At 52.4% G+C, this 46,999-nt stretch carries 41 protein-coding genes and 3 pseudogenes; 24 read left to right on the forward strand and 20 right to left on the reverse strand.

Features of this window, described 5'->3' with window-relative positions:
- The 4 genes from MWU61_RS17795 to MWU61_RS17810 form a co-directional block, all read right to left on the reverse strand.
- A partial coding sequence (locus MWU61_RS17795; protein ID WP_281502249.1) for a calcium-binding protein occupies window positions 1-951 on the reverse strand: 951 nt, incomplete at its 3' end.
- 480 nt (window positions 952-1,431) lie between these two features.
- A complete protein-coding gene (locus tag MWU61_RS17800) occupies window positions 1,432-2,073 on the reverse strand; it encodes a YjbF family lipoprotein (RefSeq protein WP_247129819.1) in 642 nt (213 codons plus the stop codon).
- Window positions 2,070-4,145 carry a YjbH domain-containing protein gene (locus MWU61_RS17805; protein WP_247129820.1) on the reverse strand — a complete coding sequence of 692 codons (2,076 nt, stop codon included), beginning with the start codon at window positions 4,143-4,145 and terminating at the stop codon, window positions 2,070-2,072. Before MWU61_RS17805 ends, MWU61_RS17800 begins: the two co-directional genes overlap by 4 nt.
- Before the next feature lie 92 nt (window positions 4,146-4,237).
- Window positions 4,238-5,572, reverse strand: a complete 1,335-nt coding sequence (locus MWU61_RS17810) for a UDP-glucose/GDP-mannose dehydrogenase family protein (RefSeq protein WP_247129857.1) — start codon at window positions 5,570-5,572, stop codon at window positions 4,238-4,240.
- A gap of 136 nt (window positions 5,573-5,708) precedes the next feature.
- Between MWU61_RS17810 and MWU61_RS17815 the strand changes: the two genes are divergently transcribed.
- Genes MWU61_RS17815 through MWU61_RS17825 form a run of 3 tightly spaced genes read left to right on the forward strand, consistent with a single transcriptional unit; the run spans window position 5,709 to window position 8,879 of the window.
- Window positions 5,709-6,722, forward strand: a complete 1,014-nt coding sequence (locus tag MWU61_RS17815; protein WP_247129821.1) for an SDR family NAD(P)-dependent oxidoreductase — start codon at window positions 5,709-5,711, stop codon at window positions 6,720-6,722.
- Window positions 6,723-6,757: 35 nt separating this feature from the next.
- Entirely contained in the window at window positions 6,758-8,068 is a 1,311-nt protein-coding gene (locus MWU61_RS17820) for an oligosaccharide flippase family protein (protein ID WP_247129822.1), read from the forward strand.
- Window positions 8,055-8,879, forward strand: coding sequence for a sulfotransferase domain-containing protein (locus tag MWU61_RS17825; RefSeq protein WP_247129823.1), 825 nt, complete (start codon window positions 8,055-8,057; stop codon window positions 8,877-8,879). The genes MWU61_RS17820 and MWU61_RS17825 overlap by 14 nt, the downstream gene beginning before the upstream one ends.
- Here the strand turns inward: MWU61_RS17825 and MWU61_RS17830 are convergent.
- Window positions 8,789-9,424 (reverse strand): acyltransferase, encoded by a 636-nt coding sequence (locus tag MWU61_RS17830; RefSeq protein WP_247129824.1) that lies wholly within the window; start codon window positions 9,422-9,424, stop codon window positions 8,789-8,791. The two genes, MWU61_RS17825 and MWU61_RS17830, sit on opposite strands and share 91 nt — an antisense overlap.
- A gap of 104 nt (window positions 9,425-9,528) precedes the next feature.
- Here MWU61_RS17830 and MWU61_RS17835 point away from each other — a divergent pair, with 104 nt between their 5' ends.
- Entirely contained in the window at window positions 9,529-10,725 is a 1,197-nt protein-coding gene (locus tag MWU61_RS17835; protein WP_247129825.1) for a hypothetical protein, read from the forward strand.
- 12 nt (window positions 10,726-10,737) lie between these two features.
- On the opposite strand, the gene MWU61_RS17840 is transcribed toward MWU61_RS17835, so the two are convergent.
- From MWU61_RS17840 to MWU61_RS17850, 3 genes are all read right to left on the reverse strand, one after another.
- Window positions 10,738-11,874 (reverse strand): glycosyltransferase family 4 protein, encoded by a 1,137-nt coding sequence (locus MWU61_RS17840; protein WP_247129826.1) that lies wholly within the window; start codon window positions 11,872-11,874, stop codon window positions 10,738-10,740.
- 23 nt (window positions 11,875-11,897) lie between these two features.
- Window positions 11,898-12,896, reverse strand: coding sequence for an NAD-dependent epimerase/dehydratase family protein (locus MWU61_RS17845; RefSeq protein WP_247129827.1), 999 nt, complete (start codon window positions 12,894-12,896; stop codon window positions 11,898-11,900).
- A gap of 169 nt (window positions 12,897-13,065) precedes the next feature.
- Complete coding sequence (locus MWU61_RS17850; protein ID WP_247129828.1) at window positions 13,066-14,235, reverse strand: replication initiation protein; 1,170 nt, start codon at window positions 14,233-14,235, stop codon at window positions 13,066-13,068.
- Window positions 14,236-14,753: 518 nt separating this feature from the next.
- Between MWU61_RS17850 and MWU61_RS17855 the strand changes: the two genes are divergently transcribed.
- The 3 genes from MWU61_RS17855 (at window position 14,754) to MWU61_RS17865 (ending at window position 18,381) form a co-directional block, all read left to right on the forward strand.
- Window positions 14,754-16,139: an AAA family ATPase gene (locus MWU61_RS17855; protein WP_247129829.1), complete on the forward strand. Its 1,386-nt coding sequence runs from the start codon at window positions 14,754-14,756 to the stop codon at window positions 16,137-16,139.
- A gap of 88 nt (window positions 16,140-16,227) precedes the next feature.
- Window positions 16,228-17,295 (forward strand): ParB N-terminal domain-containing protein, encoded by a 1,068-nt coding sequence (locus tag MWU61_RS17860; RefSeq protein ID WP_247129830.1) that lies wholly within the window; start codon window positions 16,228-16,230, stop codon window positions 17,293-17,295.
- 72 nt (window positions 17,296-17,367) lie between these two features.
- Complete coding sequence (locus MWU61_RS17865; RefSeq protein WP_247129831.1) at window positions 17,368-18,381, forward strand: NAD-dependent epimerase/dehydratase family protein; 1,014 nt, start codon at window positions 17,368-17,370, stop codon at window positions 18,379-18,381.
- Window positions 18,382-18,405: 24 nt separating this feature from the next.
- On the opposite strand, the gene MWU61_RS17870 is transcribed toward MWU61_RS17865, so the two are convergent.
- Window positions 18,406-19,569, reverse strand: a complete 1,164-nt coding sequence (locus MWU61_RS17870) for a nucleotide sugar dehydrogenase (protein WP_247129832.1) — start codon at window positions 19,567-19,569, stop codon at window positions 18,406-18,408.
- Between the two features lie 139 nt (window positions 19,570-19,708).
- Between MWU61_RS17870 and MWU61_RS17875 the strand changes: the two genes are divergently transcribed.
- Window positions 19,709-20,794 (forward strand): hypothetical protein, encoded by a 1,086-nt coding sequence (locus MWU61_RS17875; RefSeq protein WP_247129833.1) that lies wholly within the window; start codon window positions 19,709-19,711, stop codon window positions 20,792-20,794.
- A complete protein-coding gene (locus MWU61_RS17880; protein ID WP_247129834.1) occupies window positions 20,791-22,671 on the forward strand; it encodes a DKNYY domain-containing protein in 1,881 nt (626 codons plus the stop codon). The genes MWU61_RS17875 and MWU61_RS17880 overlap by 4 nt, the downstream gene beginning before the upstream one ends.
- Here the strand turns inward: MWU61_RS17880 and MWU61_RS17885 are convergent.
- From MWU61_RS17885 to MWU61_RS19800, 6 genes and pseudogenes are all read right to left on the reverse strand, one after another.
- Complete coding sequence (locus MWU61_RS17885; RefSeq protein ID WP_247129835.1) at window positions 22,668-23,264, reverse strand: hypothetical protein; 597 nt, start codon at window positions 23,262-23,264, stop codon at window positions 22,668-22,670. The genes MWU61_RS17880 and MWU61_RS17885 overlap by 4 nt on opposite strands.
- Before the next feature lie 4 nt (window positions 23,265-23,268).
- On the reverse strand, window positions 23,269-23,913 hold the full coding sequence (locus tag MWU61_RS17890) for a hypothetical protein (protein ID WP_247129836.1): 645 nt from the start codon (window positions 23,911-23,913) through the stop codon (window positions 23,269-23,271).
- Window positions 23,914-23,916: 3 nt separating this feature from the next.
- A complete protein-coding gene (locus tag MWU61_RS17895) occupies window positions 23,917-24,291 on the reverse strand; it encodes a hypothetical protein (RefSeq protein ID WP_247129837.1) in 375 nt (124 codons plus the stop codon).
- Window positions 24,292-24,321: 30 nt separating this feature from the next.
- Window positions 24,322-24,681 (reverse strand): DUF4123 domain-containing protein, encoded by a 360-nt coding sequence (locus tag MWU61_RS17900; RefSeq protein ID WP_247129838.1) that lies wholly within the window; start codon window positions 24,679-24,681, stop codon window positions 24,322-24,324.
- A gap of 38 nt (window positions 24,682-24,719) precedes the next feature.
- Window positions 24,720-24,866 (reverse strand): annotated as a pseudogene (locus MWU61_RS17905) (PAAR domain-containing protein); the annotation flags it as partial.
- Between the two features lie 21 nt (window positions 24,867-24,887).
- The gene (locus MWU61_RS19800) at window positions 24,888-25,019 is read right to left on the reverse strand and encodes a hypothetical protein (protein WP_281502251.1); all 132 of its coding nucleotides are present in this window, start codon (window positions 25,017-25,019) and stop codon (window positions 24,888-24,890) included.
- 340 nt (window positions 25,020-25,359) lie between these two features.
- Here MWU61_RS19800 and MWU61_RS17910 point away from each other — a divergent pair, with 340 nt between their 5' ends.
- The 4 genes from MWU61_RS17910 to tssI all read left to right on the forward strand — a co-directional run bounded on the left by MWU61_RS17910 (window position 25,360) and on the right by tssI (window position 30,953).
- A complete protein-coding gene (locus MWU61_RS17910) occupies window positions 25,360-26,262 on the forward strand; it encodes a DUF4123 domain-containing protein (protein ID WP_247129839.1) in 903 nt (300 codons plus the stop codon).
- A gap of 68 nt (window positions 26,263-26,330) precedes the next feature.
- Window positions 26,331-27,185, forward strand: a complete 855-nt coding sequence (locus MWU61_RS17915; protein ID WP_247129840.1) for a hypothetical protein — start codon at window positions 26,331-26,333, stop codon at window positions 27,183-27,185.
- Window positions 27,131-28,771 carry a hypothetical protein gene (locus MWU61_RS17920; RefSeq protein ID WP_247129841.1) on the forward strand — a complete coding sequence of 547 codons (1,641 nt, stop codon included), beginning with the start codon at window positions 27,131-27,133 and terminating at the stop codon, window positions 28,769-28,771. The genes MWU61_RS17915 and MWU61_RS17920 overlap by 55 nt, the downstream gene beginning before the upstream one ends.
- A 118-nt stretch (window positions 28,772-28,889) precedes the next feature.
- Window positions 28,890-30,953 (forward strand): type VI secretion system tip protein TssI/VgrG, encoded by a 2,064-nt coding sequence (tssI, locus tag MWU61_RS17925; protein ID WP_247129842.1) that lies wholly within the window; start codon window positions 28,890-28,892, stop codon window positions 30,951-30,953.
- 7 nt (window positions 30,954-30,960) lie between these two features.
- Here the strand turns inward: tssI and MWU61_RS17930 are convergent, their stop codons facing one another.
- The 3 genes from MWU61_RS17930 to MWU61_RS17940 are packed head-to-tail and all read right to left on the reverse strand — an operon-like array spanning window position 30,961 to window position 33,088.
- The gene (locus MWU61_RS17930) at window positions 30,961-31,515 is read right to left on the reverse strand and encodes a hypothetical protein (RefSeq protein WP_247129843.1); all 555 of its coding nucleotides are present in this window, start codon (window positions 31,513-31,515) and stop codon (window positions 30,961-30,963) included.
- Window positions 31,516-31,519: 4 nt separating this feature from the next.
- Entirely contained in the window at window positions 31,520-32,335 is an 816-nt protein-coding gene (locus MWU61_RS17935) for an N-acetylmuramoyl-L-alanine amidase (RefSeq protein ID WP_247129844.1), read from the reverse strand.
- Window positions 32,336-33,088, reverse strand: a complete 753-nt coding sequence (locus tag MWU61_RS17940; RefSeq protein WP_247129845.1) for a hypothetical protein — start codon at window positions 33,086-33,088, stop codon at window positions 32,336-32,338.
- Window positions 33,089-33,256: 168 nt separating this feature from the next.
- Between MWU61_RS17940 and MWU61_RS17945 the strand changes: the two genes are divergently transcribed.
- Genes MWU61_RS17945 through MWU61_RS17960 form a run of 4 tightly spaced genes read left to right on the forward strand, consistent with a single transcriptional unit; the run spans window position 33,257 to window position 39,140 of the window.
- The gene (locus MWU61_RS17945; RefSeq protein ID WP_247129846.1) at window positions 33,257-34,090 is read left to right on the forward strand and encodes a DUF4123 domain-containing protein; all 834 of its coding nucleotides are present in this window, start codon (window positions 33,257-33,259) and stop codon (window positions 34,088-34,090) included.
- Window positions 34,090-35,076 carry a DUF4123 domain-containing protein gene (locus MWU61_RS17950; RefSeq protein ID WP_247129847.1) on the forward strand — a complete coding sequence of 329 codons (987 nt, stop codon included), beginning with the start codon at window positions 34,090-34,092 and terminating at the stop codon, window positions 35,074-35,076. The genes MWU61_RS17945 and MWU61_RS17950 overlap by 1 nt, the downstream gene beginning before the upstream one ends.
- A complete protein-coding gene (locus MWU61_RS17955; protein WP_247129848.1) occupies window positions 35,076-37,985 on the forward strand; it encodes a toxin VasX in 2,910 nt (969 codons plus the stop codon). The genes MWU61_RS17950 and MWU61_RS17955 overlap by 1 nt, the downstream gene beginning before the upstream one ends.
- A complete protein-coding gene (locus MWU61_RS17960; RefSeq protein ID WP_247129849.1) occupies window positions 37,986-39,140 on the forward strand; it encodes a hypothetical protein in 1,155 nt (384 codons plus the stop codon).
- Window positions 39,141-39,442: 302 nt separating this feature from the next.
- Here the strand turns inward: MWU61_RS17960 and MWU61_RS17965 are convergent, their stop codons facing one another.
- Both MWU61_RS17965 and MWU61_RS17970 read right to left on the reverse strand, forming a co-directional pair.
- The gene (locus MWU61_RS17965; RefSeq protein ID WP_247129850.1) at window positions 39,443-39,718 is read right to left on the reverse strand and encodes a hypothetical protein; all 276 of its coding nucleotides are present in this window, start codon (window positions 39,716-39,718) and stop codon (window positions 39,443-39,445) included.
- A 237-nt stretch (window positions 39,719-39,955) separates the two neighbouring features.
- Window positions 39,956-40,699, reverse strand: coding sequence for a ParA family protein (locus MWU61_RS17970; RefSeq protein WP_247129851.1), 744 nt, complete (start codon window positions 40,697-40,699; stop codon window positions 39,956-39,958).
- 90 nt (window positions 40,700-40,789) lie between these two features.
- Here MWU61_RS17970 and MWU61_RS17975 point away from each other — a divergent pair, with 90 nt between their 5' ends.
- The 7 genes and pseudogenes from MWU61_RS17975 to MWU61_RS18005 form a co-directional block, all read left to right on the forward strand.
- The gene (locus MWU61_RS17975) at window positions 40,790-40,996 is read left to right on the forward strand and encodes a helix-turn-helix transcriptional regulator (protein ID WP_247129852.1); all 207 of its coding nucleotides are present in this window, start codon (window positions 40,790-40,792) and stop codon (window positions 40,994-40,996) included.
- A 1,645-nt stretch (window positions 40,997-42,641) separates the two neighbouring features.
- Window positions 42,642-43,495: pseudogene (locus MWU61_RS17980) on the forward strand (IS30 family transposase); the annotation flags it as partial.
- A gap of 186 nt (window positions 43,496-43,681) precedes the next feature.
- Window positions 43,682-44,062: a transposase gene (locus MWU61_RS17985; RefSeq protein WP_247129853.1), complete on the forward strand. Its 381-nt coding sequence runs from the start codon at window positions 43,682-43,684 to the stop codon at window positions 44,060-44,062.
- Window positions 44,059-44,406 (forward strand): IS66 family insertion sequence element accessory protein TnpB, encoded by a 348-nt coding sequence (gene tnpB / locus MWU61_RS17990; protein ID WP_348645606.1) that lies wholly within the window; start codon window positions 44,059-44,061, stop codon window positions 44,404-44,406. Before MWU61_RS17985 ends, tnpB begins: the two co-directional genes overlap by 4 nt.
- 62 nt (window positions 44,407-44,468) lie before the next feature.
- Window positions 44,469-46,103, forward strand: coding sequence for an IS66 family transposase (locus tag MWU61_RS17995; RefSeq protein ID WP_247129855.1), 1,635 nt, complete (start codon window positions 44,469-44,471; stop codon window positions 46,101-46,103).
- Complete coding sequence (locus tag MWU61_RS18000; RefSeq protein ID WP_247129856.1) at window positions 46,103-46,399, forward strand: hypothetical protein; 297 nt, start codon at window positions 46,103-46,105, stop codon at window positions 46,397-46,399. The genes MWU61_RS17995 and MWU61_RS18000 overlap by 1 nt, the downstream gene beginning before the upstream one ends.
- Window positions 46,400-46,415: 16 nt before the next feature.
- A pseudogene (locus tag MWU61_RS18005) lies at window positions 46,416-46,586 on the forward strand (integrase core domain-containing protein); the annotation flags it as partial.
- Between the last annotated feature and the right edge of the window lie 413 nt (window positions 46,587-46,999).

A 46,999-nucleotide genomic window follows, 5' to 3' on the forward strand; every position in this document is an offset into this window, starting at 1 on the left:
GCCATCAAAGACACCACCACCATCGCCCGCAGTAATGTCATCGTCGCCAGCACCACCGTAAATGCTGTCAAACCCAGCACCACCAAAGATCGTATCAGCACCATCACCAGCATAGATCGTGTCATCGCCAACTCCGCCGTTCAGCGTATCTGACCCTTTGCTGCCTGAAAGGGTATCATCCCCCCCTAAACCATCGAAGTGCACTCCAATGGACCCATCATTTAAGACATTGTTCACACTCAGAATATTTGCTGCGGAATCGCCCGTCACATAACTAGCTCTACCGCGAAATGCAGATGCTTCGACATTCTCGATACTTTCAAAAACGTAGCGGTCCAGCGAACCTGTGTACGGGCTATCAGCGAAATTATTTGATAGGTCGATTATCCATCCAGTAGCTACCTCTAGCGTATCATTTCCCGCACCGCCGTCGACAAACGAACCCGTTAAATCGCCGCCTAAACTATGGAGGGAGAAGATGTCATCGCCGTCACCGCCAAATGCTTGATCCAATGGTTTAAGAAAAAAGTAGTCATCTCCACCATATCCGTAGAAAGTATCCGACGTCCAAGCCTCACGTGGGCCAAAGGATGCGGCAAACCAGTCATCGGCTTCGCCACCATGCAAGACAACCTCATGGTCCAAATTCTGAAGCAGGAAAGAATTACGGTGCGTACTATGTCCATAAATCTGTTCAAAATTTACAGCTTCGTAATCACCGAATGAAAAACCATCCACACCATTAACGATGGTGTCACGAAAGGACATCCTCGAGTAGCCAACAAAGACGTTCCGTGCATCAAGTGTATCGAGACCACCTGCCCCATCTAGCACTACGCTTGGTAAACCCGACGAAATGGCGCTAAGCAAAAATAGCTCATTTAACTCGCTACCCGTGAAATCATCTACACGATCAACATAGATTGTTAGGTCATGACTAATATCAGGCATAGTAAATCTCGTTATTCTACTGTTCACCAATTATGACGCAAGAAAACTGCTAGAGCTGGGAGCGCCCACTTCCAATGATGAGTGATTATTTCACAACCAACAAGAGCTAAGAATAAGCGCGCGCCCTTTTTCCCAATAAGGTCTGGCGGTATCATTGCATTACCCACCGTGGGAGTTTTGGGCCAAAGCAGCAGCATAAACAAAAAGATACAGGCTTATCTAGTTGCTTTCAGTATGCGGTGCCTTATCTGCGATGCAAGGGCATCGTTTGGAGGGTTGTTCAATTTTGTATAGCCCCAAAATTGTAGACACATTCTTCCTTAATTTAGAGGTAAGGAGGTCGCTACGGGGAAGCCAAAATTCAGTGACAATTTTTATATGTGATGCTGTGCATCAGGTCACGGTACTTCGCTAGCACAATGACTGGCGAGACCGATACGAACAGACCCGCGGCCTCGCATCACTGTTTCCTAAAAAAGCTTATGGTCGCGTCACCCGAGTAACCAAATACCCCGTATTTTCGCCAGCCCACTGACGTGATTGAATCACTTCGCGGCGGCCAAGGTCTACCCAATAGAGATTTTCAAAAGACTGGGCCGTACTTTGACATACCTCCGCCATCAAAATCGTTGACACAGCTCCTGCCTCCAACTCGACTTCACTCGGGCCTTTCGCACTAACTTCACACCGATACGTCCGATTTATGGCACGGTCCTCACCATTCACGTAGGTATGAAATCGATCGGCAAACCCAGAATGGCCCGCTAGCACTAGCCGTAGCGGTTCTGACACATCAGCACCTATTAGCGGTTCGCCAAAACCATAGATACTATGCAGGAACCCCCTTTGGAGAACAATGCCCCCCAAATCTGCGCTTAGATACCTTGCAAAAGGACCATCGCGTTGTTCTAGGATCAATTTACCGGCAACACCTAAATCAAGGAACTCGATATCCAGTACTGATCTGGGTTCCGAGAAGAGGTCCGAGAAGCGGTCTGGAGAAACAATTTCACTCGGGGCAAAATAGGAGGTCGCCAATGCGATACCAGATTGCTCCTTATCGTTAGAGCACGCATTTAGTCCAATTGTGGCAAGACCCGCCAACATCAACGTTCGGATCATCTCAGATACCTCCCCCACCCATCGGTCAGTTCTGCACCCCGGTAATCTCGAGTCAATGGATACAAGCGGTTTTCCACATTCAGCCGAGCGCCACCATCGCGTTGGATTGGCTGAATAGCTTGGCTCAAGACGCGGCGCGACGGTTGGCCCGTGACAAAAGTCAGTGGGATCTCAACTCGTAGGCCTTTGTCGAAAGCACCTTCACCAAAGTCCGCAAACGGCACATCGGTGAGGGTAAAGTAGCCGCCGACTTTCACCCCATTGTTAAATTCGCGGTTCACAGTAAGGGTCCCCCCCCAATCACCAGCAAGATAACGACCTAGGTCCAGCTGAGTATGAAACCCAGACCCAAGGTCATAATAAACCGATGTATGGCCAGTCACGACGTCGTAATCTTGAAAACCGAGCAACATATCGAAATTGCGTTGACGAACATAATTCAACTCTGCACCAAGGGCCAATCGACTATCTATCGGAGACCAAAGCATCTCAGCCGAAACACCCCCGAATTGGTTTTCAAGATAACCACCTGTCACACGAGCAAACACATCTGCAGAAGGCCGCCAAAGATATTCAGCAGTTAACAAATTTACCTCAAAGTCAGATTCACGGGCAAACAAAAAGGATTCTGAACGAACACGCTCAATCACAGAATCGGACTCGAGAACTCCGTCGCCTAAATTGCCCACCAATGGATAGCGAAACCGTGCATCCAGAGTGAGGCCCGGTGCTGCTTGATAGCCAATATCCAGCTGCGGTCCAATATCGACTCTGATCGGGCTCTGCGGATCAAAGAAAGAAAATGCGGAGTACGGCGTAAGGCTATACGTCAGCTGCGGCGCACCGACACCGGCCCGATTAGCGTCGCTGACATCAGCGCGGGCACGTGTGCGCCATGCCGCATCAAAAACATATTGCAGCTCTTCGAGATCGGCGCGCTTTGTGGCGATGGAACTAATCGGAACACCACGTTCTTGGAAAATAACAGTAAAGTCTTCTATCTGCGGAGGCAGCGTATTAGCCATCACGCGCGCCGCACGACCCGCAGCCTGCGCCTCAACATTCCATCTGTTGTTACGGATAAAAATTGTTGCACTCGTGGGAGAGATCTCGGCTTCGGCAAGCGCCAACCCTTCAGTGCCAAGCCTACTACGCAACACATCGACGGTGCCCGTCGGTCCATCCACATTCCAACTAGCCGTTGCAAGATTACGACGTGGGATAATGGGATAAGGCGCAGGCTCACGCCCACCAGGAATAACCTGTTCTTTGGCATCAAATACATAGCCAAACTGGACACCGAAATTTTCACCAGCAATCACGAACCCGCGAAAATTCAGCCCAAAATTGGTCTTGTACTGCACCGCCACGTTCACAGGCGATGAGTAGTTAAATGCTCCAACCACAGTTTCGGGACCATAAAGATCCGGTGAATACTCCAACTGGACACTGACTTTGTCTGTGACGTCCCAATCCACCCCCCAGAAGAACGACGCAGGCCCCTGAAGCCATTTCCCAACTTCAAGCTGCCCGCCCTGCCCAGTTGTGACCGTATCACGAATGCTTTCGTCAAATCCAAGCGGCGCCAACGGGTTATCGAACGTATTTCGCCCAGCTAGGCGCCCCCAACCAATGCCACCGGTAAGGGATATAGTGTCCGTCACATTTTTCGTCGCGACAAGGTATTCGCTCGAATATACGCCGGTTCCCAAGAAATCGCGCAGCCCAAAGGCAAGTGCGGGACGTGTTTCGGTTTCATCGAGGAGCGAAAAATGCACGTCAAAACTGCGGTCAAAACGAGTGCCAACAACCTCACTAAACTTGTCAATGATCGAGTAGCGGAAACTTCCATAGACGCGAGGAAAAACCTGAAACGTCGCCGTATTGCGCAGGCTTTGCTCCGTTGTCGCAACCGAAAAACCCAATTCACCATCGTTCAATCGACCGGCTGACGGTAACTCAACAATGCCGGGCGTTCCAAATGTGGAGAGCGTAGGCGTGTCTGCTCCGGCGCCATCTGTAAACATAACATTACACAAAGCGGCCGCCGACAGCATCTTTCCAAAACTCATCACATCCCCCCCTTTTGGTATTGATTCCATAATTGTACGCACTCCGGCCCGTAAAACCAGACGTCTCGCCAACGTCCATCCGTTAGCGGCGACTATGCGCATTGCAGGTCCGGTCGCCCGATCGAAATGCAGCGATCAAATCCTTGTTCTCCTGCGCTTTTTGCAGAATAGATATTACGCAAGTCAGCCATGTGCGCAGTTTTCATCGACCTTGCGATTTTGCTCAGATTGAGTGCGCGAAACTCGTTCCATTCAGTCAGTAGTACCACCATATCCGCATCTTTAACGGCATTATAAGGGCCTTCAACCCATCGTACGCCGGGCAGCAAGCGTTCGCCTTCATGGCGACCTTGCGTGTCGACGACACAAACTGTGGCACCACCCCCGATTAATGCAGGTACGATTGTCATGGATGGTGCATCGCGCATATCATCCGTACCCAACTTGAACGTCACGCCTAAAATGGCAACCGTCTTTTCGTCGAACGTTTCGTCGCAAAGGGTCTTAAGTTTATTGACCATGCGGCGTTTGGTTTCTTCGTTCACTTCGATCACGGTTTCGCTTATCCGCATGGGCATCCCATTTTCTTGGCCTATTCGCGCCAATGCGCGAGTGTCTTTCGGGAAATAGGACCCGCCGAACCTCGGCATAGCATGCAAGAACTTGCTGCCTACCCGACCATCGAACCCAATCCCTTTTGATACCTGTTTGATATCCGCATTGGAACATTCACATAGGGCCGCAATTTTATTGATGAAAGTGATCTTGGCCGCCAAAAATGCGTTGGCTGCGTATTTGATCATTTCTGCACTTTCCAAATCAGTCGTGATGATCGGGAAGTCGCGTAGATATAGCGGCCGATAGATTGAATTCATAATTTCAGCGGCGCGTTCAGTCTCCGCACCAACAACAACCAGATCTGGACGCATGAAATCGTAAATTGCAGCCCCTTCACGCAAAAATTCAGGGTTCGATGCGACATCAAAAACCAGTTCAGGATTGGCAGCGGCAACCACTTCTGCGACCTTTCGGTTAGTGCCAACAGGAACCGTCGATTTCGTGACAATCAGAACATACACTTTTGCAGTCTTGACAATTTCTTCGGCGGCAGCGACAACGTAGTTTAAGTCTGCATGGCCATCACCCCGTCGGGTTGGTGTGCCAACCGCGATAAAGATTGCATTAGCGCCATCAACCGCGTCCGACAAATTCTCGGTAAAGGTTAAGCGTCCCGCTTTCACGTTGTTGGCCAGCAAATCCTCAAGTCCTGGCTCGAAAATCGGAACCTTGCCGCTCTTCAGCATCGTAATCTTGCTACGGTCCTTGTCGATACACACGACGTTGTGGCCGAAATCAGCGAAACAGACCCCGGAAACTAAGCCTATGTAGCCCGTACCAATAATAGCAATCTCCCTGAAAACTTCCAAAATATGATATGTGATCAAAGCAATGATCGGTTATCATGCCGTCTGCCTATAACAAGTACCTGCTTGGTCTTTTATCGTAGAGAGACATTGAAAAAGCGTGTAGGTAGTCGCCAACGTCCACAAGGATTTCTTGAAAATGCAAACTGCGCTCGTTACCGGCTCTGCCGGCTTTATCGGATATCACACCAGTAAACGATTGCTGACTGAAGGCTGGAAGGTGATCGGTATCGATTCAATGTCGGACTATTACGACGTGACGCTAAAGCAAAGGCGTCAGGCGATGCTCGAAGCTTCACCAAATTTTACAGCGATCAATGATAAGGTCGAGACGCCAGGCACGATGATGACTTTGTTCAAGAAGTATCGCCCTAGCGCCGTGATCCATTTGGCCGCTCAAGCCGGTGTGCGTTATTCTATTGAGAACCCGCGATCTTACCTTGAAGCCAACATCATCGGGACCTTTGAAATTCTCGAAGCTGCTCGGGCCTTTCCACCTAAACATATGCTTATGGCCTCGACTTCGTCGGCTTATGGCGCAAACACCCACATGCCGTATAGCGAAACCGACAAAGCAGATCATCAAGTTTCGTTCTATGCGGCAACCAAAAAATCAACTGAAAACATGGCGCATAGCTATGCGCATTTGTTTGATCTGCCAACAACAATGTTCCGGTTCTTTACTGTGTACGGACCTTGGGGCCGCCCAGATATGGCCCCGATGAAGTTTGCGAAACGCATTCTGGCAGATGACCCGATCGACGTGTATAACCACGGCCAAATGAAACGAGATTTCACATATATAGATGATCTTGTGCATGCATTGTTCTTGCTGATTTCCAAGCCACCCGTGCGACCCACCGACGCTGACAAAGTTCCAGCAGGCGATAGCCTGTCACCCGTAGCGCCGTTCCGCGTACTCAATATCGGGAATGCGCAGCCTGAACCGCTGATGGATTTCATCGAAGCGTTGGAAACGTCGGTTGGACGGCCTGCCAAAAAGAACTTCATGGAAATGCAAGCAGGCGATGTTATGGCGACATGGGCGAACGCAGATTTGCTCAAAGATATCACGGGTTATCGTCCCAAGACAGCTATGCGCGATGGAGTCGCGCGGTTTATGGATTGGTATCGCAATTTTTATGAGATTTAGGCGATGACAGACCTTGCGACGGTGCTGGATTTATAATGCTTGATATTCTCAAGAAGAGCTTGGGTACTGGGGGCCTGAAAGTTGTGCAGGCCGTGATGGGTGTGTTAGTCACCATCGTGCTCGCACGATTGCTTGGACTTGCAGAATTTGGACTGTTTTCATTTGGACTAGCGATGGCCACGGCACTAGCTATCCCAACGAAGAACGGAATCACTGAACTTGTCGTGCGAGAGGTCTCTCGGGCAGAGGACGAAGATGACTCAGCGAAACTGCACGGGATAATGCGGTGGGTGCTGATGTTTAGCTGCATTTATTGTCTGGTTGTAGGTGGCGCCGTCGCGGCGGTTTCGGTAGCCTTATTTCCAACCAGCGGATTAGCGCTCTCTGTCGCTTTATCGATGTTGATCGTGCCGGGACTGTCTTTGATGGGGAATTTCTCGGGCGGGTTGCGTGGTTTGGGCAAACCAGCATTAGCCTTGTTTCCAGATACGTTGCTACGACCGATCTTACTAATTGCAATTGCGTTGGTGTTGGCCGCGATCCGCCCTGATCTATTGACAGCCACAACTGCCACACTGGCGATGACAGTCGCGACGTTAATTGCGGCTTTGGTAAATATGTGGTCTTTCAAGCGCAGCATTCCAGCAACCTTACAGCAATCGGGCGCACCCAAAATGGAACATCGCGCGTGGGTGCGAGCAGCCCTACCCTTCACCGCAATCGGGGGGGCTCAAATCGCGACACGACAGGCCGATCTCATCCTGTTGGGCTTGTTAGTGGATGAAACCTCAGTGGGATTGTACCGGATTGCTCTGCAAGGCGCGATGCTAGTCGCATTTGGATCGCAGGCAGTAAATATGGTGCTGGCCCCGCGTTTGGCGCTTCTCAAAAATGGGCACGACACAATGGCTTTATCTCGCCTGCTACGCCTGAGTATTTTGTTATCGCTGTGTGTCGCTGTACCGGGATTTCTGCTATATGTAACTGCAGGAGAACTGATCCTAACCACCCTATTTGGTACGCCAGCTGCTGCCGCATTGGTTCCTCTAATTGTCTTGTCCGCAGGTAACACAGTTGCGATGCTCAATGGCGCGGTCATTCCTTTACTAAACATGACTGGCAACGAAAGCCGCACGTTATTGTCGTTTGCGTTGGCGTTGGTATCGACCATTATTCTCAACCTCATGTTGATCCCAATTTTTGGTACAATCGGGGCAGCGACAGCAGCGTTCTTGGCAATCGTGATTTCCAACCTTGCCTTACGGAAAGCGGCCATCACGAGCATGGGCATAGACCCGCCCGCGACATTATTTCGTAAAGGATACCTCAACAATGACGCCCCATGACCAAACTCGCCCCACGGCTCTCGTTGTTGGACCAATGAAGTGTGGAACAAGCTGGATACACGATTACTTTGAAGATCGCGGCGATATTTGTCTTCCCAACGGGATCAAAGAAACGTTTTACTATGACCGTCACCCACGGCGCGGCCTAGACTGGTACACAAAACACTTCACCCACTTTAATGCCAACCAGCATCGCGCCATTGTCGAAGTAGCTCCGTCACTGTTTCATGTGTCCAGCACTGCCGCACCACATATTCTGAGTGAATTAGGCGATATTCCGATTGTCATTACGTTGCGCGATCCAGTGAAGCGAGCTTGGTCGCACTATCAACACATGTCGCGGGGCTATACAGCGTTGGCTTTGCAAGACGCTGTCCAAGAGTTTCCTGAGATTTTGGATGCCAGCCGATATTCGGCCCATATGCCGATCTGGAAAAAGCACTTTTCCAATGTCACGGCCTTACAACAGGCCCACCTCGCCGAAGATCCAGAAGAATATGTTGCCACTTTATCAGCACACCTGAATTTGCCAGCTATTCACGCAGGGCAACGGGCATCTCAGCGGAGCAACCAAGCCACCTCCCCACGCTCTTATTTACTGGCGCGTGTCGGGCGCTACGGAGCCCGGGCGTTTCGCTATGTAGGGCTATATTCTATCGTGAATGCCTTTAAGAACGCGGGATTAAAGAACTTGTTCTACGGTGGGGGACAATCAGAAACTCAGACACCATCAGACGATGACCTATCATTTTTGATGTCCGCCCTGGAAGATGAAACGGTGTATTTTGCGTCTCTTAGAGACTTGAGCTGACGGGCAGGCAATCCACCATAGAGCCATCCATCCGCCAAATCGCCACGGACTACAGCGTTCGCCGCAACAATAACACGTGAGCCAATAGTCGTATCGCGTAAAATTCGAACACCAGATGCAATCCAGACGTCATCTGCGATAGTAATCTCGCCGATCGCGAGTTTACCATATTTAATTGGCAAACTCGGTTCAATCATATGATCGAAAGATACCAGCGAACTGGCGTGTGCGATAGAAACATTGGATCCAATCCTGATCCCGCCCAATGCGTCTAGAAAACAGTTTTCATGAAATGATACATTGTCGCCAACCGATAGACTTTTCCAATTTTTGACCACGATGTTGCGACCCCAATAAACATTGTTACCCATAGCCTTGGCCTTCGCAAGCGCCAAAGAATAGCGTAAACCAACTCCTAGTACGCCTGGTATTATGTCGCTGATTTCCCAAATCCAGCGATGTAAAAAGTTGGGAAAGACACTAAACACCACCGCCAAAACCCTTAGAATTGGGCGGATTTTGCTAAAGACTGATCTACCGCTCATGATAGCGTTTACCTTTATTCTTGGATCTTACTAGCGTAGCAGGCTGCAATCACCTAAGTACACGCACTCCGGCGACACCTCTAACCATAAAGGCTGAAAGCACAATGCAGGCAAGGCACAGTTTGTCGATTCCTCGGAAGCAATTGTCCTTCGGCGAAGTCGAAGCCCGGACGGTCTTCAAGCCTGAAGCATGGATCGTACTGAGTTTCATCATGTATTTCCTTGTACCGGCCGTGGTATCCATTGCGATCACTAGGTCCATCAAAGGATACGGTGACTTGAACTTCCCCGGCTGGCAGATTGAAATAATTGACACAATCGCGGCGTCGGCGTTGTTCATCTTGGTTACATTGGTATCGCTCGTCTTTGTCCGAAAACTATTTCCTGCGCGCCGCCATTTTGAAGCATATTCACCGCCCAAAAAAGCGGAATTGGTGGTAGCGCGCGGGTCGTTTATTACTGGCCTATTTTGCGCTTATCTCTTGGGTCAAGCATTTTCCGGCGATATGCGTAGTGGATTGGTATCCACTCTTTACGGGCAGCTAATTTTTGCAATCTCTTTTGGGGCCATCTTAGGGTATCTGGCCTTAGCGTTACGAGCGCTGAATAAGAAGAACTACATTTGGTTCGCGATAATAACACTGGTCTTCGTTAGTGCTTTTGTTGTTTTGGGAGGGCGCGGCCGTGTGATCTGGCCACTCCTTTCGTTGTTTGCAACTTGGCAGATTACGCGAAAAGGCAAAATTCATCTTGGCAAGTTACTCGGTTGGGGGCTTGTCATATTCTTCGCAGCATCCCTAATTGATCCCCTTCTTGCGATTTACTACGGTCGGGGAACCGATCAACTTCTTCGGATCGCCAGTACGGGGTCATTACTGGAATCCGTCTTTATCCAGAAACGAAACTTCGACGGTTTTCACAATTTCTATCTAATATTCAATATTGACCCGTTTCCGCGCTCGCTATCGTATCTAATTGATGGACCACGAACCACGTTTATGACCGAATTTTTTCCGGCCATCCTCGCGCGCGGCATCGGTTTTCCCGCCACAGTACCCGGCACATTCTGGATGGCAGGCGGATGGATCGGTCTCATCATTGGCGGGATCGCATTCGGTGCGCTGGCGGGCGTCATGTCCGCACGGTTCTCAAAATCACAAAGCCAATTATCGATCTGTTTCCAAATCTATCTATTCACTTGGATTTTCAATGTGGGCACATCGCTGTTCGACAACATGTCGAAAATCATTGTAGTCTGTGTTATCATGATCCCATTCTATCTCGCGTCAAAGCTGCGATAATCGTCATGATTCTCAATCAACGATTTTGTTGATCTCATCCAAGTAGGCATCAAGGACAAATCGTTCGTCAAATACCGTTTCGGCATGTCGACGACTCGCCGCCCCCATTTCAATGAGTTTATCGCGGTGCATGTCAATTATTTTTGCCATCGCCTCTTCAAGACTTTGCGTGTCGCGTGGGTTCACCAAAAAACCGCTCACACCGTCATTAACCGCATCACGACAGCCTCGATGGTCTGTTGTAATCACCGGACGACCTGTTGCGCAGGCCTCTAGCAAGGATTTCGGGACACCTTCGCCATAGTAGGACGGTAAAACGACGCATGAGGCGTCCTTTAGCAGTGCTGGGATCGTATCCGGCAACACACTGCCATGATAAATCACGTCACCAGCCTCTACTGCTTTCTGCAAAACTGCACCATCGATATGATCAGATTTGTCTGAATGCTCGCCCACAATGTGAACTTCGCAATCCAAACCACGTTTTTTCAACGCAGCCGCAGCCATCACATATTCAGCAATCCCTTTTTCCTTTAATAGACGGCCAACAAAAAGAAACTTTGTCTTTTCAGGTAATGGCTGGACCAAAAATTTATCAACATCCACACCACTACCCGGAATCCTCGACGTGACTTCCTTAGCTACAAGATCCGCAGCGATAAAATCAGCGCGATCTTCATTGTTCTGGAAAAAAACATGCGTTGCTCGCCTAAGGCCGGCACGGTACAGCCGCTGCACGATAAACCGCAAGATTGGTGATCCCGTCGATGAAAAAGCCCGCCCAGCACCCGCAACATTGTTAATTACTGGAACATTGGCCATTGATGCCGCGATATTCCCAAAAGTATTTGGCTTGACGGTGTAGTGCAGCGAGACAACGGGTTTCAATTTCTGCAAAATGCGAGCCAACGCCCGCACAGTTTTTATCTCGGCCAGAGGGTTCATGCCATACTGCGACATTGGCAGCTCAATGTAGCGGATGCCTTCTTTTTCCAAAAGCGGGACCGCCTCATCGCGTGGAGCAATAACCACGATGTCATAACCTTCGGCACGCAAAACTTTAATCAATCGCATACGCAATTTCAGTACATATAAAGCTGTATTGTAGACAATGGCAATCGTACCCTTAGACTGAGATGGTGCGGTCAAAGTCGTCATCCTTAAAATGAAGTTTATTCAGTATAGAAGATTGTTCTGCTGTCATCAGGCTCAAGAAACTCTGACACCAGCGTGCGACGCAATCCCTCATCCAGCTTATAGGGCGCGACAAAGCCATCTTGATCATGGGCGCTACTTGAAAACGACGTCTCACTACAGAATTTCTTGACACGGATTGATGAAATGGGAAGGTTTTTACCAGAGACTTTGGCGAGGCCATCCGCAATCTTACCCAAAAACATGCCAACTGGGTACGGCAAACGAAACCCAATTTTGTCTATGCCAACCAGGACAGATCTGACATGGGATACGAGCGAATTCATGTCAAAATCGGGCTTATCAACATAGTTAAATATGTCTGACCCATTCGGATGAATAGTACACCATTCAAGAAATGCGACGATGTTACCGACATAAGCCAAAGACTTTTTGTTTTTACCATCCCCGATCATGACAAATCGGCCAGACGCAATCTGATTAAGCAAATTAAAGACGTTTCCGCGATTTCCTTCACCAAACACGACCGTCGGGCGCACAATACAGATCGTGCGTGTCTTGGGAGCTTCTGCAAACCATTTATTAAGAACCTTCTCACCTTCAAACTTAGACCGGCCATAATCATTGAAAGGATCAATGGTTCCGGTTTCATCGGTTTGAGGCGCTGCAAATCCATACACAGCAACTGTGCTAGTAAATACAATTCGGTCAATCCCAAGTTCGGTTGCGATATCGCAGATATTCGCAATTCCGTCGACGTTGGTGTTATAATATTCTTGTCGGTCGGACACATCATCCCGGTGCACCGCTGCCAAATTAATCAACGGACCAGCATTGCCAATGGACGCAAGCGTCACAAGCAATCCTTCCTTGTCCCGGATATCGGCAATCAAAGTTCTATCCGCGAATTCCGGGCTTGGCTTCAGATCAACGATCCGGAAATCAATATTTTGCGCCGCCAAAGAACGGCACAAATTAGTTCCGATGAACCCAGATCCCCCAAGAATGGTCAGCATTGAAATGATCCCAAATTGTTAAAGTAGACTAGGTTTACCCCGTATCACGCGCCCCTAAAAGAGCAATGCGTTTCGGTCAGAAAGAACGAAATACTTTGTGTATATGGCAGACCAACCGTTCAAAAAGCCCTGGCGCCCCAAAAGTTTCGTCCGGCCCCAATAATGCCGCCTATGGGGGGTAAAGAACGCCCGGCATCAGCTCTTCCCAAAACCTAAATATCGCCTCTGCATTAAGCGCCGACATCCACCCATGCTTCTCAAAATCCAACCGCGGCGCCCCCTCCAGTCGCGCCATGAACAGCCGTTTGTCTGCGTCCCGCTGCGTCGGGCTTCGCGCTGCCACCAAGTCCCGCACAATTGCCAACTTCCGTCCGCGCTCTGACATCGGCGCTTCCTCAACCGCAGGCGCCGCGTAGTCATCCCGCAATGCCGCCTGCAAATAGCTCACCGGGTTCTGCACGTCGGATCGTTCCCCGACATACGCCAGCTTTGCGGCCACATACTCGGCTCCGTGTTCTGCAATCCATTGTTTTGCCAGTCGGTCGCTGACCCCCTGCCCTATCAACGCCGCATAGACCGGCGAATTTCGCACCCCTGCCCCGTCATCGATATCAAGGATCGCGAGCTGCGGATTGTCCTTAATCTTAAACCGGATATGCGTCACAGATCGGCCCATCTTACGCGTCTCGGGTGTCACGATGATATTGCTCGTCTTGTTCACCTCCGCGACGGCCGGCTTGATGACCTTCGCGTTCAGGTGCTTAAAAACCTCGTAATAGGCACTGTCATTCACGCCCATCAGACGGCGAAACGTCTCCAGCTCCCACCACCCCGTGCTGCGCGTCCGCACGAAACGGTAGCAGTTTTCGTAAAGTGCTAGCGCATGGCCCGAGGTAAACCGCTTCTGAATGTTAAGGTTAATCAGCGCGAAAACCTTCGGATCGTGCAACTTTTCCGCCAAGGCAGACGAATACGAATATTCGCACACCCCACCCTTCAGCTTTGCATAGGCAAGCAGGCTCGACACGCCCCACTCTTGCTCGCCGTTCTCGTCCAACATATCCCATTCGGCCAATGTCTCGACCAAACCACGTAGCGACGCCTTCAACGACTCCATATCATTCGAATTATATCCGATCATCGCACACAGCGTCTGCGCGTCGATCTTGTGGGTCGCCTGATGCACCAATGTGTCGTAGGCATTCAGCAGCAGCACGTTCGATAGCTTGCGTTGTAATAACGTTAACTTGCCACTCACGTGGATCGCGGCGACGTTCTTTTTCACAGAACCGCGCCGCAGCGGGCCGGTCAGGTCTTTGGGTGTCTGCTCTTTGCGCATTGGCGTGCCTTGTTGACGGCTATTTGCGGGTACCTTATCGCAAAAGGAACCTGCAAACAACAATCAAGTAGGCACCTTTAGACGGGTCAAACGGATCCCGTAAACAGGTACCTTTCACTGGTTATCCTGTCATGAAATTCTGCTAAAGGTACCCAAACACGGGACGCCTGAGCACCCCCGGATACTGAATAGAGCCTAACATAGCCGAAACCGACTCTGGATACCCATCATCCTGCGAATCGGCACCTTTCGTCCTAACTTTAGGTGCTCCTTGTCCCGTAAACGGATACCTTTCGTCCTGTAGGCGGGTCCATGTTCGCCCCTAACTATTTGATATAGTTTTATTATCTCACCCCAAAGATTCTAAAGTATCTAAAGATACTAAACAGTTTATCGTCGTTGTTCTTATCAAATATCCTAATATTAGGGTCTAAATGGACATTCTGATTCTCATTTGCGGTTTCATGTGCGATAGTTTCGCCAAAGCATACAAACCTTGCATACATTGAGATAAGACAATGGCATCAGCGGATAAACCACCCCTGCCCCCTTATATGAACATCGACCCACAGGTTGCTGCAAGCAAACTCTCGGCCCCTGTTGATACGACGCGATTCGCGAAAGCCGCGACTTTCGCTGCGAAAGGCCGCGAAGATCTGGCGAAACGTGGACACGCCCCTGATGGTGCCAAGCGTCTGCGCAAATTTTCGACGTGGGAAGTGTGCCGCTACATGATCCCCGTCGCGACATCGCATTTCCGGCGTGTGCTCAAGGCGCATCCGGATTTGCCCCAAGGCACCGGCGAAGGAAATTCGAAGTGGTTTACCCTCGAAGAGGTGCTCGCTCTGCGCAAGCATTTCGCGACCGAAGGTGCCGCTGACAAGGAATATCTGCCATGGCGGCCTAAAGGGTTAGACGCGAAAATCATCTCTGTCGCGAACTTCAAAGGCGGCGTTGGCAAGACATCAACCGCCGCACACCTCGCCATGTCCGCCGCGTTGGACGGCTACAAAGTGCTCGTGATCGACCTCGATAGCCAAGGTTCCATGACCTCGATTATGGGCGGCAAGGTCGAAGACGAATGGCAAACCGCGTTCCCGCTTATGGCCAAAGATTACGCGATGAACGTCGTTGCCGAAAACCGCGCACGCGAGGCACGTGGGGAAGCCCCCCTGCCCCTAGATGAGACTCTAACCGAGGCATTACAGACGAACGCCCGCGATCTGATCCAATCCACGCACTGGCCGAACATCGACCTCATCGGCGCACAGCTGAACCTCTATTGGGCCGAATTTCAGGTCCCCGTCTGGCGTACGCAGCATCGATCTTGGGCGCTCTGGGATGCGCTGACCAACGCGCTGTCGCGTGAAGATATCTTAACCGATTACGACGTCATATTCATCGATACGCCCCCTGCCCTCGGTTACCTGACGATTAATGCGCTGGCGGCGGCGGACATCCTTCTGGTCCCGCTTGGGGCTTCGTTTCTTGAATTCGACAGCACAGGCCGGTTCTTTGACATGCTCTACAGCACCTTCGCTTCCATCGAAGACGGTGAAAACACCATCCGTCGGCGCGACGGATTGCCGGACATGAAATTCGAATGGGACGCCGTCCGCGCCATCGTCACCCGATTTGATGCGGCGCAACAGACCGACCTCGCAAATGTCGTGCAGGCCTATTTTGGGGACTTCATGACGACCTACCGCCAGGAAGTCACGGCCATGGTTGGGCAGGCCGGCGAGCGCGTAAACGGTATTTACGAAGCCGATTATCGTGACTTTAACCGTGACACCTACGTGCGCGGACGCGAGACATTCGACCGCACATGGGCCGAAGTTAAAGAAGTCTTACTCGGCACATGGTGGCGCGATCAGCAGATGATGCAGAGCCTCGAAACTTGACGGGTTTCGAGTTTCGCAGCGAAACTCGCCCCAAATATAACCAGAGTTTCGCAGCGAAACTCCCGCAGACGACAACAGGAGATCCCTGATGGCAAAACGCAGATTAGACCCGCCAAGCGCCGATCAACTGGCCGCAATGGACGCAGAGTTTCGCAGCGAAACTCCCGAACGGCGGGGCAGGGGCGCCGCGCCCATAGCGCAGGTCGCAGGCGAGGCGGCGCATCTTGGCACAGGCGAAACACCGGCCGCAAAGATGAACCGGCTGGATGCGGATAAACTCCGCGCGGCCGAAGAGGCGGGGTTGCTGATCGAAGAAATCCCGCTGGACCAGATCAAAACCGACGACCTCGTGCGCGACCGGACGATCATCGATCAGTCCGAACTGGACGAGCTGATCACGTCCATCACGATCAACGGACTGCGCCTGCCGGTTGAGGTCTACAAAGACGGGCAGGGGGCGTATCAGCTGATCTCCGGCTACCGCCGCATGCTCGCCTTCACAGCGCTCAGCAAGACCTACACGGGCGGCTACAGCAAGATCAAAGCCATCGTGCGCGCGCCACGCGACATGGCGACGTCCTTCATGGCGATGGTCGAAGAAAACGAAATCCGCGCGAACCTTAGCCACTACGAACGTGGGCGTATTGCGGTCCTTGCGGCACGGCAGGGGGCGTTCAATAGCACCGACGAGGCCGTCGCACAGCTGTTCGTCGCGGCATCGAAGGCCAAGCGATCAAAGGTGAAATCATTCGCTGAAGTCTTTGAATGTCTCGGAGATGTCCTCCAGTTCCCCGAAGACCTCACCGAACGCCGCGGCCTACGCATCGCCGCCGCAATCCGGCACGGGGTCGAAGACAAGTTGCGGGATGCGCTAGAAGGCGCGAAGGGCATAGAGAGCATCGACAACGAATGGGCGCTGTTGGAGCCGATCATCGACCACGTCGAAGCCGCGCCAAAACCAGCCGTCAAGATGGGCCGCCCCAAAGCAAGACCGCTTCCCGCGAAGGGCAACGAAATGCAGCTTTCCAACGGTGTGAAGTTGACGCGGTCAAGCGACAGCAAAGGCTATTTCATCCGGATTAGTGGGCCGTCAGTTGACGCAGAAACGCTCGACGCCGCCATGCAAGAAATCGCGCATTTGTTCGAGGCGCCATAGGGAGTTTCGCTGCGAAACTAGTACGTAATTCAAAAAGGTATTTTCCAACATTTTGATTTGAGGGAGTTATTTATGAAAACGGCGATTGTGACCGGCGCTGCCGGATTTATAGGATATCACATTAGTCAGCGTCTTTTGGACGAAGGTTGGCGGGTTGTTGGCGTTGATTTATTGTCCGATTATTACGATGTCTCGCTCAAGAAAAAGCGTCAGGCAATGCTGGCGACTTCGCCAAACTTCAAAGTCTATAATGAAAAAATCGAAACACCGGGCCTCATGATGTCGATTTTTGAAGACCATAAGCCTGACGCGGTCATCCACCTCGCGGCGCAGGCGGGCGTGCGGTATTCTATCGAAAATCCAAGATCCTACCTTGAAGCAAACATCATCGGAACATTTGAGATATTGGAAGCAGCCCGAGCATTTCCACCGGCTCATATGCTCTTGGCCTCGACGTCTTCGGCTTACGGTGCAAACACGAAAATGCCGTATGCTGAAACCGACAAGGCCGATCATCAGGTTTCGTTCTACGCGGCAACCAAAAAGTCGACCGAAAATATGGCGCATTCGTACGCGCACCTCTTTGGCCTGCCAATTACGATGTTCCGGTTCTTTACAGTTTACGGCCCCTGGGGCCGACCCGACATGGCACCAATGAAATTTGCGAAACGCATTTTGGCTGGCGATCCGATTGATGTTTACAATCAAGGGCAGATGAAACGCGATTTTACATACATCGATGATTTGATTGACGCTCTTTCCGAGCTTATCGCTCAGGCGCCCGTGAAGCCTAGTGGAGAGGCCGAAGTGAAGAAGGGTGACAGCCTATCGCCCGTAGCCCCGTTTCGTGTGCTGAACATCGGTAATGCATCGCCAGAACCCTTGATGGATTTTATCGCGGCGCTTGAGGATGCGGCTGGAGTGAAAGCGAATATGAACATGATGGACATGCAGGCTGGTGATGTCGTCGCAACTTGGGCGAACACTGACCTTTTGAAATCACTGCTTGAGGTGACGCCGTCCACGACAATGCGTCAGGGCGTCAACAAATTCATGGTCTGGTATCGGGAATACTACAGCCTCTGACTATGGGGTTTCCATGAGTAATGGTTAACTCGCGCCGAAAAGATCTCGGGTGAAGATCTTGTCTTCAACGTCTGTTAGATCGTCTGTCAGGCGGTTAGCGACGATGAGGTCCGCCTCGGCCTTGAACGCTTCGAGGTCGTGGATCACTCTTGAACCGAAGAAGGATTCGTCTTCCATGATCGGTTCGTAGACAATGACTTCGACGCCTTTTGCTTTGATCCGCTTCATGATCCCTTGCACGGATGATTGCCGGAAATTGTCGCTGCCTGCTTTCATCACGAGGCGGTAGATACCTACGACCTTCGGCGCCTTCGCGACGATCTGATCTGACAGGAAATCCTTGCGCGTGCGGTTGGCGTCGACGATCGCTTGCATCAGGTTCTGCGGCACGTCGGCGTAGTTTGCCAGCAGCTGTTTGGTGTCTTTTGGCAAGCAATAGCCGCCGAACCCGAAGGACGGGTTGTTGTAATGGTCGCCGATCCGCGGATCGAGGCCAACGCCTTTGATCAACTCTTCGGTGTTCATGCCGCCCGCCAGCGCATAGCTGTCGAGCTCGTTGAAATAGGCAACGCGCATGGCGAGGTAGGTGTTGGCGAAAAGCTTGATCGCCTCAGCCTCGGAGGGGCCGGTGAGAAGGATTTCGACGTCCTTTTTGATTGCCCCTTCGAGGAGGAGTTCGGCGAAGGCCCGCGCCCTGTCCGACTTTTCTCCGACGATGATGCGGGAAGGGTGCAGGTTGTCGTACAGCGCTTGCCCTTCGCGCAGGAATTCGGGGCTGAAGATGATGTTTTCGTTGGTGAAACGGATCCGGGCTTCTTCGACAAAGCCAACGGGAATCGTTGACTTGATGACGATCAGCGCGTCGGGGTTTTGTGCAGTGACTGTTTCGATGACTTTGTCGACGGATGAGGTGTCGAAGTAGTTCGCGACAGGGTCGTAGTTAGTCGGGGTTGCGACGATAACGATGTCAGCGTCTGTATAGGCGTCGGATGACACCGTCGCAGTCAGATGCAGTTTTTTTTCAGCGAGATACGACGAGATTTCCGCATCAACGATTGGGTTCTCGCGATTGTTAAGCATAGCGACGCGATCTTTAGAGAGATCGATTGCGACGACTGTATGGTTCTGCGACAGCAAAATAGCATTGGACAGGCCCACATAGCCAATTCCGGCGACGACAATTTTCATTAGTCGGTATCCTAAAGAAATAAAATAATTTGCATGTCTATAGCCTGCTTTGGCTGTTCGATTAAAGTGAATTTACGGGGTATGCTATTGAGAATTACGTCCAAGCAGGGCGCAACGCGTTAGAATAGGATTAAGTGGTATGCTGAAGTTGTTACTGGCGATTTGGTTGACAATCGCAGCCCCGGTAGTGGCGCAAGACTATGATAGTTGGGAGGTGAGGCAGTTCGATTTTGCCGATCCTCTGTTGAACTTCACGACCGATGTCGTCTTGGGGGCGGTGGTCAACACCGCGCCGATGAACGTGCCTGACGCGGGGGCTATCGTGAATATCACGAACATCGGCAAGGTTACCGAGCCGCGTGATTGGATGGGGATTTCGATTGTCGGGTATGCATTGAACAGTCCTGCAGTCGCTGAGGCCTTGTGCAAGAGCGAGATCGCGGCGGCGGGCTATGAGGTTCACAATATCCGTAGCGTGCCGAATTTGACGATGGCCGAGGCCTTTGCAACGAAGAGCAACGGGGCGCGTCTGACATCTGGTAGCCTGTCACGTTGCTATGCGCGCGGCAGCAGTGCGTTGGCTGTGCATGTGCTGTTTGATGTGGCGGACGTCACGACGCAAGACGACTATCAGATGCGCCGGCTTGCTGCACTTGATGTGTACAAACGCTTTACCGACGGGATGTCTTTCGCAGACGGGCGGCCTGCGCACTTTGGTGAACAGATGCAGGATATCGTGGTCACGATTGGTGATCAGACAACTCGGATCGGCGTCCCCGCGATCTGGGAAGTCGCGTTTAACGATTTTACGGGCGCGCTGCCTGCCGAGATGCAGTTGATACGCGCTGATGGCGATGGACCGTCGAAGGGATTGATGTGGCTGTACGTTTTCGAGGGGCGCAAGCCCGTTGATTTGGCCGAGGTCGCGGTGCCGGTTGTCACGGAGTATTTTCAGGCGTTGAGCGATGAACCGACGACGTTCGATGTAACCGAAAATGTTGCGGATGATGACCTACCTGACCTTATGGCTCAGCGGTTGCGGATCAATGTCGGTGGGGTTGGCGATATAGAAGCGAGCTTCATTTGGCATGGCGAGCGGGTTTATGTGATCGGGCTCTGGCAGAACTTTGCGCCAGCGACGGACCGGATGAGTTTCTTTAGTCGGCTGCCGGGGCAATCGTCGTTTTTGATGCTGAAGAACAGTCTCGAGCGGTCGTTGCAATGACATATGCTGCTTCGTTTCCAATGCTTTACACTGATTGGTATGCTGCGCGTTTGTTCATGGACGCAGGTGTGCCAGCGGCTGATGTATTGGCTTGCGCGGGCGTCACGCAGGCTGTCTGGGATGGCTGCCAAGAGCGCTACAGCCAGTTGCATTTTGCCGATACGGGATGGGTGGCGCACGCGTTTGAACGGGGCGGTTTGGCGGCACCACAGGGGGATCGCGCCTTATACAAGCACCTGACTGGGAAACGTGCGCCGCTCCGGTTTGGCATGCGTGATCGGTTGGCGGCGGTGCGGCGGGTGGTTGAAGCGGACCCGCGGATTGGGCCGTTTGCGGATGTCTACTGGATTGCGCAGTATCTGTGCGAACGGCATTTTCCTACGATCCGCTACGTTCATAATGGCACGCATGTATGCGTCGCGGGACAGCCGCTACAGACGAAGAAGGGCGATGTGATTGAAGGCATCGATTGCGCCGCGTTTCGTAAGCTGGGTGAGCGGTGGTTTACCGACGGTAAACGCGTATACGGGCAGGGTGAACAGCCTACGTCGCGCCATTGGTTCGTGGCACGTGGCGCTGATCCGGCGACGTTTCGGGTGCTCAATCAACGGTATGCGGCGGATAAGGAAGCTGGGTATTACATCACCAATTTGCGGCTGACGGGCGGCGATCCGGGCAGTTTTGCGGTGGTCAGCTATCCTTATGGTAACCCCGTCACGCAGCACGCTGAACATAGTCATTACGCAAAGGATTCGCACCGTGTTTACAGCTACGGTGTTGCAATAGATGGGGCCGATGCAGCGAGCTTTGAGGCGATTGGCGTAGAGGGCAAGTACTTTGCCGATAAGCACCGAATCTATTGGGAACGCACGCCGATTGAAGGCGCGGATCGGGAGAGTTTTACCTGCGCGATAGAGGTTGGCCAGTACCGCGCGTTTGACAAAAACAGGGTCTATTACGGCGGAAAGGTCGTATCGTCTGCCGATGACCATGATCGGTGGGCGGCGTATTTCGCGGCACGGCCTGATGTGAAGACGGCTTGGTTTCATAATCAACCAGGGCAGACAGAACGTGTGCCGATTGGCGGCCCGTATTTTAGCGATGGTCAGCGGCTTTGGGTTGAAGGTCGCAAGCGCGGACAGCGTGAATGGGTGTCGGTCGATTACATCGATCACAACAGCTTTCGGCATGTGGTCGATGTGTTCGCAATTGATCGGTCTGGTTTGCGCTATGTGGAACCACGGCTGGAGGGATATGAGCGGCCTGTTGTGAAAGGCGCTGATCCTGAGAGTTTCGAAGCCCTCGGCGACGGTTGGTATCGCTGTGCCAATCAGGCGTATTTCATGAACCTGACCGATCCGCGCGACTATCACCGGTTGGTGATTGTGAAAGCGGATATGGCGAGTTTCCGTCTGCTCGGCGGTGCCTATGCGATGGATGCGGAGGGGTTAATCGTGGAAGGCGTGCGCAAGCGCGACGTTGCGGATCCGGAAGCGGTGAAGCCGATTGGCCGGCTATTTGCGACGATGGGTGAGGCGCTGTTGTTCCGCGGGAAGGAATTCAAACGGATCGGTGCGCTTGATCTTGAAACGGCGCGAAGTCCTGCGCCGCGCCTGTTAATCGACAGTGCGGGTCACATGCTGTTGGGGAGTCGGTATCGCAAACCTGTGGCGGGGATGAACGCACCGGCCTTGCGGTTCCTAAATCCGTATTTCGCGGTGGATGGTGGGCAGTTGTACGCGCTGACGGACGATGGTCTGATGCTATGCGAAGGTGCGGATGTTGAGAAAGTTACCGTGACGGGTTCACACAGCGTGGGCGACGGAAAACAGCGTTTTGCGTTGGAAGGCAACCGTTTGGCGCAAATGTCCTGTTAGGCGGCCGCTCGCCAAGTTGAGAGGATGTTTGGATCAAGTTGCGATACTGCGGGATCGTAGCGTTCAAGCAGGATCGCACCGACGATGGCAGGCAAATCTTGGAGCCATGCACCTGAGACGTCGAAAGTGATAGGCGTTGCTTGGCCGAGGCACATAAGGACAAGCGTTTTGATGTCGCTTTGTGCCGATGCGGCCAATTCGCTTAGTGACCGTGTGCTAGGCAGAAGGGCAGGATTCAGGCGCTGTGCTGCGCGTTTATCAATATCGGCGGGGCAAGAGATTTCGCGCAGAAAAAGGTCCGCGACGGTGCTAAGCTCAACATCTGCGCACCACGACAGCGCGATGGCTCCGATCTGGGTGACGCCTTGAGCTTCAATAAAGGCTTGCCAGCGTGTGGCCGGGCAGGGGGCAAGTGCTGTTAAAAGAGACTTGGTGTTGTCGTCGATGGATGCGCGTTGGCGCAGGGTGTCTGCTGCGAATGCTGATCGCTGCCACATCTGGGCATCGATGTGCAGACCAGTCCAAATGTCGGCGAGTGTCAGGTCAGTGCCAAGGCGGAAGGCGCCTGTGAGTGGGTCGATAGGTTTGGCCATTGCGTTAGAATTTTTCAGTTAGGTTCGGGGCGTAGTTGGGATTGGAGTTGTGGGGCTTCACGTCCATGTCGTTATGATCGTCACCAACCAGCCCAAACGTGACGCGATTACCGACGGCTCGTGCCGTACCTGGCGCTGGAGCGTAGTCATATGTTCCTAAATCGAGGCTCGTGTCATCAACCGCGCCGCCATAGTAGCGACACTGCCAGCCGCGCCCGCCATGCCCTTGCAGCAGACGGTAGGTTTGGTTTTCCGCGTTCCGGTTTCCAAGACCTGCGTCACCGTGGAAAACGGGGGCCGTCAGACCGCTGTCAGGCGCCCAGGTGTTCCCTTGGCCGTCGACATAGTGTGATATTTCAGTGCGTTGCGGAGTGCGGCCGTGTTTCGGGATGATCCGGTTCACAGGGATTGGGTTGCTCGACGGGCACCGATTGCAGGCGTTGCGTTCGATATGTTCGCGCCCATACGGGTCAATAGTATCGCCTATGGAAACCTTTGTGCAGATTTTGTCGGTCCGGCATGTCCCTGTCGGGCAATTATAGGGCGGCAGGGGCCGTGTGGCTGGATCAAGCGCCTCTGATCTGACGAATGGTTCAACCTTTCGTGCAACGCTATCAGCGATAATACGCGCGGATTCTGGGTTCATCATGGTCTAGATTTTTCCTTTCACGAATTCCCACCAAAAACCAACCTTCCCGTAGAAGAGCTCTTTGTCTTGGACTGACATGTGGAAAGCCGCTTCGCCAAGATAGGCTGCGACACGTTGGTTGGGGTTTGGCACCTGTTCAATCACAGCATCGCGATAGGCGTCATCCGCGACGAGGTTAGGTGTGACAAGTCGCAGAACTGCCATCGACACAACATCGCCTTCGCGGCAAACTTCGAGCCATGCGCAGTCCAGAATGGCCTGATCGACGATATAGAGACGTTGGGCTTGTGAGAGCGTTTCGCCCTGTTCCCAAAAGACGCGTCCTAAGAAATCGGCAAGCCGGTTGCGGAACACCTGATCTGTGATTTGGGTGAACATTTCGATTTGTTGCACGTTGACAGCGTAGGGTTATTCCAGCGGAAGAGCTGCACTGTTTGGTCCGCTGAGTGCGGGGCGGGTGATAACGGATGGCACGCCAGATTTGAGCGCATAGAACCGCTCTGACGGTCCCCAGAACGCTGCGGCGTCGGTAGCCTGAAGCGTGCCGAGAAAGGCGAGCAGGATGCGGGTGTCGTAGAACCGGAAAAGGGCCATTTGCGTTCCTTCATCAATCGTGACGTTGAGCCAAGAGGCGTAGTGGCGACGCAGGTCGTCGATGGCCGTCTCTGTTTCAATGATAAACCCTGCGTGGGGGTATTTCGCGGCGTGGAGCAGATCGCGGACTGCTTTGGGCTTTGCCCCGTCGAGAGGCAAAACGGTGATGACCACCCGTCCTTTAAGGCTAATAGGTTGCGCTGATTGATAAATTAGTCGCCCATTGACATGGTCGAGGCACCTGCGGCCGCATTCTCACCACAAGAGATCGCATCGCCCACACGCCCCGCAGGTTTACCATTAATATACACCGTCCCAGATCCGGCAGCCAGGCTACGCGGATGCGGTGGCGCAAGACATGTTGGGCAAGCATATGGCGCTTAGGCGTCGCCCTTGCGAACAGCGGCGATCCCTTCGACAAAAACGTCGGTTGACGCCACAATCGATGGGGTGGAGGGGAAGTGGCAGGCATGACCCGAGCCGGTGTCACCCAAACGGGTTGTTTTAGGCATAGGTAACTCCTCGCCTAAATTTCTGTTGCAGCATCAAGATCACGGCCGCATCATGAAAAAGCCAATCAGCATCAGTATCATTGAAACAAGAACCATAATCCACAATTGAGCTACGATCGCGCCCAAAAAAATCATGAATCCAGTACCTGTGATGAGCTGGCCTGCGAAATCCCAAACCGTCCGAACCATAAATTTTATGAAACCCATTAGTTTTGACTTCTGCGGCACCAAAATCTAACAAACCAGATGAGACAAACTCTCTCTTAGTTTAGGCCGCCATTGGTCCCAAAAACCCTGACGACGGACACCGTCATAATAGTAAACATGAAATGCACAGACTTTGATCTTCCAAGAAGCCACCCCCTTTAATAGCACTGAAATCCTTGGTCCGAATCAGGCGATTCCTAAGGGGATTCAGCGACACCTCCAGTGGGATGGAAGCAATAAGTCTAGAGTTTTTGCTCTTTTGGATGCGTCACTCATTCAAGGTTTGCCTGAGGTGTTGCAGGGGACTGGTTTGCAGAATGCGTGTTTATTTCAGGGTGACGCTGAACAAGAATTAGGTGATGCAGCCCCGTGGCTGGTTCAGCTTGACCTTCGGTCAGAATTTACGCGCCAGATCTTCACTGTTGGTTCGGAGCCTTGGAGCTACTGGTCCCGATCGCCTTTAGTTCTAGAGAGCAATTATACCTTTCGAAAGATGCTTAAGAACCTGCGTCGTTATACACGAATAAGGGACACGCAGGGCAAGTGGTTCTATTTCCGGTTCTGGGATCCAACGACTGTGAAATCCATTTTTGAGACTCCTGAAATGCGTCATCTTCAAGGCCTCTATGGCGCGAACAAAATCCTGATGCCCGCGGGCGAATACGCGTGGATTACGGATAGCGAAGGTGTTGAGGCTCGCGGTCCTAGTGTTGTCCTTACACCCGAGATCTGGGCTGCTTTGCAAAGGACTAAGTCAATTCAGATTTTGAATAAACTCGTTATTCAAATCAAGACGGATGAACCAAATCCTTTCGGCTGGTCAGACGGCCGCATTTTGGAAGTTGCCCGAGCATGGTATAACGCGAGCGTTGCGGATGAAAACGCGTTGGTTGCGTTGACTGTTGGATGCATGCGTAGCAATCTCGCTCCAGTTGCATATGCTGATCTTCACACTGACATTTGGCAGAATGAAATGATACCAACGACAAAGAAGGCACGTTTGATGTTGAAAGCAACTCCTGAGGCGACGGCGTGAAATGCTTCCTTTTTTGTGCTGCCTTTTTGGTGCATCTATTTCCCCTAAAATTGTACGCGGAGACGCTGATGGACAATGAAATGAACCGCTACTGTTTGGGGCACTTCCTGCTATCTGTCGATCAGCGGTTTACGTCTCGTTTCAATGAAACGACCGCGCGATTTGACCTTGTGAATTTTGAGCGTTTGGATGTGTCTACTGAAACTGCTTTCAATCAGTTTGTTTTGGCGCGATCCCAAGAGCTGACTGAAGCTGACCGTGAACGCGATCCTATCTTAACGGAAATCCCAAATGGCCGCCTGTACGAAGTTCGCGAAACGTCTCGGGGTGGTACATCTTATGGGTTCGTTTTTCGGGATAATGTAGGTTTTGAGGTGCAGTCGACGTTTTCTGATAGATTGGCAGATCAGTTCAGGGCAAATGCGGTAGATGTGTTGTCACGTTTGCGCCCACTAAATAGTGCCTTAAATAATAACGCTATTTTCTGTTTTTCATCTGGATATATTCTCGGTCCAACTGCTGCGCCTGATAGGTCCAAGGTTTACGAGGCCATTTTTGAGTCTCAGGATGGTCTTAGGCTCAAGGTGACGTCTGAATGGTTGGCAAAACCTGAGATTTCCTTCGACTTTGATACGTCTCTTCCTTGGGCGTCTGGCCGCACAGTTGGTGGAACACTCGGTGTAGAAGCGCGTTTAGATAGCGGTGAAACCGTTGGCGGCGGGGGACTGACCGTTTTGCCTCCGACAGGTGGGCAAAGATATTACGAAGGGACGGATGGAAGTGCGCCGGGTTTACGGTTGACTATTCACCTTTGGATTGCGGATGAGGGGCAAGCATCGGCAATTGATGCGCAAGCCCTAGATCAAATATGGGAAACGCTACTATCAAGCGCGGCCCCTTTGCCTGCGTTGGCCACGAACTGATGGGAACTGTTGATCGCGTCTGCGAAATCTGTCCGCTTGATTTGGCGCTACCGGTTGTATTTGTTCCGGGCATTATGGGGTCCCGTCTCAAGCAAACCAATAGCGGCCTCAATGTCTGGGACCCTGTTACGCGCTCATTTTTGTGGCAATACGCAGGGGCTGGCCCTGGCGCACGACGCAGGCTTGTTATTGGGAATCCGGGTTCGTTTTTCGATCCGAATTTTCTAACCGTTGATTTCGCGGACGCCGAATGGATGTCCGACCATGTCCCTGAGAATGTGGCACAAGAAAAGGTTGATCGCGGGTGGGGCGGCCTCGTCTGGGATTTTTACGGACCGTTCGTGCAATGGATGGAACGCGACATGCCGCGGGTCCTGACAAACGATGATCCACGGATGGGAGGTCTAAAAGTCGAGGCTTTTGCCGAACCCTATAACTGGGCAGGTGATAATGGGGCGTCTGCTGAAGGACTGAATCGTCGGGTTAGTCAGGCCATGTCTGAGACGGCCGCTAAATATGCTGGTACCGAGACTTGTGTCCTAAAGCCAATTGTTGTGACCCACTCCATGGGAGGCTTGGTCGCCCGCGCATTTGCAAAAGACCAACCAAATGCAGGGCAGGTTTCCGCGATAATTCATGGCGCGTTGCCAACACAAGGTGCACCAGCAGCATATAAACGTATGATGGCAGGGTTTGAAGGTGGTGCATCTGTTGCATTGGGGGTGACAGGATCGCAGGTTGTTGCGATCGGGGCCAATTCACCGGGCGTTCTAGAATTGCTGCCGTCAACATTCCACAAAAACCGTAATGGTAACAAAAAATGGTTGCGCTTTACGCTTGAAGGCGCACCTGTTCTTGAGTTGCCGCAGTCTGATCCTTACTCTGAGATTTACGCTCGTGAAGATGTTTGGTGGCGCCCGGTCCAGATTGATGAAATTGATCCCGAAACGCCAGATCCGTTAGAACAAGAAGCGGCTTGGACAAGCTATCTTTCCAATCTTGAGCTGGCCAAAAACTTTCATGGTGGTTTGGGCGAGAGCGCAGGTGGGTTTCATCCAAACACCTATATGCTGTACTCCGATTCTTCTGCATTCCTGTCCTGGGACGAAGTTGAATGGCGGGGCGAGATGCCACAACGGACCGAATTGGGTGTTGAGGAAGATGTCACTATTTGGGGGATCAACACTGGCATAGATAGCCGGAGTGCTGAAACGACCGATGATCCATCGCTGTTACCACAGATGGCAACGGCGATGACATCTGCATATCAACAAGCCTCTTGGGACGTTTCATTAGGGGACGGTAGCCCGTTGGGCGCAATCCTCGATTTGGGATCTACAGAGTCAGCTGATGGCACGGGCACTCGGCTGCGTGGGACCGCTGCGATGCAGGGGGTAAACGCAGCAGGTGATGGCACAGTCCACGGGGGGTCCGGTATTCAGGTTCCTGGTAGTATTGAAAATGAACCCACGAAGACAGCAGACGGAGGTTTGGCTGGGTATTCTCATGATCAATGTTACAACAGTGATCAGGCGCGGCTCCAGGCTGCACAATGGATTTTGGAAGAGATACAGGCTCAGATTTAAGACCGAGAAACGACAATATGCAGTAACTTTAAGAGAGTGTTGCTGTTGCTTTGATTTTCTGTAGGTTGAGATGTTATGAGAGCAGCTGGATAGTACTCCTTCCTGAAAGGCTTTAGTGATGAACGCAAGATTTTCTCAAGATACCCGTCTTGGATCGTTGACGACTGCGCTGGGTGACAAAGATCTCGTTTTGCTTCAATTCACGGGTACTGACTACCTGAATGATCTTTTTGAATATCGGGTGGAAGCGTTGTCTCAACAGGATGACATCGATCTGAATGCTTTGATGGGTACTCATGCCACGGTTAAGATCGCATCGCAAAAGTTCGAAGACAGGTATTTCGATGGTATCGTTACACATGCTTGCTGGGCAGGGACGACGAAGTCGGGTCAAAAGTACGCTCTGACACTGCGCCCTTGGTTTTGGTTGGCTGGTCTAAGACGCAACCAACGTATTTTCCACAAAATGACTGTGCGCCAGATTTTGGCCGAGCTGTTTAGTTCTTACAGCGCGCTGGGAAGTCCCGCCTTCATTGACAAGCTGAACGGCAATTACCCAGAGCTTGAATACACGGTTCAGTATCGTGAGAGCGATTTAGCATTTGCCACCCGGATGATGGAACGCTTTGGGATTAGCTATCATTTCACCTTCTCGGAAAACAGCCACACGCTGGTCATGACTGATAGCATTGATGAGCACGCAGCGATTGATGGCAAGACTCGCGAATTTAAACCAAACGAAGGCCACCATGCCGGTGATCAAGAGCGGTTTTGGCAATGGCTGCCGGAACAAAATATCACCACGGGTGCTATTCGTCTGACTGACTACAACTTCAAAAAGCCAACGGCGATGATGGAAGTCGATCAGATCGGCGATGCCGGTCATGCGCATGGTCAAATTGAAAGTTTTGACTATCCCGGCGATTTTCTAGAGCAAGCGATTGGTAAAGCCGTCTCTGGTTTGCGTGTCATGCAAGAGCGTGGTGGCGATGTCCGTCATCGGGCACAAGGCGATTGTATTTCACTGTCCGCTGGCATGCGGATTGGCCTTAAAGGTGATCCTGTGGCCGGGGCAACCGACAAAGAGTTCGTGTGTCTGCAAGCCTCTCATGATTTCCGCTCAGAGGCATACGGTACCGTTACAGAAGTCAGCGACGATCCGTTCACTGGCGCTTATACGTTCATGCCAGTTAACGCGCCCTTGGCCCCAGACCGCAAAACCCCGCGTCCGGTTGTCCAAGGCCCACAAACCGCTGTTGTTGTAGGTGAGGGAGAGATTGATTGCGACGAATATGGTCGCGTCTTGGTGCGCTTTCACTGGGACCTCGACAACGCGTATTCGATGCGGTGTCGCGTAAGCCAAAACTGGGCGCATCGTGGTTATGGTGGAATGGTCATTCCGCGGATCGGCATGGAAGTTGTGGTCGAGTTCTTGGAAGGTGATCCCGACAAGCCACTGATTTCTGGATGTGTTTATAATGGTCGCAATATGCCGCCGTATGATCTTCCGGGGAACAAGACAAAATCTGTCTTCAAATCCGATACGCACCAAGGCGAAGGCTTTAATGAGCTGACATTTGAAGATCAAAAAGATCGCGAAATGATCTACATGCATGGTCAAAAAGACCAGCAGATTGATATCTTGAATGACCGAAGCAAGAATATTGGCCGTGATCAGCAAGAAGGCGTTGGCCGCGATAAATCAATCACGATTGGCCGCGATCATACGGAAACCGTTGGGCAAGATGCTAAGCATACCATCATGCGGGACGTGATGTATGAAGTGAAGCAAAACCAACAGGAAAAGTATGGCAAAGACCACATCCACTACGTGGGGAATATCCATAAACAAGATATCTACGCTGATTTCCAACAGAAGATTGGCAAGAATTCTGATCGGACAATTTTGGGTCGTTCCGTTTTGAACGTGACCGAAGCGATTACGAATAACACGAAGACCCACACGCTGATGGCCTATGATAAGTTTATTATCAAAGCCCCAGGTGCCAAGATCACCATGTCGTCGGGAAATATTACGCTTGAAGCGTCAACCATCAATTTGAAGGGCAACGTGTCCATGGGTGGCGGTGGCAGTGCACAAGTGCCGACATTGCAGGGGGCCGCAAATGAAGGCTTGCCGCTCGTGGAAGAATGTCTTGCCCAGTTAGGTGACGAGGGATAATCCAGCTCTAGTCGATATTGTCGATCACGATATCGATGGATTCAAGATGCCAAATTGCAGGTCCAGTCACGCGCACTTTTTCGCCAAACTGGGCTGCGGCAATCATAGGTGTTAATAGGTCTGGATTTGTAACGCCTCGGACGAATATCTCGTCGCAGCCGTCACGTTCACCGCAATAGTCGACGCCTGAAACGCCGCTGATTTTGAAACCATTGTAAGTTTCATTCAGGGGCTCTTCCATGAACTCGATCTGCCCGGTTATGGCGTAAGGAGGTTCTTGCGTGGATATGTTCTGCGGTGGAAGCACCAGATAGTTCAGGCAGCCAATCGGTTGATTTGACTGCGTCAATGTCCCAGCTGAGGCGGAATATGAATAACAGGTTCCTGCCTGTCCGCCCGCGATGTCTTGTAGTTTCAGCGTGGCGGGGCCGCTCCCAGCAGTGTCCCACATGTTCAACCCGTCAGGTCCGGGCAATGCCAAAAGATCTTGAGCTTGTGATGCAAGTGGCAGGCAAATGGCAATTGCTGCTAGAGGCAGATAATTCATCGTTTTCTCCTTCATTTGTTCATCCAACCCAATCAACCAATGCTTGCGCATAGACTTGTGCCAGCGCATCGCGACCGGCCTCTGTACCAGCGATTTTACCTGTTCGTTCGTGCGAACCAAAGAAGGGTTCCATCAAATATGTATTCGAGGGACCATAGGTGAACGTGGCCTTGCCGCGTGCGTTTTCCGTATGAGACTTAACCAATTGCCGCGTACCCCCGTAGATTTCGGACATTGCCGCGGTGATCGCCGTCGCAAAGGCCCGATCACCTTTGTAAATCGTCAAAGTATAGCTAGCCGATGGGGAATCTACAGAATTGTAGTGCAGTTCGAGCGCAATTTTTTTGTTGCTCGGTACGCCTTCCAAGAAAGCGGTTACCGGTTCATAGCACCGTCGCATCTCGGTTGTGTAACCGCCGCCAGCCGTCCGGAAGAAGACTTGCGCGGTGATCTTCCCGCCACCGAGTTCCGCAATCTTGGCGACAGTTCGCTCTGCAATATCGCTGTTGTAAGGAAACTCGCTTTCGCCAACGTGAGGGGATGAAGCGCCCTGCGCACGAGAGTTGTGACCAACTACAATTGCGACTTTACAAAGAGGACAGCTGCCAGTCGTTTCGGTCGTGTCTGCATCACCGCCGGCTTCATCAGCAGCTTGACCGGCTTCTTGCGCTTCCGACGTGCCTGTTTGCACATCTTCATCGACGCCGCCCTCATGTCCAAGATCTGGCGCGTCGCGTCGCGGGGCAGGGGGCTCTGGGAAAAGAGGTGGAAGTGTTTGCGCAACGTCCTTCATTTTGGACCAAAGGCGACTACATCTGCCTACAATATCAGACATTTATGCGTCCTCCTCAGCAATCTCAAAACGCAAAAGATAGGTCGTCATGCCTTTTCCCAATAGCAAACGGTGTTCGTCGCTTGATAGTGAAGTGTCCATATAGGCCGGATGCACCCAATCGTGGAGCGGATCTATCCCGAAGTGTGTTCCGAACTTGAGCGCGAGCGCGACATAAGCCACCAGATCACACCCGAAGAGATTTCGCGTCTTCCCTTGTGTGAGAGCCATGCGCACAAAATCACGCATATCTGCATCTGTCATATACGCCACATGTGCCGGAAAAGTTGATGTCATTAATTGCAGACAGGCCGGACCGTCGTCGCGACTATTGTTTTGCTCAAAGTGAGCCTGAAACGCAGAAACTGGCGTTTCGAGCGTTGCCGTGTCACTGCGCGTCGCGTCTGTGTGGGCGTCGATTTCAATCGTGAGCTGGCCAAGGCTGGGTTGTTGTTTTGCTCGCCCGTCCTGTGCAATCCAATCTGCTCTAATCAATGCGGCGCGATGCTGGGGATCGGTTTCAAAGTAACTGCCCCAATACACAACTGGGATCAGGTACTTCAGATGATCCCGCGTCTTGGTATACCCGCGCATTTGCGAGTGTTGGAACGCTAACCGTGCGGTTGCAGCAAGCGTTTGATCCGAAACATCCTTGGTTTGGCGCGGGAATTGGGCCCGCAAGAAGCCACACGCTTTTACGATGTAATTCTCACGCGCCGCTGCCGCCAAACTGTCGGTTACGGCTGGGGTGATCATGTCACTTTTTTTAATCACGTTTGCCGGTCCTAGATGCAGCTGCTTGAGCGTAGTGAACCTGTCTAACGCTTCAGGGTCAACCCGGTTTGCAACTGCCGGGCGTGTTGTTGCACCCCTCCAAAATTAATGGCAGAGTTTCAAAAATTAAAGAGCGAGGGCATCATCAGAATGTGGCGTGGGACATGCGTTTATGAAACGCTGAAAGATCGATATGTCCTTGAAACATCGGACCCAAGCCAAAGCGTCGATGCCGCCGCGCATAACCGGCGCGTGTTCGTCGACGCTCTAGGTGGTCGCATGATCATTGAGGGTCCGCTTGAAAATGACCTTTCCGTCGTTGCGAATCCTGCGTTGGTTGCTCGGACAAATGCTGTTCGTACCGATCCGCTTCGACTTGATCTGATCTTGGATCGCCGGTCAGTCTTGCATGATAAAGTCGCTATTCCTGACGGACCCGCCGTTGCGTTTCAAGAGATGCTGTTTGGGTCCGACGTTCAAAGCCTAGAAAGTCCGTTTGATACATCTGCTGACGTTGAGGTCTTCGCACTGATTGACGCCGCTTTGGACCCGATGATGCCAGAGATGTTAGAGGGGTCCGGTTTGGATCATGTCTGCTTGTTTTCCGGCAAAGCCGAGCGGGAGTTGTCAGAGGTGGCACCTTGGCTTGTTAGATTAACGGCCGATCATCCTTTAACCACTGCTTTTCTTGATGTCGCTGCGCCACCCGTCGGTTTATGGCCGTTAGAAAGCGCCGTGTTGTTTTGTAGTCGGATCGGATTGCCTGGATTACGGCGCCACTTGCGCAACTTTACCCGACTTGAGGGCGAGCCGGGTGCGGCGCCTACATATTTTCGATTTTATGCACCATCCGTTTTGCGCAGCCTTTTGTCATCGATGACAGCGGAAGCATCGCAGCAATTGTTTGCTGGCATTGATCGGATGGTGATGCCCGCAGGCAAGACTCCAGCGGAAGCAGTTGTGGTTTCGCGAGGGGCGGTTTGATGCTGGTTGAAACTCAAACGCTGCGAGTGAAACCGCTGGACTTGCAGATGGGGGCGTCCACGCTGCTTACCGTGCCTTCGGCTTTGGAGGAGGTGCTCTTTGGTGATGATGCCTTGCAGACCTACGCCATCGTTGATGCTGCATCGCTGCCCGGATTTGATAGCCCGGATGCCGCAGGAGGGCTCCTGGCTGCTTGTTTGTTTAAAGGCGCCCCCGCGGAGGACCTTGCCGATTGTGCGCCGTATCTCATTGCTCTTGAGCCCGACCATTCGTTCACTCGTGCTTTGTTCACGCGGAGTGAACAGCCTTGGCATTATTGGGATCGGAATGCTGTCATCTTGGTGCAAACAACTGCGCCATTCGAACTTGTCAGAGATCATTTTCGCAGGTTCACTAAGATTCCCGACGACACCGGAGCATGGTTCTTCTTAAGGTTCTTTATGCCCCAGGCAATGGACGCGATCATAGACGGATTGTCCCAATCTGCCGGTCACCTGAGACGGTGGTTTGCCATCGGACGCGAACAACAGGTGTTCCGATACATCGTTCCACGCCCTGATTTGGATGTTGTCCATAGTTATAAGCCACTACAAACCTTAATGCAGGATAAGGGGGCGGTCGCACCTTATCGGTTGGATGCTCAATATGTGATGATCCTTGAGCGCATTAGGGACCTACGATTGGAAGGTCGCCTGATGTCCGCGATCACATATGATTATGCAAATGTGCAGAACTTGTCGGCTGATCAAATCAGGCAAATCGTGAAAGACAGCATTCAGGCCGCACGTGCCGAGGGGCTTAAGACTGAATTGGCAATTGGTCAGTTTGCGGCTGCAGGGTTTATTATGGGTCAGGTCATGACGCCCGCCCATTTATCTCGTGTGGCCGGATATTTAGATCGATCGCGTCATGAGAACATGCGCACAAAAGCGTTATTGAGTTTTGCCGAAACAGTAATCTTGCAACGTGCAAAGGAGGCCGTCTAATGGCTGGTGAGACAGGACAAGGTCTAAATAGTCTTGAGAGCACGGGTGATTCAGAAGAATACTGTAAAGCTTGCGAAAATCCGGCCATCATTCCGATATTTCCGGCACGTATTGCTTGGTCTGATCTCGAAGGTGATGTGAACGGCGACTTTGTCTATCCGACATCGCTAACAGATATGGGCAAAAGCGTCGGCGATGGTTTCTGTCTGCGGTCTCTGCGGGCTGGGGACGTTTATATCTATGATGAAACGAATGACGTTTGGGCTGGATTTATTCATGCACCAAGCAATCGCGCGTCCGCTGGCCTTTATGAACGGTGGGAATGGACGTCTGGGACAGAGCCAAGTGAGGCTTGGACCAAGACCGATGAAAAGCTGGCTTTGCCGTTTGTCCCAGACAATTGCGAAAGTATTTTGATCGCTTTTGGCTCGTACCATTGGAAAACAATGGATAATGTCATCAAGAACAAAGATAGTTTGATGACGAAGGTTCAGGTCACTGCCCCATCAGCCGCAACTTTTTCGGCGCCTTTGACGGACATCGGGAACTACGTCGCTGAGTATGCCGGTGCGGGTGCGATTCACGATACAAATGTCTGGAATGCCCTAAGCGACGTTGGATTTCAGGCGCAAAGCCCGCAGCGTTTGCTTAGCTCTTCTTCTGTCGTGAATGCAAAAGGGACTGCAATCATGGTGGGTTTGCATGACCCGGTTGGGATCGCCCGTGAAATTGCCACAGGTCACGTCAATCGGGTATCGATCCGGTCGCAATATCTGGAAAGCAATGCCTATCCTTTGGCCACGGCCCGTGCCGTTCAGGTTCTGCAAAATACAGCTACAACCCAACTTGCAACGCGTGGCTTGGATAGCCGTACGCGGGACATGTTTACAGAATGGACGACGTCGGTGCGTCCTGAACATGCGACGTTTTTGGCTGAAGCTGAAGCTGAATTGCTTAATTTTGAAACTGTTTTGACGGGTATTCTTGCGGCGTGGGAAAAGTTTTTCTTGATGGGTGAGGCGGACCCTGCTGGCACACCGGGGAGTTTGCAAAATGCCTTACTTTCGTTCCCAGATACTTTGGAAGAACAAGATGAGATCAAAGGTTTAATCGATCTGGCGCAAGCCTCCATTGCCTCACTCAGCGCATCTAAGGCCGGATCATTGAAGATGCGATCAATCGCATTGGCGCGGGGCAAATGGGAGAAGGTTGGCAACCCTGTGGCTGCGGCTATTAAGATTGTCGGCACCAACTTGGGTGGTGGTGGCCTGATTGCAAACCACCGGTTGAGCACCAAAAACGCTGCAGGCAATTTACTTGCCGATCTTGCTATGCCTGCGGCGCTTGAGATTGAGCAGCTGCAGCGGATCGATATGCTGACCGAGGTCAATCAGTTCTCGAACGGGATTTACAACAAGACCGTACGTAAGGTGATGCAACCGATCTCTGATGCCACAGCCGAGATGATGGGGGCACGCCCACGCAGGTCTCAATCGACGTTAATCCAACGCGGACAAACGATTAACCGGGTGAGTGTCCCGGTTGGCGTTTATAAGTTTGATGGCACAATCCATGTGAGTGGCGTGCAAGCTAAATCAGCGCTCGCGCAGGGCGCAAATGGGTTTGGTCTGTTCGCGAACGCGCTGAATATCGTCACACTTACTAGCGGATCAGACCGTAGTCGCATTTCCGGCGGCTTTGGCGCAGTTGCCGCTGATCCCCGGCTAGCGCTTAGTCTGACTGCTGTTGAGACAGCGACCCAGTTGATGGATGCTGGTTACGATGCGTCCACTGGTGGTCGTACTGTCCGGACGTATTTTGTAAACGGACAGTTGAACCGCGCGACCCTGCAAAAGTTGATGCTGGGCAAAGGGCTTGGCGACGATCTTGCTAAATCGGTGATTGATACGAACCGTGTAGCTCAGACTCGTGCGCCCGCCTTGGCGTCATCTCGCGTCATGAGCTGGGTTGGCCGTGTGGCGACATTCGCTGGATTCGCATTGGGTGCCCTGGACTTACTGAACGCAGCTCAGGCGTGGCGGCGCGGCGACACGGTTGGCATGTTGTCAAATCTTGCAATGGGCTTGGGCGCGATCCTATTGACCGCAGGCGGCGCAGCAATGCTTGCTGGATTTACAGGAATCGGGGCGGTCGTCGGTATCGTTCTGATCGTGATCGGGGTGATCCTGTCATTCTTTGTTGACGATCCCACGACCCAGTGGATCAAGGGTGGCTATTGGGGAACAGCGCCCAATTACACCTTTTGGGATGATACCAGAAGGTCAACCTTGACCGCTTCAGCAGCGGAAGCTGGAATTCACGATGCGCAACGTAAGCTTAGCAACGGCGGTAACTCGTCTTATGACATCGCTCGCTACTTCCAACGTGAGATGCAAGAATTCCATGAGATGGTTTATTGGCCTCAGGACACGCGCGACCCCGCAGAAGTAAGAGGGATCAGGACTGTTGGATGGGGTCCATTTGCGCGCAACACATATCTCATGAAGCATCGTCAGTGGACTGACCAGTTTCGGTTCCGCTTGCCAAACTTCATTGATGGTCTTTCCGAATTTGACAGCAGGTTCTTTGTGATCGTGAATGCACCAAACGCTGTCATTCCATTGAGCGAACGTGAGATCACTGATCAAGTGAGAGCAAGCCTTAGACTCGTCAACGCTGCGGAAGGTATCTTTGAAGCCAGTTATACGATCCATATGAGGAACAATACTGACACCAACGTGATGAACGATATCGAGTGGCAGGTTCTTGGTGCCTATATGGTGAAAGGCTGGAAATATGGACCGAAGCCGGACATACAGTTGCCAATGAACTACAATGATCACTGGTTCAGCGGTGCTTGGGATGACGAGACGACAATTGGTGGCCAAAAAGCGATTAGGGTTGGATAGATGCTTGATGATCCTCGGGTGATACAAGCTGCTATCGCTGGCACTATTGCTGCGGCTGTTGGATTTGGTCTTGTTCTGCCTGCCATTCGCAAACTGCCAATGCAGCAATTGCAAAAAAGCAACGACCCGAAACCTGCTGACCCTAAGATTAAAGCTCCGATGGCTTTGGGGTTGTCCAAGTGGCAAAGCGGGGTCGTGGGCCCAAGGGATAAACATCCCGAAGTCATGCCCTATCTTGGAAAACACATCATAGCGCTTGATGATGACCGCGTCGCGGTGCGTGCTGGGGGCGGCACACACCATTGGCGGTTCGTGCTATTTGTGATGATCCTTGCGCCGATCTTGTTTGTTGGTGTCGCATTGGAATTTCAAGAGATTATGCGTTTTGCCTTCAGAGGTGGAAGCTGCGTCACCTATGTTCCGGTAGAAGGTGGTATCGATCCTGTGATGACCCCAGTCTCCAAAACACCTTGGGGCTACGTCACGATGCAATATTGTTATTATGCGCTCATTTTTGATCCGAATTCGCTCCAACAAACACTCGGTGAAAAGGTCTTTGCAGCGACTGATTTCATGCGTTTCCCATTCCTGATCATCGCTTTCGTTGGAATCACAGCTGCTCTATCCATTTTTCGCAAAACACCTCCGCCGCTCGTATTCGATCGGCGGCGCAAACTGGTGTACACCTACCACAACGGACAAGTCTGGGCCGCCCCTTGGGATGGTTTACAGATGCGGACTTTTGTGGGGGCGTTCATTACCACGCCGGCATTTGCTTTGTTCGAAAACGGGACGGGCAGGGGGGCATGGTTCGTTCTTGCCGGCTATCATGCGGGTAAAGAGCTTCGGGCTTGGCGCTTGAACACTCTTGGTCTGAACTGGATGCGTCGGTGGGACGGGATGCGGTGCTGGTTAGTTGTATTCATGGAACAGGGCCGCACAGATTTGCATCCGCAATTTGCAGGCCGTGGTTTCGGCGATCTCATAGCGCCAAGGCAAGCACAGCTTCCGGCGGATATTGACGCTTTGGTGGATCAGTTAGACATGCCAAGTGGGCAAAGAGAAGAGATGAAAAGCTCCATGGCGGCGTTGTTGAGACAGGGCGACCGACGGGTGTTGAGCGCTGAAGACTGCAATTTGAAAGTCGTTGATTAGGGCAAAATCTTACATTTGGGCGACCCAGAAATGATCTTGCCTCCGTGTGAAGTGGAACATCCTAGATAAGCAACCGGTTTTCCATTGATCTGCGACATGGAGGACCCTTGCACGATGACGGCACCACAAGCCGTTTTGTCCCCAACACAAGCTGTTGGCTTGTTGTCGGTCTTCCAATTCGACGCACCGCTGGTGATTGGTGTCACAACTTTGCAAAGAGGGCAGACATGTTTGTCGCCAAGACGGGCAATGGGGAGCATATCGTTTCACTTATTAATTGCGGGTTGTTTCGTTCAATCTCTTTAAGTTTGGCTGCTGAGTTCGCTATTGGCAAGCTTTAGTGCTATTTTTCGGCCAGCCCACTTCTGTCGGCTTTTGCAGGTCAAAAACTCCGGAAGATTATCAATGCGAATTTGTTTGATGTATCCAATCCGCATCAGCCAATAAATCTCATGATCGGTTACCGCTGGTAAGCTAAGCACAAGATGAACAAATTCATCAAAGTACCAGGCCGCCCATTCGTCATCGCCATCTAATGATTCGATAAAGCGATGTCTCAAAGCCGCAAGTTGACGCAAGCGATGCCTTTGACGCAGGGCTTCAATGTGCACCTGTCGCGTTTTAGTGCCGCCCCAAGTGCTCGTTTAAGCCACTTTCCGTTCGAAAGCGACGGGGCCTTTCCAGCATCGTCTTTGCAAACGAACAAAAAAGGCAAGGTGAAGGGGGTGGCAACCAAGTGGGAAATTTGTATCGCGGGCCTTTGCGTCTTTAGGCGGTGTGGTGTCAGAGCAAAGGTTGCATGTAAGGCCCAAGTCTTATGCGCAGTGGTCGTCCGCGTCATAGGTTTGCAGGCGCTGTCCATCCAAGGCCCATTGCACTTCGCTGGCCAGCTGTTGGACCGCAACCCATGCTGCCAAGGCATCGCGATACGCCCCGAACCCCGCATCGGTGGGATTGCATGCTAGTTTTGCGACACGTTGTGCAATGCCGCCGGTTTCAATTTGGTTGGCCAGGACGTCGGCGCAGGGCAATTCCGATTTGAAAGCAGGGTGGGTACCAAAAGCAGCCCGTGTGCGTCGCGCAGCGGCTTGATCGTCACTTCGATTTGTGACGACGCCGACCACATCCTGCGGTTTGTCGATATATTTATCGATCCCTTGCAAGATAAAGCGAGCTTCAAAAGGTCCCGAGGCCGGAGCGAGGATAAGATCAGCGCCGCGGATTGCTTCTAACTGTGCCCGCTCAATGGTTGATTGCGTGTCAATCAACAGGATGTCGAACCCTTCTATCCGCGCCAACGCGATGCAATCGGCAACCTGCTGTCCGGTGCGACAAGGCAGGTAGGTGAGCGCAATACGGTTGATGCTGGTTTTCTGCATGTCGAGCACCCAGTCTAATACTGTGCTGGGACATTGCGTGCGTGGCACAGATCCTGCGTGATCTGTACATTCCATCACGCTGACCTTCTTACCCTGTTCCAGAAACCCGCATGCGAGCGCCAAGACGGTGGTGGTCCGGCCGGAGCCGCCTTTAGGTGAAAAGGTCGTGATGACTTTCATGGGTGCCTCGATAGGTTAAAAAAGATCGCGCATACACATTATAGTTGATAACATTAAAGTATGTAATCGTAAATTTTCGCCGACATGGATATGCGCAAAATCGTCGGTGAAAATGTTGCTCGGATACGGCGCGACAAAGGGCTTACGCAAGAGCAACTCGAAGCGCGTTCCGGTTTCAGTCAGCAATATTTGAGCGGTCTCGAGCGCGGCAGGCGTAACCCGACGATTATCACGCTGTACGAGCTATCGCTTGTGCTCGGCGTGGCTTGTGATGAGTTGGTGCGGCCTCAACGTTAATCCCGGACATCAATGCACGCTGCGGCTCGCGCTCGGTCAAATGATGAACACATTGGTCGTGTTGGGGGGGCGGATCGATGCTGCTGTGCCACGCAAATAAACAAATGCGTGGTGCGGATAGTGACTGATGGCGAAGAGATGCAATGGCTGCGAATTCCGCAAGGCTTGAACGCTTGATTTTCGCCTCAGTCGAAGCCTGCCTGACATTCGCGGCAAGCCCGTTCGCTGGGGGGATGGATATCGCGGACGGTAGTGGCCACAGGATGGAATGCTTGGAGTGGGTCGCGACCGGTAGAAGAGTCCCAGTACAAAGCGGCCTCAGCGTTCGAGAAGTCATCCTAAAACCCAAGTGCTATAATTTGCAGACGGATCGGCACATCTCGGCTTAGTCGCGATTTGATCGCCCCTGCATCCGATCTTCAACGTCGCGGGCGCTGATCGTGGCAAGGATGTTCACCCAAACCAAATTTGTATCACACCCCACATATCCTGTTCGACAAAGAGCCGTTTCGAGGCGCAATATGGCCATGGGCGGCGTGGTGCAGGCTGCACCAGCGTGGTGCAGCTTGCACCAAAACCGGAATTTCTGCTGGTGCAGCCTGCACCAGGAGTCTGTAAGATACTGAAATAAATGCGTAAAAAGCCAACACCACCTCGCGGCCCACTAGTTGGCTGTAAGGCCCTGTTTTTGCTCGCAAAAACGCCTACCGCAGAGAGCTGCATGACGTGTGTAGAAACTTTGAGGTCAGCCGGACCGATCTTTTGACTGGGTAAGGGCGAATATATCCCGCACGAACATTGAGATCCTGCAAAATTGATTGGGCGGGTTCTGTATCCAAGTCATGCCGGCCGTGAAACAAGCGTCACTGAGCGCTGCGGGCTTCATTTGTACGTTACGGGTACCAATGCCAGCAGTTGCGCTTCAGTGAGCTTCGTTTGGGCTCTCAGGCCGATGTGCGCGGTGGCGGTGAGCCTGAGGGCGCGCTGTGTGGCTCTAGCTTCCTATTTTCCTGCTTTGCGTTATCGTTCTGTAAGGCGTTTTGCGGGTCGTCTGTGACAACGCACCCAAACCTGTTTTGAAGGACTGCATCTCGTGGGACAGTCTGTCCCATAAAAATTACACACGTCATGCAGATCTCTGCGACAGGCGTTTTTGTGAGCAAAAACAGGGCCTTACAGCCAACTAGTGGACAGCGAAGTGGTATTGGGTTTTTTCGTAATTATTTCAATTACTTACAGGTGAATGGTGCAGGCTGCACCAGCAGAAATTCCGGTTTTGGTGCAGACTGCAACACGCTGGTGCAGCCTGCACCACGCTGCCCTTGGCCGTATTGCGCCTCAAAACAGCTCCTTGATAAAGTGGAAGCAGGATATGTAGGGTGCAATCCGCAGCATTTTCCGCACTTGTATTGGTTTTAGAGCCAGGAACCGGCATGTTTCGAGTAAATAATGCTTTCCCAGACGGTTTGGTTGTAACTTAGATTGGCTAGCTTCCGCGCTTTACAGTTTAAAACCTATTTGCGCATCCTCATCCGCACGATAATTGAACATAACCCTGATTATTGGTTCTAAAATTGTACGCGGGTGGATTCACAAATGAAGTGCGAATTCTGTATTAAAACAGAACCTTGCATGGAGTTGATCAATGGGACGCTGCTACCCTCACCTGAACCTCGAAGGACGTCGCAAGTTGGCCAAATGGCTTGAAGCGAGAATACCGATCAAAGAGATCGCCGACAATTTGCATCGTGCGCCCTCAACAATCTACCGTGAGATCCGGTGGAATTACTATTCTGATAACGAGCTTCCACAGCTGAATGGCTATCACGCGGTTAATGCATAGGACCAATATGAGAAGCGTCGTGCGGTGCATCGCAAGTTGATCCGGCACCTTGGGATCATGGCTGCTGTCCGCGACGGATTTGATGCCGGATGGTCGCCAGAACAGATCGCTGGACGCATTAAGCTGGAACGCCATCCTATGCGTGTCATTCACGAGACGATTTACGGTTACGCTTTTTCAAACGACGGCCGTGCTGAGAAGTTTTATCGCCACCTGTCTGAACACCGCAGACGTCGCCGGCCACGTGGAACGCGCAAGCATCATTGACGTAGATTCCTTGAGGAATTGGCTATTGCACATCGCCCGGAGGTCATCGCGGATTGCGACGAGTTTGGCCACTGGGAATGCGACTTGGTGATGTTCTGTAAGGAGTTCGGAAAAGCCAAAGTCACATCGCTGGTTGAACGTGTCAGCAGGTTTGCGGTTGTGTTGAAGAATCCGGATCGGCAGCCAAAGCCAGTGATGGAAGATCTAATTGAAAGCCTGTCACCCTTCTCTCAAATGTACGCCGGTCGAAAACATTTGATCGGGGTACTGAGTTCACGGCATGGAAACATCTCAAAGCCGGTATTGGTGCCGATCCTTGGTTCTGTGACCCCCAATCTCCTTGGCAAAAGGGTACGGTTGCAAACACCAACAACCGCCTGCGCCGCTATCAATGGATGGCAAAGGACGCTTCCTCGACAACATATTCGTCGAGCGGCTGTGGCGGTCGTTGAAATATGAATGCGTCTACCTGCATGGTAACCGCGCCATTGGCACCGCCTGCCTGAACTTGGCACTTTGATCTAAGACACGTGTTTAATGACGTCCTTAGCGACGTCTCTTATGCGGGGTCTGTAATGCGTGGCGAAATACTTGGAGCTGAGCGGCGGCGTTTCTGGCATGACGATGACAAGCTGGAGATTGTTATGTCGGTTTGTGTCGACGGTGCGAGCGTGACCCAGGTGGCGCAGCGCCATGAGATTAGACGCCAACAAATTTATGCTTGGCGGCATGATCTGAAGAAGAAAGGGCTTTGGTCGCCTGAGGGTGGCGCTCTTTTTTATCCGATGGACATTCCGGTTCAGGTTACGGTTCCCGCGCCGCAGCTGCCGGTTCCAGAAGCGCCTCCGCCGACTGCAATTGAATTGCGTCTGCGAGGTGATCGCTATTTGCACTTTGACAGCACACTGGATCCGGCTGCGCTGACCCGCTTGATCCGAGCGGTAGACGCGGCGTGATTGGTCCGGGAACCGGGGTTCGGGTTTATCTGGCTTGTGGCGTCACGGATATGAGGAAGGGCATCGCGGGCCTTTCGACGCTGGCGCAGGATGTGTTGCGCCAGAAACCGACGGGTGGTGCGGTATTCGCTTTCCGTGGGCGGCGCGGTGATCGGCTGAAGTTGCTTTATTGGGATGGCCAAGGGTTTTGTCGCTACTACAAAGTCTTGGAGCGTGGTCGCTTCCCCTGGCCGAATGCTGCGGATGGGTCGATGCGGTTGACATCAGCACAGCTCGCGATGCTGTGGGAGGGGATCGACTGGCGGCGTCCGGATTGGGGTGCTCCGCCAGCGCGTGTGGGGTAATTCTACGCTCGAATTATCGTTATTTATATGGTGCTTGAGCCTAATTTTTGGTAGTCAGACGCATGTCGAAGCCTACTGAAAACCTCTCCAATGATCCCGCCGAATTGAGGGCGATGATCGCCGCTTTGCAGGCAGAGAATGCCCAAATTGCAGCTGAAAACGCCAAGATGTCGGCGACGCTACGGGTCCATGACCAGCTGGTTCAGGCGCTTCGTCTGCGGATTGCCAAGTTGCAGAAACTGGCTTTTGGTAAATCCTCGGAAAAGATTGAACGCGAGATCGAACAGTTGGAACTGGCGCTCGAAGACTTGTTGGTTGCGGTGGCCGAAGACGATGACGCGCCGATTGACGAGGGGCTGAATGAGCCTATCCCAGAGGAACCTTCTGTGCCTGCTTTGCGCCGCCGCCCACGTGTGTCTGATGCGACCCTGCGCGAGCGCCGTGAACTTGATCCTGGCACATGCTGTCCTGACTGTGGCGGTGACTTACGTGTGGTGGGTGAGGATGTCAGCGAGTTGCTGGACATGATCGCGGCGCAGATGAAGGTGGTTCAGATCGCCCGCATCAAGAAGTCCTGCCGTCGCTGCGAGAAGATGGTGCAAGAGCCCGCGCCAAGCCGTCCGATCCCGGGCAGCATGGCAGGCCCAAACTTGCTGGCGCATGTGCTGGTGTCGAAGTTTGACGATCACCTTCCCTTGTATCGTCAGCACGAGATATTTGCCCGCATGGGTGCGGACATTCCTGAAAGCACGCTTGTCGGTTGGTGTGGGCGCGCCATGAAAACACTGTCGCCGCTGATTGAGCGGATCGAGGCGGACATCATGGGCAGCGATCTGCTGCACGCTGACGATACACCGATCCGGGTGCTGGATCGTTCAAGACGCGACAAGGGACTTGGTAAAGGGGTCAAGCAAGGCAGGATCTGGGCCTATGTACGTGACCAACGACCATGGGCGGGGGCATCTTCACCCGGTGCAGTCTATCGGTTCGCACCGAACTGGAAGGAAGAGCATGTCCTGAGCCATCTGGCTGAAGCCCGTGGCATCCTGCAGGCCGATGGTTACAAGGGCTATGCAAAATTATACGAGCCCGAAGCCAATGGTGTGCCGCGTTTACGCGAAGCGGCTTGCTGGGCCCATCTGCGGCGTGACTTCCATGATTTTTGGACATCGACAAAATCCGAGATCGCCCGCGAGGCGCTCGACCGGATCGGCAAGCTCTACGACATTGAGCGTGACATCAATGGCCAGCCCGCTGACGTCCGCGGTACGGCGCGTCAAAAGCTGAGCCAGCCAAAGGTCTCCGCCTTCTTCGCTTGGTCCGAACAGCAGCTTCTGCGCATTCCCGGCAAAAGCGATCTGGCCAAAGCCTTCAGGTATGGATTGAGCCGCCAAAAGGCCTTCAGCCTGTTCCTGTCCGATGGCCGCGTCGCCATCGACAACAACCCAGCCGAGCGCGCCCTGCGCCCAATTGGAATCGGCAGGAAAAATTGGCTGATTGCAGGAGCCGACACCGGCGCGGAAACCTTGGCGCGGGCCATGACGGTTATCGAAACGGCCAAGCTCAACAGCCTCGACCCGCAAGCCTATCTCGCCGACATCCTGAACCGCATCCACGATCACAAGATCAATCGGCTGGATGAGTTGCTGCCGTGGAACTGGACACCACTTAACGCTGCCCATTCAGAGGCCGCCTGATGGCTGCGGTGACCCATGTCCGCACCATCGACTACGTCGCTAAAATGCTGGGCGAGGATGTCGAACTTCTTGAAGCGATCATCTCTAACGACGATAATCTGACATATGGCAACATCGTCAGCGTCTATGCCGGTGCCGACGAAACCGTCACTGCACTGACCGACGACGGCATCGAGGAGCTGAAGCAGATGATCCGCGACGCCCGTATGACCACCGCACTCTGGCATGAGTTCCTTGAAGACTTCGTCGATGATGCTGAATTGGTCGCGCGCATCAAGGCCAAAACAACGCGGTAACAATGGGGCGGTTACCCTGCATGCTTGGGAAGCCGGATTAGAGGCGAAGGCAGGCGTCAGAAAGTGGGTCGACTTCTACAATCACAAATGCCCGCATTCCGCCCTTGGCGGCAAACCACCTGCTGTGACCTACTGGCAGCGAATTGAAACAACCAACCCCGATCAGCAGGTGCGAAAAGTAGCTTAAATTACGCCGTGTCCTGTCCAGATATTGGGGAGTAGCTCAGAAGAGCGGATGTATTACCTCGTTTGCAACAGAAAGTGTAAGCGCTCACACTCGCCTACCCGCAAATGCATGCCGCTCCACATTAGGAGTTATCCTAGTACCGAATTTACAGTATGGCGGCACCTAAAGACTGCATCGGCGGTAGTTCTGTAGTCCGCCATTACGGCAGCAAAAGAACCATTTGAAAACAGTGACCACTGCCTCTGCCAAGCAACGCCGTTCACAAATCGATATTTGAAGTTGATTTGCGGCCCTCACAATGCGCGGAAAGTCTAGGGTGAAGCGCCTCATACTCATCCAAGTCTAAAACACGAAGTCATCTGAACTCAGGTCGCCCAGCTGAACGCCAACAAGCGTAATGCTGTTCACGCCAT

It is taken from the genome of Loktanella sp. F6476L, from assembly GCF_023015725.1.
In the GTDB taxonomy this organism is placed as follows: Bacteria; Pseudomonadota; Alphaproteobacteria; order Rhodobacterales; family Rhodobacteraceae; genus Yoonia.

Coding starts and splice junctions, on each gene's coding strand:
- MWU61_RS17915 (WP_247129840.1), top strand. CDS start 26,331: ATGGACAATGAAATGAACCGCTACTGTTTGGGGCACTTCCTGCTATCT.
- MWU61_RS17950 (WP_247129847.1), top strand. CDS start 34,090: ATGCTGGTTGAAACTCAAACGCTGCGAGTGAAACCGCTGGACTTGCAG.
- MWU61_RS17835 (WP_247129825.1), top strand. CDS start 9,529: ATGCAGGCAAGGCACAGTTTGTCGATTCCTCGGAAGCAATTGTCCTTC.
- MWU61_RS17825 (WP_247129823.1), top strand. CDS start 8,055: ATGACGCCCCATGACCAAACTCGCCCCACGGCTCTCGTTGTTGGACCA.
- MWU61_RS17865 (WP_247129831.1), top strand. CDS start 17,368: ATGAAAACGGCGATTGTGACCGGCGCTGCCGGATTTATAGGATATCAC.
- tssI (WP_247129842.1), top strand. CDS start 28,890: ATGAACGCAAGATTTTCTCAAGATACCCGTCTTGGATCGTTGACGACT.
- MWU61_RS17885 (WP_247129835.1), bottom strand. CDS start 23,264: ATGGCCAAACCTATCGACCCACTCACAGGCGCCTTCCGCCTTGGCACT.
- MWU61_RS17920 (WP_247129841.1), top strand. CDS start 27,131: ATGGGAAACGCTACTATCAAGCGCGGCCCCTTTGCCTGCGTTGGCCAC.
- MWU61_RS17995 (WP_247129855.1), top strand. CDS start 44,469: ATGTCGAAGCCTACTGAAAACCTCTCCAATGATCCCGCCGAATTGAGG.
- MWU61_RS17860 (WP_247129830.1), top strand. CDS start 16,228: ATGGCAAAACGCAGATTAGACCCGCCAAGCGCCGATCAACTGGCCGCA.
- MWU61_RS17880 (WP_247129834.1), top strand. CDS start 20,791: ATGACATATGCTGCTTCGTTTCCAATGCTTTACACTGATTGGTATGCT.
- MWU61_RS17850 (WP_247129828.1), bottom strand. CDS start 14,235: ATGCGCAAAGAGCAGACACCCAAAGACCTGACCGGCCCGCTGCGGCGC.
- MWU61_RS18000 (WP_247129856.1), top strand. CDS start 46,103: ATGGCTGCGGTGACCCATGTCCGCACCATCGACTACGTCGCTAAAATG.
- MWU61_RS17955 (WP_247129848.1), top strand. CDS start 35,076: ATGGCTGGTGAGACAGGACAAGGTCTAAATAGTCTTGAGAGCACGGGT.
- MWU61_RS17960 (WP_247129849.1), top strand. CDS start 37,986: ATGCTTGATGATCCTCGGGTGATACAAGCTGCTATCGCTGGCACTATT.
- MWU61_RS17845 (WP_247129827.1), bottom strand. CDS start 12,896: ATGCTGACCATTCTTGGGGGATCTGGGTTCATCGGAACTAATTTGTGC.
- MWU61_RS17890 (WP_247129836.1), bottom strand. CDS start 23,913: ATGATGAACCCAGAATCCGCGCGTATTATCGCTGATAGCGTTGCACGA.
- MWU61_RS17895 (WP_247129837.1), bottom strand. CDS start 24,291: ATGTTCACCCAAATCACAGATCAGGTGTTCCGCAACCGGCTTGCCGAT.
- MWU61_RS17800 (WP_247129819.1), bottom strand. CDS start 2,073: ATGATCCGAACGTTGATGTTGGCGGGTCTTGCCACAATTGGACTAAAT.
- MWU61_RS17945 (WP_247129846.1), top strand. CDS start 33,257: ATGTGGCGTGGGACATGCGTTTATGAAACGCTGAAAGATCGATATGTC.
- MWU61_RS17870 (WP_247129832.1), bottom strand. CDS start 19,569: ATGAAAATTGTCGTCGCCGGAATTGGCTATGTGGGCCTGTCCAATGCT.
- MWU61_RS17940 (WP_247129845.1), bottom strand. CDS start 33,088: ATGATCACCCCAGCCGTAACCGACAGTTTGGCGGCAGCGGCGCGTGAG.
- MWU61_RS17970 (WP_247129851.1), bottom strand. CDS start 40,699: ATGAAAGTCATCACGACCTTTTCACCTAAAGGCGGCTCCGGCCGGACC.
- MWU61_RS17830 (WP_247129824.1), bottom strand. CDS start 9,424: ATGAGCGGTAGATCAGTCTTTAGCAAAATCCGCCCAATTCTAAGGGTT.
- MWU61_RS17805 (WP_247129820.1), bottom strand. CDS start 4,145: ATGAGTTTTGGAAAGATGCTGTCGGCGGCCGCTTTGTGTAATGTTATG.
- MWU61_RS17985 (WP_247129853.1), top strand. CDS start 43,682: ATGCGTGGCGAAATACTTGGAGCTGAGCGGCGGCGTTTCTGGCATGAC.
- MWU61_RS17855 (WP_247129829.1), top strand. CDS start 14,754: ATGGCATCAGCGGATAAACCACCCCTGCCCCCTTATATGAACATCGAC.
- MWU61_RS17930 (WP_247129843.1), bottom strand. CDS start 31,515: ATGAAGGAGAAAACGATGAATTATCTGCCTCTAGCAGCAATTGCCATT.
- MWU61_RS17975 (WP_247129852.1), top strand. CDS start 40,790: ATGCGCAAAATCGTCGGTGAAAATGTTGCTCGGATACGGCGCGACAAA.
- MWU61_RS17935 (WP_247129844.1), bottom strand. CDS start 32,335: ATGTCTGATATTGTAGGCAGATGTAGTCGCCTTTGGTCCAAAATGAAG.
- MWU61_RS17820 (WP_247129822.1), top strand. CDS start 6,758: ATGCTTGATATTCTCAAGAAGAGCTTGGGTACTGGGGGCCTGAAAGTT.
- MWU61_RS17815 (WP_247129821.1), top strand. CDS start 5,709: ATGCAAACTGCGCTCGTTACCGGCTCTGCCGGCTTTATCGGATATCAC.
- MWU61_RS19800 (WP_281502251.1), bottom strand. CDS start 25,019: ATGCCTAAAACAACCCGTTTGGGTGACACCGGCTCGGGTCATGCCTGC.
- MWU61_RS17875 (WP_247129833.1), top strand. CDS start 19,709: ATGCTGAAGTTGTTACTGGCGATTTGGTTGACAATCGCAGCCCCGGTA.